The organism is Nocardia sp. NPDC058058 (genome assembly GCF_042885355.1).
GTDB lineage: Bacteria > Actinomycetota > Actinomycetes > Mycobacteriales > Mycobacteriaceae > Nocardia.
In genome coordinates, this window is the sequence record NZ_JBHVSA010000001.1 from 2,615,913 (window position 1) to 2,673,583 (window position 57,671).

The window sequence follows — 57,671 nt, forward strand, 5'->3', positions numbered from 1 at the left end:
AACGACTGCGCCAGGTGGTCGAGGAGGCCGTGGTCACCGAACAGGCCGGACTCGACGTGTACGGCGTGGGCGAACACCACCGCAAGGATTTCGCCGCCTCCTCCCCCGCCGTGGTGCTGGCCGCCATCGCCTCGCGCACCGAGCGCATTCAGCTCACCAGCGCGGTGACGGTGCTCAGCTCGGCCGATCCGGTGCGGGCGTATCAGGACTTCTCGACCCTGGACGGATTGTCCAACGGCCGAGCCGAACTCATGGCGGGCCGCGGCTCGTTCATCGAATCGTTCCCGCTGTTCGGCTACGACCTCTCGGACTACGACGAACTGTTCGAGGAGAAGCTGGCGCTGCTGCTGAAGATCCGCGAGGAGGGCCCGGTCACCTGGGAGGGCAATTTCCGCGCACCCCTGACCGACGCCATCGTGTACCCGCGCACCGAGAACCGGCCGCTGCCGGTCTGGATCGCGGTCGGCGGCAGCCCCGAATCCGTGGTCCGCGCAGGGCTTTTGGGCCTGCCGCTGGCCATCGCGATCATCGGCGGTCAGCCCGCGCGCTTCAAGCCGCTGGTGGAGCTCTATCACAAGGCTCTGGACCAGGGCGGCCATGAGAAGCAGCCGATCGCGGTGCACGCGCACGGCTACGTCGCCGAGACCGATGAGCAGGCGGTCGCGGACTTCTACGCCCCGTACGCCCGCGCCATGTCCGGTATCGGCCGCGAACGCGGCTGGGGTCCGATGACCCGCGAGCAGTTCGCCGCCCTGCGCTCGCAGAGCGGTTCCCTGTTCGTCGGCACCCCGGACTATGTGGCGGGCAAGATCGCCGATGTCCGCGACACCCTCGGCCTGGACCGCTTCATGCTGCACACCAGCGTGGGCACCCTCCCGCACGAGAAGGTGCTGGCCAATATCGAACTGCTCGGCGCGAAGGTGGCCCCGCAGGTCCGCTGAGCGTAATCGCCTGTCCCGCTTCAGATAACCGTGCCGACGTCCTGGGCGACCAGGGCGTCGAGCGCGCGTTCGGCCACGGCCGCGATGGTCAGGGACGGATTGCAGGCGGCGGTGTTGCCGGGCATGAGGGCACCGTCGAGAACGTAAAGGCCGCGCTGGCCCAGGACTCTGCCGTTCAGGTCGCAGACGGTGCCCATGCTCGCGCCCCCGAGAGGATGCCAGGTGGAGGGGAACGCGGCGTTGGTGTCGGTGAGAGTGCTTGCGGGGCCTGCGATTCGGCGGGTGGTGGGGCCGATGTGGTTGTCCTGGATGAAGGCATCGCCGTCGGCGGGCCAGTGCAGGGTGGCGTCATCGGTTGCTGAGTCGTAGGTGAAGTGGCCCCGGCCGTCACTGACGCCGTAGCCGACCATCATGGTGCTCTTCGGGTCCATGGGCAGCGGTGGGATGGAGGCCTGGATGACGGTATGCGCGGTGTGCGGGTCGTCCCAGTTGAGTGAGCCGTAGACGACCGGACCGCCCTGTGCGGTACCGAAATTCGCGTTGGGATCGGTCCAGATGTAGATGCGGTCGGCGTTGGTGCCCCAGCCTCGGCCGAGCGCGTCGGGGAGGTCGGGGATGTGACCCTTCGCGCCCGCGCGCATGAGGAGTCTGGTGGTGTTGAGGCTGCCCGCCGACAGCACCAGGGCGGGGGTGGTGATGAGTTTGTCGGCGATGACGGTTCCGGTGGTGTCGAGCTGTTGGACGTGTAGCGTCCACCGACCGTCGGGTGCGCGCTCGATGCCCGAAACCTGGTGCAGGGTTTGAATATTCACGCGGCCGGTGGCCTCGGCGGCAGCCAGGTAGGTGACGTCGACCGAATGTTTGCCGCCGTTGTTGACGCCCATGGCACCGTCACCATTGGTGTAGGACGGCTTCATCTCACCGCGCAGTTCGGCGAGCGCGTAGTTCCAGTCGATGGGCATGGGGATCTTCGACAGCGGCAGGCCCGCCCCGCGCACCCGGTCGGCGAAATAGCGGGCCGCGGCGTAATTGGGACTGTCCACCAGCTCATCGGGTGCGACCGCGAGCCCGAGCATGCGGGCCGCGCGCGGATAGTGCACGCGATTCATGGCCGCCCAGTCCAACTGCTCCGGGAAATGGGTGTTGAACACCGCTTCCGTGGGCTGGAGCGACATGCCCTGGTAGATCAGCGATCCGCCGCCGAGACCGGCCGCGCACAGGGCCGTCATATTCTCCCCGGGCACCGCTTCGACCAGTCCGGTGTACGGCTCGAAAACCATTGGCTTACCGAACAGTTCGGGACTGGAGCGGTACCACAGCATGCGCTTGTCCGGCGCGGACGCACGCGGGAACGTCTCCGCGTTCGGTCCGGTGGGCCAGCGCATGCCGCGCTCGAGCAGCAGCACCTGAACGCCCGCTTCGGCCAGGCGCAGCGCGGTGACGCCGCCACCGAAGCCGGAGCCGACGACCACGACGCGATGTTCCTCGCGAGTGAGCGGGACGCTGTTGACGCGCGTGGCAATGCCATTGCGCACATTGATATTTCGGGTGCCGACGAGCATGGCTCCGGCGGCGGTTGCGCCGAGCAGCAGTGAGCGGCGCGAGAGTACGGGCATGCGAAACCTTCGAGAGGTGTGCGGAAAGTGTGGTGCCGCGGAACGATCAGGAGCCGATGGTGGAGTGCTGATCGGCGGGCGGGGTGTAGACGGCCGGATCCAGCTCCAATGCCAGGAATCCGTTGTCCGCGCACGTGGTCCAGAGTTGATTGCCGCGCCATTCCGGGGCCGAGAAGCACCAGTCGGTGGACAGATCGCCGAGCGCGATCCGGCCGGTGCGCGAACTCTGCGCCTGCGACAGATCGAACTGTCCCGCGATGACCGCCTGTGCGATGGTCGGCGCGGCGAGCAGCGGCGGGCCGATGATCGAGGCCAGTGCGTGCGGGGAGTTCCACAGTTCGGTGTTGTTCCCGGTGCGCGCGGGTGGGTTGTAGTAGGCGATCTCACGGATATCGTGCGGGTCGCGAATGTCGAAAACCCTTATGCCGGAAGAAGTCCAGCCACAGGCCAACGCGGTGGGATCGACCGGGCGATCGGCGGCGCAGTAGTGCGCGTCATAGCCGAACAGCGAACCACCCGAGGCGGAGGCCAGCATGCTGTCCTGATTGACGAGCTGATTGATCTCGAGCTTGATCGAGTTCACGATGCGCGGATCGCGTTCATCGGAGATATCGATGAACTTCACCCCGCCCGAGCCCGCCTCGTCGACGGTGAGCACATAGGGCGTGCCGCCGATGGTCACCGGGATATCGTGCTGGGTCGCCCAGCCGTCGGTCCAGGTCATCGAAGCCAGCTGCGGCACTTGCGGATTGGGATCACGCCGCTGTACCGCGCTGATGTCGAGCACATTGAGGCCGCCGAAGTTATTGGCCAGATACATGCGATTGCCATCGGCCGCGAATCCGAAGCCGTGCATGGACAGGCCCTGCAACCCCTGCCACACCACGTGCGGCGCGGCGGGATCGGAGATATCCACGGCCGACACCAAACCCGGTGCGACACCGGAACTCCAATAGGTGTTCCCGTCCGGTGAGAACCCGCCCTCGTGCGAGGTGACCGGCAGCGGCAAGCGCAGATCGGTACCCGGACCGGGATTGAGCAGCCGCGGATGCGCGCAATCGGAGACGTCGTAGATCGACAGCAGGCCCGCACCGGTCAGTGCGGGCACGCCCGCGCCGACCAGCAGTTTGCGAGTTTCGTTGACCTTCAGGCTTTCCCAGGTCCCCGCGCGCATGGCGGGTTCGTCGAGATTCGCCGTCAGCACCGGATTCGCCGGATCGGAGACGTCGAGCACCTGCACGCCCTGCACCGGGCCGAGCAGATCACCCGGGAAGAAGGTGCCGATATAGGTGCAGTGCTCGAAGCTCACCGAGGTGATGCCGCCGCCCCGGCCCGCGTAGTTGCCGAGCCGCCGGATATTGCAGGTGTAGCCGTCCCGGCTGCGCCCGCTGTCCCGGTCGGCGGCGGGCACATCGCCCTGCATACCGGTCTCCGGATTCGAGCCGGGTCCGCAATTCGCCCGTGCCACCGTGGAATTCCCGCCCGAGGACCCCGAGGGCCACTGGCCGGAGGCGGCGCTGATCGGCAGCAGCGCGAGCGCGGCCCCGAGGATGAATGATCGCCGCAGCAGCGGCCTGAGGAATGAAGTCATGGGCACGGTCCCGCGACGCCGCGGGCAGCCTTTCGTAATGCGTTGAGCCACAGTACGGTTCGCCCGCCGAGAGGTCCTCGGGGCGCGCGCCCGTCGATCGGGTTCCGGGTGTGAACCCTTGCCGGTAACCGAGTTACCAGTAACGAAGTTACCATGACGGGGTGGGTAAAGATCAAGAGTCGGACGCATATACGCGGATAATCGCCGTGGTCCTGGAACTGCTGGCCGAAAACGGCTACGACGGCGTGCAATTGCGCACCGTGGCGAGCCGCGCCCACGTCTCACTCACCAAGGTCTACAAGCTCTTCCCCACCCGCGACGAACTCATCGTGTCCGCCCTCGAACAGTGGATGACCGAGCACACCTACGCCGAGGTCGCACCCGTCACCCCCGGCGAATCGGTGCGCGATGCCATGACTCGCGTACTGCGCTGCGTCTTCGAGCCCTGGGAGAAGCACCCCACCATGCTCGAGGCGTACCACCACGCCCGCACCGCCCCCGGCGGCCATCGCCTCGACGCGCAGGGCGTCTCGGCCATCCTCCCCATCGCCGAGGCGGCGCTACGCGGCCTGGACCAGTCCTACATCGAGGACATCGCCGTGATCCTGCCCAATATGGTGATGGCCCTGATCGCCCGATTCGCCAGCGGCACAATGGAAATCACCGCCATCCTGCCCATCCTCGAACGCACCGTCTACCGCCTCACCGCCGATAACGAATCCGCCGCCACCATCCGATCGGCCACCCCGACGCCCCAGCACCCCGCCCTGGCCAATATCTCCACCACGCTCGGCCAAATGGTCACGCGCCAGGAAGGCTCGGCGCGATAGCCGACAATTAGGACATATGCCCGATACCGGGAAGGGCCTGATCTGCCTACCGTCGATGACGCTCGTCCTATCCCTGTTCAGTAGTAGAGGTCAATATGTCGAAAATTCTTGCCGGTGTGCTGCTCGGCGCCGGTGTGCTCGGTTCGGTGATCATCCCGGGACCGGCAGCTCACGCGGGTTCGCCGGTGTGCTCGAAGGCGATCGAGCTGATCAACACCGCGATCGACAGCCCGGCGGGACTCGATGCGGAGACGGCGGAAGCCCTCGCCGACCGGCTTTCCGGATTGTTGGTCGTCGCCGGTGGCGCCGAGCGCGATGGCATCTCCGCCTATGTGGATGCGCTGCGCGACCCCGAGATCACCGACCTGACCGCGGTCACCGATGAACTCAACCGCGCCTGCGCCTGACAGCTTCCGGTAACCCGAACCCCCTTGTGCGCGCCTGGATTTCATGAGCGCGCACAAGGGGGTTCGGCACGTTGCGGATCAGTCGGCGAGGGTGGCCTGGAAGGCGATGCGGTCGCCGCGATAGAGCGAGCGGACCCGCTCTATCGGGGTGCCGTCGGTGTCCACGCTGCGGCGGTGCAGCAGCAGCATGGGCAGGGCGGTGGTGCATTCCAGCAGTGCGGCCTCGCGCGGTGAGGCCAGCACCGTTTCGATGCGTTCGGTGGCCGAGGCGTAGGCGACGCCCATGGCGCGGGTGGCGGCATACAGCGAGGTCTGCGGTTCGTAGAAGTCGCGTAGTACGGCGAAGCGGTCCAGCGGCATGAAAGTGCTTTCCAGGCCGATGCGTTCACCGTCGGCGAGCAGTATCCGCTCCAGGTGCATGACCGGCGTGCCCGGAGTCAGTTCGAGATCGTGGGCGGTGTCCGGATCGGCGGGAACATCGGTCCACGCCACGAGTAGACGCCCCGGCGTGCGGCCGAATTTGAGCGCGCCCTCGGTATAGGAGCGCAAGGTCAAGGGCTGCACCATTTTCGGGCGGGAGACCACGGTGCCGCGACCCTGGCGGCGAATTCTGCCCTCCACCAACAGCTCTCGCACCGCCTGGCGGACGGTCTCGCGGGCCACGCCGCAGCGCAGCGCGAGATCGCGTTCCGACGGCAGCGGATCGCCCTCGTTGAGTTCGCCGAGCAGCGCTTCGAGTTCGGTGCGCACGCGGTACGACTTCGGTATACGGGCGCCCACCCCGGCAACGTCCGTTGTGTCCATGCCCATCAATGTACACAAGATTGGTCTATACCAATTGTTAACCTAGCGTTTGCACACGAAACACTCCTAGGTCTAGACCATTGGCCACCATGAGTCCCATGCGATTGGTCATCATCGGCGGAGGAATTCTCGGTACCGCCCACGCCCTCGCCGCGATCGGGCGCGGCCACGAAGTCATTCAGCTCGAACGCGAGGTGGAGGCGCGCGGCGCCACCGTCCGCAACTTCGGCCTGGTGTGGGTGTCCGGTCGCAGCGCCAACGAACTCGACATCACGCTGCGTTCGCGCCAGCTGTGGGAGGAGATCGGCGGCAAGGTGCCCGGCGTCGGATTCCGGCCGGCCGGATCCATGACGCTGGTGCGCACCGAGAACGAACTCGCCGTGGCCGAGGCCGCCATGCGCAATCCATCGGCCGCCGAACGCGGTTTCGAACTGCTCGATCCGGAGGCGGTGCGCAAGGTCAACCCGGCCCTGCGCGGCAAATTCGTTGCCGGACTGCACTGTTCGAAGGACGGCGCGGTGGAGTCCCGCCAGGCGCTGCCCGCGCTGCGCCGCTATATGGAGGCCACCGGCCGCTACAGCTTCTTCGGCGGCACCGAGGCGCGCAGCATCACCGGCACCACCGTGCTCGATGATCGCGGCCGCCGCCACGAGGGCGATCTGGTGATTTCCTGCCCGGGCGCGGCGCATTCGGGTCTGACCCGCGAACTCGTCGGCGATATCCCGGTGCGCCGGGTGCGGTTGCAGATGATGCAGACCGCGCCGCTGGGCGAACCGCTCACCACCGCCTTCGCCGACGGCGACAGCTTCCGCTACTACCCCGCCTTCCAGGGGCCGGAGCTGGATCGTCTCAATAACGAAGAGGCGCAACCGTTCACGGCCGCACAGCACAAGATGCAGCTGCTGTGCGTACAGCGCCTGCACGGTGGGCTCACCATCGGTGACACCCACGAATACGACGAACCGTTCAACTTCGATGTGGACGAGGCGCCGTACGAGCATCTCGTCGCCGTCGCGGAAGAGCTGCTCGGCCGCAAACTCCCGCAGGTGGTGCGGCGCTGGGCGGGCGTGTACAGCCAGTCCATCGATCCGGGCGCGATCGTGACCCGCGCGCAGGCCGCCGACAACGTCTGGGTGATCACCGGTCCGGGTGGCCGGGGTATGACGCTCGGCCCCGCGCTGGGTGAAGAGACCGCCGACCTGCTCAACCTCTGACTTTAAGGAAAACAGTTGTCCTACAAGCAGATCGATCTCGCGGTACTGGATATGGCCGGTACCACCGTCGCCGATGACGGGCTGGTCATTCGCGCCTTCGACGTGGCCGCCACCAGCGCGGGCATTCCGGAGCAGGGCCCCGAACGCGAGGCCGCCCGGCAGTACGTGATCGACACCATGGGCCAGTCCAAGATCGTGGTCTTCCGCGCGCTGCTCGGTGACGAGGACAGGGCGCAGGCCGCCAACGCCGCGTTCGAGGCCGCCTACGCCGAATTCGCCGATGCCGGTGTCACCCCGATTCCCGGTGCGGAGGAAGCCATTTCGGCGCTGCGCAAGGCCGGTATCAAGGTGGCGCTGACCACCGGCTTCAGCCGCGAGACGCAGGACAAACTGCTGAACGCGCTGGGCTGGAACGATATCGCCGATCTCACCCTGGCCCCGTCCGATGCCGGACGCGGCCGCCCCTACCCGGACATGGTGCTGACCGCGCTGCTGCGCCTGGGCATCGACGCCGTGGATCGCGTTGCGGTGCTGGGTGATACCTCCAGCGATATCGGCACCGGGCTGGCCGCGGGCGCGCGCATCGTCGCGGGCACGCTGACCGGCGCGCACAACGAGGAACAGCTGCGCGCCGCGGGCGCGACGCATGTGGTGCCGTCGGTGGTCGACTTCGCCGCACTGCTGCTCACCAAGGGCTGATCCCCAGGATTCCGCCGCATCCATGAGGGGGCGGCGGGTACACCCCCCGTCCCTTCGACTCGACACTTCCCCACGAACTGAAAGTTGCAGTCACCGTGCGTAATAAGAACAACCGCCTCGCACGCACCATCGCCCGCACCGCTCTCATCCTCACCTCGGCCACCGCGGTCGCGTTCAGCCTCACCGCCTGCGGCGGCACCGGCAGCGATTCGAGCGACGGCAAGACCGTCACCGTCTACTCCGCCGACGGCGTCGGCGACTGGTACAAGACCCAGTTCGCGAAGTTCAAGGACCAGACCGGTATTTCGGTGAACCTGGTCGAGGCCGGCTCCGGCGAGGTCGTGAACCGCGTGGAGAAGGAACAGTCCAACCCGCAGGCCGATCTCATCGTGACGCTGCCGCCGTTCATGCAGAAGGCCGCCAAGTCGAACCTGCTGCAGGCCAGCGGCGTCGACCTGAGCGCGTTCCCGGCCAGCGAGAAGGACGCGGCGGGCAATTGGGTCAGCCTGGCGGGCAACTACCTCTGCTTCATCGCCAACCCGACCGTCGAGGCCGCCAAGGTGACCTGGGACGATCTGCTCAAGCCCGACTACAAGGGCAAGATCCAGTACTCCACCCCGGGCCAGGCCGGTGACGGCACCGCCGTGCTGATTCTGCTGCAGCAGCTCTACGGCAAGCAGGGCGCGCTGGACTACCTCGCCAAGTTGCAGGCCAACAATGTCGGCCCGTCCTCTTCGACCGGCAAGCTCCAGGCCAAGGTCGACAAGGGCGAGATCCTCATCGCCAACGGCGATATCCAGATGAACCTGGCGACCATCAAGGACAAGGGCTCCAAGTTCAACGTCTTCTTCCCGGCCACCGCCGACGGTAAGCAGTCCACCGTGGCGCTGCCGTACCTGATGGGCCTGGCCAAGGGCGCGCCGCATTCGGACGCCGGTAAGAAGCTGATGACCTACCTGCTCTCGGCCGATGTGCAGAAGACCCTGACCGACGCCAACGCCGTGTCCGCGCGCACCGACGTCACCGCCGTCCCGCCCACCGGCAACACCGCCTCCCCGGCCGCGCTGGTGCGCAATGTCGATGTGGTGCACCCGGATTGGAACGCGGTGCTCGATTCGCTCGACACCGATGTCGCCGCGTACACGAAGGCCACCGGCAGCTAATCGCCCGACCACAGGAGCAGCAACCATGTCCTCCGCGTTGACGACATCCACGGCCACCGGCACCGAGGCCGTCGAACCGGCCATCGTGTTCGACCGGGTCGGTGTCACCTACGGCAATCGCCGTAAAAGCACTGTCGCACTGGCCGATTTCAACCTGCGCGTCGCCGCGGGGGAAACGGTTGCGCTGCTCGGGCCCAGCGGTTCCGGCAAGTCCACCGCGCTCAAGGCATTGGCCGGATTCGTCCGGCCCACCTCGGGCACGGTGCGGCTGGCCGGGCGCGACGTCACCAACCTGTCCCCCGCCAAGCGCGGGATCGGGGTGGTGGTGCAGTCCTATGCTCTGTTCCCGCATATGCGGGTGCACGACAATGTGGCCTTCGGGCTCAAGGCACATCATGTGCCGCGCAACGAGATCGGCACCCGGGTGACCGAGGCGCTGGAGATGGTCGGCATGGGTTCCTATGCCAAGCGGCTCCCGCGCGAACTCTCCGGCGGTCAGCAGCAGCGCGTGGCCATCGCCCGCGCGCTGGCCATCCGGCCCGGGGTGCTGCTGCTCGATGAACCCCTCGCGGCGCTGGACGCGCAGCTGCGCCAATCCATGCTCGGCGAACTCCAGCAGCTGCGAAAGGCGTTGCCGGACACGGCGATGCTGTACGTGACCCACGATCAGGCCGAGGCGCTCGCGCTCGCCGATCGCATCGCGGTGATGCGCGATGCGCGGCTGGTCGATATCGATACCGCGCACAATCTGTGGCAGCAGCCCGCCACCGATTTCACCGCGTCCTTCCTGGGTGGCGCGAACCTGTTGCCCAGCACCGTCAAACACGTCTCGGGCACCGCGGCGCTGGTCACCGTGGGCGAGCACACCCTGCGCGCGGAGGCCCCGCGCCCCGGTGTCGGCCGCCCCGACTGGGCCCCCGACGCCGACGCGATGCTGTGCGTGCGCCCGCACACGGTGCGCATCGTGCCCCTCACCGAACGAGATGCCCTGCGCGGCACCGTCGTCACCGCGGTATGGAAGGGTGCGGCCACCCGCCTGCACCTGAGCGTCCCGGGCATCCCGGTCGAATTCACCGCCGACGTCCCGGGCCACACCGAGCTGTCCGCCGGTGACAACGTGGGCGTCAAATTCCCCGACCCGGCCGGTGTCCTCATCCCACCCGTCATCGGAAATGCCTCCGCCGCAGCCGATTCCGAGGTGCGCGCATGAACCCCCTGCCGAAACGGCGACCCCGCCGCCCCGACCAGATCACCGGGCTGCCGACCGCACGACCGCGGTCCGGCGGTGTGGACCAGGCCGAGAGCAGCCCGATCACGCTGCGCCGCAACGGGAATGCGGATCGGGCCAACGATCATCCGGCCCGCCGGATCGTGATCACGCGCCCCGAAGGGGTGGGCGTGTGGTCGGAGTTGTCCGGTGGGATCGCCGCGGCGCGGGAACGGGGGCGGCGATGACCGCGGTGCTCGAATCACCGTCGGCGGCAGCGGCTCCCGAGGAGCCCGCGCCGAGGCGGTCGTGGAAGCCGGTGCTGTGGACGTTGCCGCCGGTGCTGGTGGTGCTCGGGATCGCGGTGTATCCGATCGTGCGCGTGCTGCTGGAATCCACCAAGACCAAGGCGGGTGGGCGCGGGACCGCCACCTGGAGCAGTGTGCTGGCCGAGGAGTCGGTACGGAAGGCGCTGTGGCGCACGGTGACCATCGCGGTCGGGTCGACGGCGGGGTGCCTGGTGCTGGGGACGTTCCTGGCGATTGTGCTGGCGTTCATCCCGTTTCCGGGGTCGCAGCTGGTGGGGCGGCTCATCGATACCGTGCTGACGCTGCCCTCGTTCCTGGTGACCCTGGCCTTCACCTTCCTGTACGGCACGGCGGGGGCGGTGAACGCGCTGATCGGAAACCTCACCGGCAGTACCGAACCCGCGATCAACTTCCTGTCCACGCCGTGGGGGATCATCTTCGCCGAGATCACCTTCTTCACCCCGTTCGTGGTGCGGCCGCTGCTGGCCGCGTTCGCGCAGTTGCCGCGTGAGCAGTTGGATGTGGCCTCCAGCCTCGGCGCGACGCCGTGGCGGGTGCTGCGCCAGGTGGTGCTACCCGAGGCCTGGCCCGCGCTCGCGGCGGGCGGCAGTCTCGTACTGCTGTTGACGCTCAACGAATTCGGCATCGTGCTGTTCACCGGGGCCAAGGGCGTCATCACCCTGCCCGCGCTGATCTACACGCGCGGCATCGTCACCTTCGATCTGCCGGGCGCGGCCGTGCTGGCCTCGGTGCAGGTACTGCTCTCGCTGAGCCTGTACCTCGGCTATCGCACCCTGTTCGCCCGTCTCACCAGCGCCCGGAAGGAGAGCTGAGCCATGCTGGTATGGACTCGCCGCGGCCGCCTGATGGTCCTGGCCTTCTTCGCGGTGGTCGTCACCGTGGTCTTCGTGGCCCCGATCGCCACCGTGGTGGCCGCCGCCCTGGCCGGACACTGGAGCGGCCCGCTCCCCTCCGACCTGGGCTTCGCGAACTTCGATCATGTGCTCTCCGGGGAGGAATCGGCCAGCCTGTCGGTCAGTCTGCAAACCGCGCTGCTGGCCGGACTCATCGCGCTGGTGCTCGGCACCTGGGCGGCGCTGGCCTCGCGGGAGGCCCCGCAGTGGTTGCGCCGGGTCACCGACGCGGTCTTCCACGTCCCGGTGGCGGTCCCCTCGGTGGCCATCGGACTGGGTGTGCTCATCGCCTTCAACGAGAAGCCGCTGCTGCTCGGCGGCACCAAATGGATTGTGATCCTGGCCCATACGGTGCTGGTGCTGGCCTACGCCTTCAGCGGCGTCTCGGCCGCGCTGGACCGGCTGGACCCGGGATATCAGCAGGCCGCCGAATCCCTGGGCGCGGGGCCGGTGCGCGTGCTGACCCGAATCACTTTGCCGCTGCTGCTCCCCGCGCTCGGCGCGGCGGCGGGCCTGGCCATCGCCCTGTCCATGGGTGAGCTCGGTGCGACCATCATGGTCTACCCGGCGACGTGGAAGACGTTGCCCGTCAGCATCTTCGCGGCCACGGACCGCGGTGAGGTGTTCGACGCGGCCGCCAGCACGACCCTGCTGGTGCTGGTCACCCTGATCGCGCTGATCATCCTGGGCCGACTGAAGGGTCGCGCCGCACTGCGCTGAGCAATCGGGAACAGGCTGAAACATCGGGAACAGCCAGTAGGGCCGGCACCTTGGCAGTGGTGCCGGCCCAACTGTTCTCCGGTGAGGGATCGGTCCCGGAGTCAGAGGCCCGCGCGGGCGGATAGCAGTGCGCGGGAATGGGTTTCGTCGGTGTCCCGGATGAGCCCGGCGGCCAGCAGGTAGGCGGCCGCCATGCGCAGGGCGCAGTCCTGGAGGGTGGTGAGGGTCGCGGTGAGCTCGACGGCCTTCGATTCGAAGCCACGACGTAGCTGCCGGGCCGAATCGAAGCCGCCGAACCCGTCGAGAGTCCGGATGCGGGCGGTCTGCTCGATCTGTGGATCGAGCAGACCCGCGAAGCGCAGGAAGTGCGTTGCGCACTCGCGGGCGACCGCGGGGTCGAGGTGGAAAACGCCGCCCCGCGCCTGTTCGTAGAGCGCGGCGGCGCTGTACTCGCCGGTATTCATGACAGCACTCCGTCCAGCGAATGTGAAATGCCGTATTTCATTCGCGATTTCGCGAATGACACATCAAGAAAAAAGCAATTACGAATAGTCGAACGCACCGCGATGTCATTGTGCAACAGCGCATGGCGGGCGTGCCGCGCCAGTCGACCACGCGGCACGCCGGGCGGGGCGCCCCGTTGCGCCCGCCGTCTTCGTGGCGGGCGACGTCTTGCGGCTCGAGCGAGCTACTGGTCGGATAGCGCTGCTCGGTTGACGTCACCGCTGGTGACAATGCTTCCGCGGCAATACATCAATTGTGTCAATGCATTTGGAATCATTGTTCCGGTAAACGGCGGCGGCCGCCGGCCACATCGATTACGAGATCAGTGTAGCCGTCCACAAGTTCGGCCAGGTGGTACCAGTGTTTATGGGTGTTATCGCTGGCCGCGCCCTCGTGGTCGATGACCTGGTTGGCTTCCACCCAGCTCATGGCCATGCGGTCGACCACCGCACCCAGACTTTCGGTGTGCAGCAGGCTGCCGTTACGGTGCTGTGGCAGTTCCTGTTCCACCCAGTCGTTGATATCGTCAACGAGTTCGCTCCGCCGACAATCGATCTCGGCGATCAACATGAGATCGCCTATCTCGGCCCGGCGTTCGTGCAGCTCCGCCAGAGCGTGCGCCGATCGAAGCAGGACTCGATCTTGAAAACGTCTGCCTTGGAAGGCACAGAGCAATTGTGGAGCCGTCGGCAGTACGCCGGCTATCGACATGGTCATCGTGACTCCCCACAAGCACCCGACAACATCACTAATCGCACCAACATGATTGGTCTCCGGATTCAGCTATACCGCTCATCGGATCGGTTGTTCACGAATAGGCTAGCTCGGATCATGCTCTTACAAATGCAAGAACGCAATACTGCGTTCGGGCAAGTGCGACAAGGGAAAGGGCCGTCATGGCAGGCAAGCGAACCGTGCTTACCGTCCGTTTGCGCAGGCTCGCGGCGATGCTGCACGAGATGCGCGAAACCGCCGGCCTCAGCAAAGAGGTGGTCAGCGCCAAGACCGGTATCAACGTCACCACGCTCTACCGCATCGAGACCGCGCAGGCGCGCCCGCAACGCCGCACGCTGACCGCCATGCTGGAGCTCTACGACATCGCGGAACCGCAGCGTACAGACGCCTTGCAGCTGCTGGTGGACGCCCTGAAACCCGGTATGGCCCGCTCGTACGAGGACGCGGTGTCCGAGGTGTACGGCGCCTACATCAACTTCGAGGCCGAGGCGCTCTCGGCCCGGTTCTTCCAGTCCACCTTCGTTCCCGGCCTGTTGCAGACCGAGGCGTACGCGAACGCGGTCTACGAGACCACCATGCCGAAAATCTCCGAACAGGTTCGCGACCAACGGGTTCGGGCTCGCATGGAGCGTTCGCAGGTGCTGAACAAGCATGATCCGCTGGAGCTGTGGGTGGTGCTGGACGAGGCCGTGATCAAACGTCTGGTGGGTGGCAAGGAGGTGATGCGCGAGCAGTTCGATCAGTTGCTGGACCACACCAACAAGCGCAATGTCATCCTGCAGATCCTGCCCTTCGACGCGGGTGCGCACCCGGGCATGCTCGGCTCCTTCACCCTGCTGGACTTCCCGGATCCCGCCGATCCGGAGCTGGTCTACGTGGAGGGCATCGCCAGCGACGAGTTGATCGAGGGCCATCCGGAAGTCCGCCGGTACGGCGTCATGTTCGACCAATTGCGCGCCATGGCGCTGAGCCCGCGCGACTCCACCAACATGATCGAACAGGCCATCGAGGATATGGCGAAGTGATCATCCACCCACCCTAGGTGGGTGAAAGGGCACCCCCGGAGCGGAGATCGGCAGCACTGAGGTTGCTGTCCGATCGAACCGAATGCGACGACAGTTGGATACATCCCCAACAGCACCACGTAGCCGCATCTCCGAGAGGATGATTACCGATGTGCAAGCCGGTCGAATCGCCCGTAGCCACCCTCGTCACCCTGCGTACGAGCGCACAGCCGCTTGCCCCCCAGGCCGATCCCGCCGCCGTCGCGGCGACCGTCGGAGATTGCGCCCTCACCTACGCCGAGCTGGACCGCTGGTCCAACCGGATGGCCCGCATGCTGCTGAACCTGGGCGCCCGCCCCGGCACCCGGGTCGCCATCGCCGGGCTCCCCCAGCTCGAAGCCATCGTGGCCCGCGCGGCCATCACCAAGACCGGCGCCACCGCAGTGCCCTTCACCACCGAAATCACCGCCAGCCGTGTGGATTTCGGCATCACCATCAAGGACGAGCGGGACGCCTTCGGCGATACCGCGCGCTGGCTGGTACTGGACGAGCGTTCCACCCTGGTGCAGTACCTGACCGGTTCGGACGCGCCGCTCTCGGCCGCGGAGCTGCATATGGCGCGTATGGCTTCCTGATCCCCCGGCCCGCGAGCGGCCCACCCGCGATCCGTCGAATCACCCGAGCACGCAGGATGTTTCATGGTTTCCAGCTCTGCCACCTCAGCCTTCGCTCTGTCCGCTGCACAACGTGGCATCTGGTTCGCCCAGCAGCTCGCGCGTGACACCCCGATCTCCATCGCCCAGTACGTCGAACTCGCCGGCGCGGTGGATGTGGAACTGCTCGCCGACGCGGCGCGGCAGGCCGGGCGCGAATTCGGCACCGGATATCTGCGGCTGCTCGAAATCGACGAGCTGCCATGGCAACTCGTGGACACCACGCTCGACGATCGCATCCTCACCATCGATCTGAGTGCCGCGCCCGATCCGGATGCCGCGGCGCAGACGTGGATGCGCGCGGAGTACACCGCACCACTGGACCTGACCCGGGACCGGCTGTGCACGGTGGCCATGCTCAAGCTGGCCGAGAACAGGTGGTTCTGGTACTCGCGCTTCCATCACATCCTGCTGGACGGGGTCGGCGCGCTCACCATGCTGCAGCGCACCTCCGAGCTCTACAACACCCGGGTGACCGGGAACGAAGTGCCCGCGGGCAAGGCCGAACCGCTGCGCACCATCGTGGACGCGGATATCGCCTACCGGAACTCCGATCGCATCGACGCCGACCGGGAGTACTGGAAACAGCACCTGATCGGCATGGCCGAACCGGTCTACCTGGGCAAACACGCGGGAGCCGTGGACGCGCACCCGCGCCTGCTCAGCGGGGCGCTGCCGGAGGAGACCGCCGCCCTGCTCGACGCGATCACCACCGAACTGTCCACCAGTCCGGCCCCCGTCGTGGTGGCCGCCTTCGCCGCGTTCGTCGGCGCCATGACCGGCAGCGGTGAGATCGTGCTCAGCCTGCCGGTATCCGGGCGCACCACCGCGGCGCTGCGGCGCTCGGGCGGCATGGTGGCCAATGTGGTGCCGCTGCGGCTGCATCCCCTGCCCACCGCCACCGTCGGTGAGCTGGTGCGCGCCACCCAGGGTGAGCTGACCGCCGCCCTGCGCCGGCAGCGGTACCGGCAAGAGGACATCATTCGCGATCTCGGCTGGGCCATGGATGAGATCGCCGGGTTCGGCCCGACCGTGAACCTCATGCTCGCCGATACCCGCATCCGGCTCGGCGGGGTCACCGGACAGCTGCATGTGCTGACCTCCGGACTCATCGACGATCTGTTCGTCAACGTGTACCCCGGCACCGGCGGCGAGCGCACCCATATCGACTTCCAGGCCAACCCGAACCGCTACGACGAACCCGTGCTGACCGCATTGCACGCGCGATTCCTGACCTTCCTGCACCGATTCCTGGCGGGCGGGCAGAGCGCACCGCTCGCGGGGGTGGGCACACTGTCCGACCAGGAGCGGGCCGAACTCGTTCCGGCGCAGGGGCGCAAGGGTATCGGCGCGCGCACCCTGCCCGAGATTCTGAGCACCGGGGCGCAGCTGGATCCATCCGCCATCGCCATGCGCGCGGACGGCACCGCCTTCACCTATCGCGAGGTCAGCGAATACACCAATCGACTGGCGCGGGTGCTGATCGAGGCGGGCGCGGGACCCGAACGGGCCGTTGCCATCTCGATTCCGCGCTCGACCGAGTCGGTGCTGGCCATGATCGCGGTGGCGCAGACCGGGGCGGCGTTCGTGCCGATCGATCCGGGCTACCCGGTGGATCGCATCGAGCACATGCTCACCGACAGCGGCGTGGTCGCCGGGGTCACGGTGGCGGCGGTGCGCGGTGCGCTGCCGGACCGCGTGCGCTGGCTGGTACTCGATGACGAGGCGACCGGAAAGCGTATGGCCGCAGCCGATTCCGCGGATATCTCCGATGCCGATCGGCGGACGCCGGTTCGGGCGGATCAGCTGGCCTACATCATCTACACCTCCGGATCGACCGGACTGCCCAAGGGCGTGGGGGTGACCCATCGCGGCCTGGCCAATCTGGCCACCGGTTCCGGGGCCGCCTTCGGGGTGGGCTCGGATGCCGTTATGGCGCACGCGGTATCGCCGAGTTTCGACATCTCGGTGGAGGAACTGCTGGTCGCGCTGGCGGTCGGGGCCACGGTGGCGGTGGTGCCGCCCGCCGCGTACGCGGGCGAGGAATTGGCGCGGGTACTGCGCACCCTCGAGGTGACACATCTGAATGTGACTCCGGCCGTGGCGGGTTCGCTGGAACCGGAGACGCTGCCGCGCCTGCGCACCCTGGTGGTGGGCGGTGACGCGTGCCCGCCGGAACTGCCGGTGCGCTGGGCCGGGCGCTCGGTGCTCAATGGGTACGGGCCCACCGAGACCACCGTGACCGCGACCATCAGCTCATCGCTGGTTCCCGGTGCGCCGATCACCATCGGCGTACCCGCACGCGGTGTGCGGGCCGTGGTGCTCGATCCCTGGCTGCGGCCGGTGCCGCCGGGGGTGACCGGCGAGCTGTATCTGAGCGGGCCGGGGGTGGCGCGCGGGTATCACCAGCGCATCGCCTTCACCGCCGAGCGCTTCGTCGCCGATCCGCACGCACCCGGTGAGCGCATGTATCGCACCGGGGATCTGGTGCGCTGGCGGCGGCGCAACGGGCGGCATGAACTCGAATACGCCGGGCGCGGCGATACCCAGGTGAAGGTGCGCGGATTCCGCATCGAACTGGGTGAGGTCGATGCGGCGGTGGCGCGGCACGCCGGGGTGGAATCGGTGGTGACCGTGGGGGCGAGCACGCCGGGCGGGGCCACCGCGCTGGTGTCGTACGTGCTGGCGGCGCAGGAGGTTCCGGTTGATCCGGAGGCAGTGAAAGCCACCGTGGCACATCATCTTCCGGCGCATATGGTGCCGTCAGTGGTGATGGTGCTCGATACCTTCCCGCTCACCCCGGCGGGCAAGGTGGATCGAAAGGCGCTGCCGCAACCGGAGTTCGGGGCGCGCACCCGCACCGGGCGGGCACCCGAGGGTGAGCGGGAGCTGAAGCTGGCCGCGATCTTCGCCGAGGTGCTCGGTACGGCCGATATCGGCGCGGATGACAATTTCTTCGCGCTCGGCGGCGACAGCATTATCGCGATTCAGCTGGTGGCGCGGGCCAAGACGGCCGGGCTGGCGCTGCGGGCACGGGATGTGTTCGAGCACAAGACCATTGCCGGACTGGCGCTGGCCGCCACCGAGGTGACCGCACCGGTGGTGCTGGAGCTGCCGGGCGGTGGTGTCGGCGCGGTGCCGCTGACGCCGATCGTGTACGACATGCTCGCGCACGGTGAGCACTGGCAACGCTATGCGCAGGCGGTGCTGATCGGACTGCCGGGCGGAATGGAACGGGCACAGCTCATTCCGGCGGTACAGGCGCTGCTCGACCGGCATGATCTCTTGCGCAGCACACTGCGGCGGACCACAGCGGCGGGCACCACGGGTGGCACCACTGGATCCGCGGGGATAGCGGACGCGAACACGGCACGAGCGGTACAGCCCGGGGACGACTGGGAGTGGATCGTCGGCGAGCGGGGTTCGGTGCGGGCCGAGACGCTCATCGATGTGGCGGCCGCGCCGACCGGACGCGAGGGTGCGGTCGAACTGGAGCATGCGGCCGATCTGCTCGATCCGGGGGCGGGGGTGATGGCGCGGTTCGTGCTCATCGAACGGCCCGATGCCGATCCGCTGCTGTGGATCGTGCTGCATCACCTCGTCAGCGATGGCGTCACGTGGCGAATCCTGCTGCCGGACTTGGCAATGGCCTGTGCCGGGGTGGAATTGCAGCCGGTGGGCACCTCGTTCCGGCGGTGGGCGCACGGACAGCGCGAACAAGCGGCCGAACGAACCGCGGAATTGCCACTCTGGCAAGCGATTCTGCAGACACCCGATCCGGCGTTCGGCGCGCGGGCATTCGATCCCGCGCGCGACACCGTGGCGACCATGGAGCAGTTGCGGACCGGTGTCGACGCCGAAACCTCCTCGGCAGCGCTCGAACTCATTCCCGAGCGCTTCCACTGCGGCGTCGACGACGCGCTGCTGACCGCGCTCGCGCTGGCGGCGAGCAAGTGGCGCAGGACCGATCGCACGCTGCTCACCCTCGAAGGCCACGGCCGCGAGGAGGCGATCCTGCCGGGTGCGGATATCTCCCGCACCATCGGCTGGTTCACCAGCGTGTACCCGGTGGCCCTCGACCTGCGCGGGATCGATATCGACGATGCCTTCGGCGGCGGACCGGCGGCCGGGATCGCGCTCAAGGCCGTGAAGGAGCAGTTGCGCGGTATTCCGGACAAGGGCGTCGGATACGGCATGCTGCGATATCTCAATAGTGATACGGCACAGTCGCTTTCGAACGCACCGACCCCGCAGCTCAGCTTCAACTACCTGGGCCGCACCGGCGCGGGTGGCGCGACCGACGGCGACGCCCCCTGGCTGCCCAAGTATTTCGACGCCACCAATGACGACGACGCCCCCATGGCGGCGGTCATCGATATCAATGCCATGCACACCGATGCCGGGCTCGAGATCACCTGGGCGTACGCGGCGGAGCTGGTCACCGCGGCACAGGTGCGCGAATTCGCCGAGCTGTGGGCGGCGGCGCTGACCGCGCTCACCGGTCACGCGCGACGCGCCCTCGCGGGCGGGCACACCCCGTCGGACTTCGCGCTGGTGCCGGTCACACAGCCGAATATCGATGCGTGGGAACGGGAATACCCGCGGCTCACCGATGTCTGGCCGCTGTCGCCTTTGCAGTACGGGCTGCTGTTCCATGCCCGCTACGACACCGATACCGCCGACGGATACACCGTGCAGACCCAGCTGAGTCTGGCCGGGCGGGTGGACGGCGCGCGGTTGCGCACCGCCGCGCAGAGCCTGCTGGATCGGCACGATGTGCTGCGGGTGGTGTTCACCGAGACCGCGCAGGGGCCCCGGCAGCTACTGCTCGAGGGCATCGAACTGCCCTGGCAGGAAATCGATCTCACCGATATCGAGGATGCCGGGGAGCGCACCCGCGAGCTGGAGCGCCTGATCGCGGTCGACGCGGGGACGCGCTTCGATCTGGCGCGCCCGCCGCTGCTGCGGTTCAGCCTCATTCGCACCGGGGCCGAGGCGTACACGCTGCTCATGACCAATCACCATCTGGTGCTCGATGGTTGGTCGACGCCGCTGGTGGTGCGCGAACTATTGGCCGGATATCTGGCCGCGATCACGGGGCAGTCCTTCACCACCGGGCCCGCGCACTCCTATCGGGAATTCCTGGCCTGGCTGGGCGAACAGGATGACGCCGCCTCCATGGCCGCCTGGACCGAGGCGCTGGCGGGCGTGGATTCGCCGACCCGGGCGGTGCCGAGCCTGGCCGGCATCGCCTCTGCCGAATCCGGCATGGTGACAATAGATTTCGGTCCCGAACAACTGTCGCGGCTGGAGGGCACCGTGCGCGCGGCCGGGGCCACGGTGAACACCGCCGTGCAGACCGCATGGGCGCTGCTGCTGGTCATGCTCACCGGGCGCACCGATGTGGTGTTCGGCGGCACCGTCTCCGGACGGCCGCCGCAACTGTCCGGGGTCGAGGAGATGGTCGGGCTCTTCATCAACACTCTGCCGGTGCGGGTGCGGCTGGATCCCGGTGAGCGCGTGGCGGATCTGCTCACCCGGGTGCAGGACGAACAGACACGGTTGCTGGATCATCAGCATGTCGGGCTGGCGGCCATTCACCAGGCGGTCGGGCTACCCGAGTTGTTCGACACCCTCACCGTCTTCGAGTCGTACCCCATTGATCGCGAAACCCTCTCGCAGGCAATGGATATCGCCGGAATGCGAATTCTGGACGTGTCCGGCACCGATGCCACGCCGTATCCACTGAACCTCATGGTGATTCCGCAGCGCGCGGCCGACGGGGCCGAGAGTCTGCAGATCACCGTGAAATTCATGGCCGATCAGCTGTCCGAGGCCGAGGCGCGGCGACTGCTGGATCGCTTCGGCTACCTGCTCGAGCAGATCGCCTTCGCACCGCAGCGGCGGGTCGCCCAGCTCCAGCACTGCGAGCCCGCCGAACGCAGGCAGCTGCTCCCGGTGCGCGGCGGTGATCCGGTGCCCATGCGCACGCTGCCCGAAATCCTCGGTGCGGGAGCGCGTGTCAATCCGGACGGCATCGCCATCAGCTCCGGCACGCTCACCATGACCTATCGCGATCTCGACGCCTGGTCCAATCGCTTCGCCCGGGTACTGCTGCGGCGCGGGGTCGGGCGCGAGGTATTCGTGGTGCTGGCGCTGACCCGCTCGGTGGAATCCATTGTGGCGGTGTGGGCGCTGGCCAAGACCGGCGCGGCATTCCTGCCGCTGGATCCGAATTATCCGGTGGAGCGGATCGAGCACATCATCACCGATTCGCGCGCGCCCATCGGGGTGACGGTGTGCGCGGTCGGCGAGACGCTGCCGGGCAGTATCGACTGGCTGCTGCTCGATGATCTCAACACCATCCGCCGGGTCATGACGGTATCGGACGCGCCGATCACCGATGCCGAGCGCGGCGGGCCGATCGACCTGAATCAGGTTGCGTACCTTATCTATACATCCGGCTCCACCGGTAAGCCGAAGGCCGTGCTGCTCAGTCATCGCGGGCTGGCGAATCTGGCGTCCTCGCAGGAGACCTTCCTCGAACTGAATGAGGAGTGCAGTCCACTGCAGGTGGCCTCGCCCAGCTTCGACGCCTCGGTGCACGAGATGTTCATGGCGCACGCCATGGGCGGGCGGCTGGTGGTCTCACCGCCGGATGTGTACGGCGGCAATGAACTCGAAGAATTGATGCGCACCCAGGGGGTGACGCACGCCGTCATCACCCCGTCGGTGCTGGCCACCATGAACCCGGCCGGGCTCACCGAATTGCGCAGCCTCACCGTGGCCGGTGAGGCGTCCGGACCGGAACTGGTCGCCGATTGGTCACCCGGCCGGCGCATGGTGAACCTGTACGGCCCAACGGAATTCAGTATCTGGGCGACCGGCCCGGGTGAGCTGCGACCCGGCGAGCCGATCACCATCGGCGCACCCATTCGCGGTGCGGCGGCCATGGTGCTGGACACCTGGTTGCGGCCGGTACCCATCGGCGTCACCGGTGAGCTGTACCTGGCCGGACCGGCGCTGGCGCGCGGCTACTTCAACCGATTCGGGCTCACCGCGGCACGTTTCGTCACCAACCCGTACGGTGCGCCCGGAACCCGCATGTACCGCACCGGCGATATGGTGCGCTGGGTCGAGATGAAACATGACGGGGAGACCCGTCTGGAGCTGGAATACCAGGGGCGCAGCGACTTCCAGGTCAAGATCCGCGGATTGCGCATCGAACTCGGGGAGATCGACGCGGTGCTCAGCGCCGACGATCAGGTGGAATACGCCGCGACACTGGGCTGCCCGGGGCCGGCGGGGCAGACCGTGCTGGTCTCGTACGTGGTCGGGCTGGCGGGGCACACCCTCGATACCGAGGAACTGCGCACCCGAGTCGCCGCCGCGCTGCCCGGATACATGGTGCCGAGCTACATCATCGAACTCGATGACGTCCCGCTCACCCCGGTCGGCAAGCTGGACCGCACCGCCTTGCCCGCACCGGATTTCAGCAGCCTGCAAGAGCGCTACCTGGCTCCGCGCACCGCGGTGGAAACCGCCGTCGCCGAGGTGTTCGCCGAAGTGCTCGGCATGGACAAGGTCAGCATCGACCGGTCCTTCTTCGAGCTCGGCGGCAACTCGCTCAGCGCGACCCGGGTGATCGCGCGGATCAACTCCGCGCTCGGCGCGACCGTGGCCCTGCGCGATCTGTTCGACGCCCCCACCGCGGCCCAGCTCGCGGCCCGCGTGGTCCCCGCCGGTGAGGGCTTCGGGCGGCCCATGCTCGCGGCTCGCATTCGCCCCGACCGGATTCCGCTCTCCCCCGCACAGCAGCGCATGTGGGTGATGAACCGGCTCGACCCGGCCTCGGCGGCGTACAACATCTCCGTCGCGCTGCGCCTCACCGGCGAACTCGAGGTGGACGCGCTGCGGCAGGCGGTCATCGATGTGGTGACCCGGCACGAAACCCTGCGCACCATCTACCCGGCCGATGCCGACGGGCCACGTCAGGTGGTGGTCGGAATCGATTCCGCCACACCCGATCTGACCGTGGTCGAGACCGCGGACGGCGCGCCGCTCGCCGAGCGGATCGCCGAGGTCACCGGCACCGGGTTCGACCTGACGCGGGAAGCTCCGCTCCGCGTCGGGCTGTTCCACGTCACCGGTGCGGCCGCGCCCGGGTCCGGCACGTCGCCGGACGGCGCGGCTCCTGCTCCGAAGACTCCGAATGCTCCGAAGTCGGACGCGCACAACGGATCCGGCGACACCTACGTCGTGGCGCTGGTCGTGCACCATGTCAGCGCGGACGGCACCTCCATGGCACCGCTGGCCACCGATCTGATGGCGGCGTATCTCGCGCGGGTCAGCGGGGCGAGTCAGGCGCTGCCGCCGCTGCGGGTGCAGTACGCGGACTACTCGCTGTGGCAGCGGGAGTTGCTCGGTGCCGAGCAGGACGCGGAATCGACCGCCGCACAGCAACTTCGGTTCTGGAGCGAGCGGCTCGCGGCCACGCCGGATGTGCTGGAGCTGCCTGCCGATCGGCCGCGACCGGCGGCGCAGACCATGCGCAGCGCGGATCTGCCTTTCACGGTGCGGCCCGAAACGCACACCGCCCTGACCACTTTGGCGACAGAGAACGAGTCCAGTCTGTTCATGGTGGTGCACGCCGCCCTGGCGGTACTGCTGTCCCGGCTGTCGGGAACACCGGATGTGCTGATCGGCACCGCCGTGGCGGGGCGCGGCGATGCCGCGCTCGATGAGCTGGTCGGCATGTTCGTCAACACCTTGGCGCTGCGCACCCCGGTCGATCCGGGCCTGGGTTTCCGCGAATTCCTCGCCGCGGTGCGGACTTCGGATCTCGATGCCTTCGCCAATGCCGATGTGCCGTTCGAGCGCCTGGTGCAGGTGCTCGATCCGCCGCGCTCGACCGCGCACCATCCGCTGTTCCAGGTATCGCTGTCGCTACAGAACTTCAGCCTGCCCGCGCTGGAATTCCCGGGTCTGCGGGTGACGGTCGAACCGTTCGACCGGGACACCTCGCAGTTCGATCTGACCTTCGATCTGCGCGATCCCCACGCGGGCTCGACTCCGGCGGGGCTCGAGGGCACGCTCACCTACGCCACCGATCTGTTCGATCGGACCACCGCCGCACAGCTGATCTCACGCTGGGAGCAGCTGCTCGAGGCGATCACCGCCGATCCGGATATCCGCATCTCCGATATCGATCTGCTCGGGGCGGGTGAGCGCGCCGCACTGGTGCCGCTGCGCGGACCGCGCGGCGGGGAGACCGGCACACTGGCCGAATTGCTCACCACCGCATCGGCTTTCCACCCCGAACGGCCCGCCATCATCGCGGACGGGCGCACCATCACCTACGGGGAGTTCGAGGACGCCGCCGAAGAGCTGGCCGCGCGGCTGGCGCAGGCCGGTGCGGGGGTGGAAACCGTGGTGGCGCTGGCGGTCTCACGCAGCGCCGAGCTGCTGGTCGCACTGCTGGCCACCGCCAAGACCGGTGCGGCCTTCCTGCCGATCGATCCGCGCCATCCGCTGGACCGCATCGATCACATGCTGACCGACTCCGGGGCGGTGCTGGGCATCACCACCGCCGCACACCGGGCGGTGCTGCCCGACACCGTCTTCTGGCTGGCCCTGGATCCGATCGGCGACCGGAGCGGTGCCGACGGCTGGGGTGCATCCGAATCACGCTGGGCCGCCATCGAATCCGGCTGGTATTCGACCGACCGCGAGATCCATCCCGATCATCCGGCCTGGCTCATCTACACCTCCGGCTCGACCGGTACACCCAAGGGCGTCTCGGTCTCGCATCGCGGTATCGCCGATCTCGTGCGCGCACAGCAGCATATGCTCGGGCTCAACGCGAATTCGCGGGTATTGCAGGTCGCCTCACCGAGTTTCGACGCCTCCGCGTTCGAGGCGCTGATGGCCTTCGGTTCCGGCGGCACCGCGGTGGTCGCGCCGCCCGATGTGTTCGGCGGTGACGCGCTGGCCGAACTCATTGCCGCACAGCGGGTCACGCACCTGGTGATCACGCCGTCGGCACTGGCCACCATGGATCCGGCGGCGGTGCCGAGCGTGCGGGTGCTCGCGGTGGCGGGCGAGGCCATCGGACCGGATCTGGTCAGCCGGTGGGCGTCGGGCCGGATGCTGGTGAACCTGTACGGACCGACCGAATTCACCATCTGGGCAACGACTTCCGATCCGCTGCGGGCGGATCAGCCGGTCACCATCGGACATCCGATTCGCGGTGCGGCGACCCTGGTGCTCGATGACCGACTGCGGCCGGTGCCGCTGGGCGTGGCCGGTGAACTGTATCTGGCCGGACCGGCGCTGGCGCGCGGCTATCACGCGCGGCCCGGACTCACCTCGGCGCGCTTCGTCGCCAATCCGTACGGTGTGCGGGGCGAACGCATGTACCGCACCGGCGATCTGGTGCGCTGGACCGGCGCGCTCACCGCACCCCGGCTGGAGTACCTGGGCCGCACCGACTTCCAGGTCAAGGTGCGCGGTCAGCGCATCGAGCTCGGTGAGATCGACGCGGTGCTGAATCGCGCCGACACCGTGGAATTCGCGGTGACACTGGGTGTTCCGGGTCCGGGCGGGGCGACGGCGCTGGCCGCCTACCTGCTGCCCGAGCCCGGCGCGACACTCGATATCGCGGCGGTGCGCGCCCATGCCGCCGATGCGCTGCCCGGCTATATGGTGCCGTCGGCCTTCGTGGTGCTGGACGCCATCCCGCTCAACGCGGTCGGCAAACTCGATCGAAAGGCCTTGCCGGAACCGGTTTTCGAGGCCGAGACCGAATACCGCGCGCCCACCACCGCGACCGAGACCGCGCTCGCCGCCATCGTGGCGGAGCTGCTCGGCCGCGATCGGGTCGGCGTGCACGATTCCTTCTTCGCCCTGGGCGGCGACAGCATTCTCGCGATCCAGCTGGTGTCCCGGGCGCGGCTGCACGGACTCGAGCTCACCCCGCTGCAAATCTTCGAGCACCGCACGGTGGCGGCCCTGGCCGCATTGGCCGATGAAGCGGGCGAGACCGTGGTTCTGGAGGAATTGCCCGGCGGCGGTGTCGGCGAATTCCCGCTCACGCCGATCATGCGCTGGATGCTCGAACGCGGCGGCGACTTCAATCGCTTCGCGCAGACGGCCGTGCTGGAGATGCCCGCCGGCATCACCCGCGCACAGGTGGTCGCCACCGTCGGTGCGGTGGTCGATCAGCACGATATGTTGCGCGCCCGCCTGCGCGAGGAGGACGGCGCGTGGTGGCTCCAGACCCGGGAACCCGGCGCGGTCGATGTGGACGCGCTGCTCTACCGGGTGGAATTCGAGGCCGCGGGCAGCTCCGAACTGCGCGAGTACGCCCGGACCGAGCTCGATTCGGCGATGAGCCGGCTCGATCCGGCCGCCGGAACGCTGTTGCAACTGGTGTGGCTGGACCCTGCCGGACCGACCGGTCGCTCCGGAAGATTGATCCTGGTGGCCCACCATCTCGTAATAGATGGTGTGTCCTGGCGAATCCTGATTCCCGATCTGATCGCCGCCTGGGCTCAGATCTCCGGCGGCGCGGAACCCATGCTCCCCGCCACCGGCACCTCCGTGCGGCGATGGGCGCACGCCCTGCACGAGGAGGCGTACAGCGATACCCGCGTCGCCGAACTCGAGCACTGGCGCGAACTGGCCGCGACACCCGATCCGCTCATCGGCCGTCGCGAACTCGATCCGGGCATCGATCAGGTGCACACCGTGCGCGCGGTCGACGTGGAAGCCGACGCCGAGGTGACCAACGCCCTGCTCACCACGCTGCCCGCGCTCTTCGGCGGCAGTGTCGAGGACGCGCTGCTGGCCACCCTGGCACTGGCCGTGCGGCGCTGGCGCACCCGATCCGATGAGGAATCGGTGCTGCTGCGCATGGAAGGCCACGGCAGACAGCAGGAGATCATTCCCGGCGCGGATCTGTCCCGCACCATGGGCTGGTTCACCACGCTGTATCCGGTGCGGCTGGAGCTGCCCGATATCGATATCGACGATGCCATCGACGGCGGTCCGGCCATGGGCGATGCCATTCGCGCGGTCAAGCATCAACTGCTGGCGATACCGGATAAGGGCATCGGCTTCGGACAGCTGCGGTATCTGAACCAGGACACCGCCGCCCAACTGCCGCAACGGGTTCCGGGCCGGATCGGCTTCAACTATCTGGGCCGCTACGCCACCGCCGATATTCCGGCCGGACTGGAAGGGCTCGGCTGGCTGCCCACCGAGGAATTCGGCGATCTGCACGCGGGCGAGCATCCCGAGGTGCCGGTGACCACCGAGATCGAGATCAACGCGGTGGTGTCCGGTGATCGGCTGCAAGCCACCTTCACCTATCCCGGCACGCTGCTCACCCGGGCGCGAGTCGCCACCCTGGCCTGGCTGTGGATCGAAGCCCTCACCGCCGCGGCACGTTTCGCCGAGACGCCGGAGGCGAAGCTCGCGGCCGAGGCCGAACGGCGCTACCTCGAGGAACAGGCGCGCGCGGCACTCGCTGCCGCACAACCGGATTCGACACCGGGGCTCGGACTCGACGTGGTGCTGCCCATTCGCCCCGGCGGCGATCAGCCCGCACTGTTCTGCATCCACCCGTCCTCCGGCATCGCCTGGACCTATCTGGGCCTGGCCGAACTGCTGCGACCCGGGCGACCCATCTACGGTTTGCAGGCACCCGACCTGTCCGGGGAACCGCACGCCCGCAGCATCGACGATTTCGCCGAGCGCTACGCCCGGGAAATCCGCCGCCTGCAACCCGAAGGCCCGTATCACCTGCTCGGCTGGTCCTTCGGCGGGCTCATCGCGCACGCCGTCGCGGCGAAACTGACGGCGGCGGGCGCGCGGATGGGCGTGCTCACCCTGCTCGACGCCGACCACACCGATATCGACGGCGACAGCATCGAAAGGCTCACCGCCGGTTCATTCGTCGCCGCCTTCGGTTCGGTCTTCGGCATCACCGATATGCCCGCCGAGGCCACAGCACAGGAGGCGGCCGATCTCATTCGCGAACGCATGGGCGGGGTTTCGCTGGTCGACGCGCTCACCCTGGAACGCATGGCGGCCTCCTACAACGCCTCCGCCCGCACCCGCACCGGCTATCAACGACCCGTATTCCCCGGCGACGCACTGTATTTCAGCGCCACCGCGGAGAAGTCGGACATCTTCGGGCCGACCGGCTGGCGGCCCTGGATCACCGGCCGCATCACCAACCACGACATCGAAGTCGGCCATGAGGAGTTGACCGCGCCGCACGCGCTCGCGGAAATCGCCCGGGTCCTTGACGAACACCTTCTCGACGAACACCTGGGAGAGCAACCGTGACAACCACCGACAGCGCGGCCGACGGCGTCATCGTCGAAGGCGTCGAGAAATCCTTCGGAGCCGTGAAAGCCCTGCGCGGCATCACCTTCAAGGCCGCACCCGGCGAGGTGCTCGGCATCCTCGGACCCAATGGCGCGGGCAAGACCACCACGGTCAATATCCTGTCCACCCTCATCGCACCCGATGCCGGTCGCGCGTCCGTGGCCGGGCACGATGTCACCACCGAGGCCGCCGAGGTGCGCCGCAGCATCATGCTCACCGGTCAATTCGCCGCGCTCGACGACGCGTTGAGCGGCTACGAGAACCTGGTCATGTTCGGTCGGCTGATGGGCCTGCGCAAACGCGCCGCGCGCGGGCGGGCCGATGAGCTGATCGAGGAATTCGATCTCACCGCCGCCGCCACCCGCCGGGTCGGCACCTACTCCGGCGGTATGCGACGGCGCATCGATATCGCCTGCGGACTCGTGGTGCGGCCCGAGGTGGTGTTCCTGGACGAGCCCACCACCGGCCTGGATCCCCGTAGCCGCCAAGGGGTCTGGGATCTGGTGGGCGGATTCCGCAAGCACGGCATCACCACCCTGCTCACCACCCAGTACCTCGAAGAGGCCGACGCACTCTGCGATCGGATCATCGTCATCGACCACGGCGTGGTCATCGCCAGCGGCACCGCCGATGAACTCAAGGCCCGCACCGGCGGCAGCTACTGCGAGATCGTGCCGCTGCGCATTCAGGAACTGCCCGCCATCGCCAAGGCGCTCGGCGATCTGTTCCCCGCCGCCAATCGCGCCGCACTGCTCACCGGGGACGCGGACCGGCTGGCCGTGCCCGCCCCCGAGGGCGCGAAAACCCTCGCCGAGGCCTTGCGCCGACTCGACAGCGCCGGAATGGAATTGGTGGATATCGCGCTGCGCCGACCATCGCTGGACGAGGTGTTCCTGTCCCTCACCGGACATCTCACCGAGAAGCCGGAACCGAACGGAAAGGGCCGGTCATGACCAGCGTCGCCGCCAGCCGGGACGCCTGGCTCACCAGCGTCCGCGCCACCCCGGATACGCTGCGGCAGTGGTGGGTGCTCACCGTGCGGCTCATCGTGCCCGCCATCACCACCGGCGAGATGATCACCGCGGTGCTCGCGCCGATCACCTTCACGGCCAGCTTCTACATCCCGCTCAATCGCGTAATGACTTTCGCCGGAACGGGATTCAGCAGCTACGCGCAGTTCATGGCGCCGATCGTGATACTTCAGGCCGCCGCGTTCACCGCCATCTCGGCCGCCTTCCGGGCCGCCACCGATATGGTCTCCGGACTGGACCGGCGCTTCGACGCCATGCCCATGCATCCGCTCATCCCGACCGCGGCGCGCATGTCCGCCAATGCCTTCCGCATGGTGGTGGGCCTGGCCTCGGCACTGGTGAGCATTCATTTCATCGGCTTCCACTTCCACGCGGGCACCGCCAACACCATCGGCTTCCTGGCGTTCGCCATGCTCATCGGCATCGCCTTCAGCCTCGGCGCGGATGTCATCGGCACCGTCACCAAGAGTCCCGAGGCCACCACGCAGATGCTGGTGCTGCCGCCGCTGATCCTCGGCATGCTCTCCACCGGACTCGCGCCCGCCACCCAATTCCCGCACTGGGTACAGGCTTTCGTGCGCAATCAGCCGGTATCGCAATTCGCCTACGGGCTGCGCGCCCTGGGCGGTGACACCCGCGGCAATGCCGGTGCGGTGACCTGGTCGCTGATGACGCCGCCGCTGCTGTGGGCCGCCGCCATCATCGTGGTCTCGCTGTACTTCACCGTCCGGCTGAATATGAAGAGGTCGTGACAATGTCCGTCGAAACCACGCTCGCACAACGCGATACCGCCGATTTCATCCGCGTCCGGGAGGCCTCGGCCCCGGCGCTGCTGCGGCACACCTGGATTCAGACCCAGCGGCTGCTGCTGCGCTGGGCGCGCGATCCGATCACGCTGCTGGAGACGCTGATCGTCCCGTGCCTGCTGCTGCTCATGCTCAATATCGTTGTCGGCAGCCAGATTCAGAAGTTCTCCGGGCACAGCGCGCTGTACGGGTCCACCCCGATGGTGACACTGGTCGGCGCGCTGTCGGGCACGGTGGCCAGCGGCGTCATGCTGGGACGCGAACGCGATGCCGGACTGCTCGCGCGCTTCTGGGTGCTGCCGGTGCATCGCGGGTCCGGACTCGCGGCGCGGATTCTGGCCGAGGGCTGCCGCATCTTCTGCGGAACCATCATCATCATCGCGTTCGGCATGCTGCTGGGCTTCCGCTTCCACGAGGGCCCGCTGGCCGCGTTCGCATTCCTGTGGCTGCCGGTGCTGTTCGGGCTGGCCTTCGCCACCATGGTCACCGCCATCGCGGTGTTCACCGCCAAGTCCACCCTGGTCGAGGGCGTGGCACTGCTGTCCTCGCTGCTGATGTTCTTCAGCACCGGTTTCGTCCCGCTCGGCGCGTACCCCAATTGGATTCAACCCGTGGTGCGCAATCAGCCGATGTCGGTCGCGGTGGACTCCATGCGCGCGCTCGCCGAAGGCGGCGAACTGGCCCGGCCGCTGCTGCTGACCATCGTCTGGTCGGTCGGCATGATCATCGTGTTCGCCGTCCCCGCCGCCTATGGTTACCGCCGGGCAAGCCGCCGCTGAGCGGCGAAATGTCCTGATCCAGACCCCTTTCCGGAAATACCCGCGACCCGGCGCGCCGACCGCCCGCCGGAGCGGGCGCGGCGCACTATGCTGACCGCCGTGCTCGAACCCCAATCACCCATCGCGCCCCACCCGGATATCGCACACCTCGCGCCACTGCTCGGCACCTGGCGCGGCCGCGGACAGGGCGAATACCCGACGATCGAAACCTTCGATTATCTGGAGGAAGTGCACTTCGGCCATGTCGGCCGCCCTTTCCTCACCTATCGCCAGCGCACCCGCGCCGCCGACGGCAGCCGCCCGATGCACAGTGAGACCGGCTACCTGCGCGCGCTGCCGGACGATCGGGTCGAGCTGATCCTGGCGCATCCGACCGGTATCACCGAGATCTGCGAGGGCAGCCTGGTCTCCGATGACCAGGGCCTGCGCATCGAACTCGATTCGACCACCATCGGACGCAGCTCCAGCGCCAAATCCGTGACGGCACTGGGCCGTAGCATCACCCTCGCCGGCGACACCCTCAGCTACACGCTGCGCATGGCGGCGGTCGAGCAACCGCTGCAGCATCATCTCGCGGCGACCATGCACCGGGAGAATTAACGGATTTCTCGCACGTCCAACACCGCGGTGACCTGGCGCACTTTGTTTCGACAAGTGTGCGGGATCACTCTTACGGGTTGCGTCCTATATGTCCGCCGGATTACCGTTTCTTTCGGTGGCAAACAGTCAGCCAACCCTCATGAGCACCGGTTATCCGAAACTGACCGTTCGGACGGCCACACTCATCCCCTAAACAAGGGAGTTGGACATGAAACGTTCGGCACTCCTGCTACTCACCACCGCGGGCATGATCCTCGCCGGAGCCGCGGTCACCGAACTCCTCGGCGACGCCTCCACCTCCGGCCCGCCCTCCGGGCAAACCCTCGCCGCACAGCGCTACGTCACAGATACCGCCCTGGGGGAGATTCAGCCATCCGCCTGCGTGCACATCACGCGCACGCCGGCCGATCGCTGAGTCCGCTATTACGGCCGTTCAGTACCCCGGCGGCAGGGCCGTGAGCATATCCCTGGTCACCGCCACCGCATTATCGGAACTGCCACCGCGCACCACCAGCGTCGCGAACGCCATATCGCCGCGGTAACCGATGAACCAGGCGTGTGAACCGCCCTCCACCTCGGCCTCACCGGTCTTGCCGTACACCTCGCCCTGATCGGCGATGCGTTCGGCGGTACCGCCGAGCACCACCTTGCGCATCATCATTCGCAGACCGTTGATCACCTCGGGGTTCAGCGCCGGGCGATCACCCTTGATCTCGGTCGGATGATTCGAGATCAGATACGGCACCGGCGCCGACCCGTTCGCGACCGTCGCGGCCACCATGGCCAGACCGAACGGGCTCACCAGCACCTTGCCCTGACCGATGCCGTCCTCGGCCCGCTGCACCAGATCATCGTCCTGCGGCACCGAACCCGACACCGTCGGCAGACCCACCACCGTGTAGTCCGGACCGATGCCCAGCGCGGAGGCGGCCGTGCGCAGATCATCCCCGCCCAACTCCGAGGCGATCCGCGCGAACGCGGTATTGCAGGAGCGCTCGTACGCGGTGGCCATCGGCACATCGCCGACGCTGAAGAGGTTGTAGTTGGGAATCGTGCGGTCCCCCACCACGATCTGACTCGGGCACGGCACCACGGTGTCGGGGGTGGCATGACCCTCGGTCATGGCGGCCGCCGCGGTCACCGTCTTGAAGGTCGAACCCGGCGGGTACAGACCCGAGGCGGCGACCGGACCGTCGGCATCGGCGGCCTCGTTCTGGGCGATGGCCAGAATCGCACCGGTGGACGGTTGCAGCACCACCATCATGGCCTGGTCTTCGCGCAGGTCCACCGCGCGCTGCGCGGCATTCTGGATATTGCGATCCACGCTCAGCGAGAACGACGGCGAGGTCTGCGGTTCCACCTCTTTGAGCACATCGGTATCCCCGCCATTGGCGTTGACGGTCACCACATTCCAGCCCGCCTGACCGTCCACCTCGTCGATGACGGTCTTGCGGATCTGGGTGAGCAGATCGGGCGCGAAGGTGCGGTCGGTGGGCACCAGATCCCATTGGCGGCCGAAGCTGACACCGGACAGTCCGAGCAGATCATTGCTCACCTGCTGGTACTCCCATTCCGAGAGCACTTCGACGGTGTAGCCGCCGTCGGCCTTGCGGGCGGCGGCGAGAATGCCCTCGGGGGTGAGGCGTTCGTCGAACTGCCGCAATACATTCGCGAGGGTGGTGCTGACCCCGACCGGATTCGAGGAGGCGCCGCGATTGAACACCACGCGGTAGACCGCGCCGGGCACCAGCACATCGCTGCCGGAGCGCTCGTTCACCCGGGCCCGAGGCGCGGGGATGGACCGCAATTGCAAAGTTTGCGTATTGCCCAGCTGCGGATGGATATTCGCCGAGGTCCAGCGCACCGACCATTTGCCCTCGCTGCGGCCCATCTGCAATTGGCCGCGATAGGACCAGACGCGATCCTTGGGCAGCCGCCACTCATAGCTGTAGTCGACGGTGGCGGTGTCACCCGTGACGCGGGTATCGCCGGTGTGCGCGATCAACCGTTCGGCCTGTAGCTGATCCCAGGCCGAAGTCAGTGCGGGAGCGGCCTTTTCGGGCTGACTGGTGAGGTCGGCGGCCGTGGCGACCTCATGCTCGGCGAAGGCTTGCAGGAAGGCGTCGGCGGTCTGCGCCGGTCCCTGCGGACCCGACGAGCAACCCACCGCGGCAACCGAGATCGCGGCGGCGATCAGCATGGTGAAGACCCGTGTGGACATCGGCACAGATAGTAGAGCCAACTATTGGCAAACACGCTCGACACACTGGGGGCGAACGGTTTTCACTCCATAATCACAGTTGGCGGATCAGTCGAGCAGCACTGTCGCGAATGTCGCGATCTGCCGGAAGCCGACCTTCGCGTAGGCGCGGCGGGCAACCTCGTTGTAGCAGTTCACGTACAGACTCGCGGTACGACCGGACGCCACAACGACATTCGCCACCGCGGCGGTACCCGAGGTGCCGACGCCGATTCCACGATGGTCGGGATGCACCCAGACGCCCTGGATCTGACCGGTACGCCGGGACAGCGCGCCCACCTCGGCCTTGAACACGACCTCGCCGTCCTCGAAACGCGCCCAGGCCCGGCCGGATTCGATCAGACCCGCCACCCGGCGGCGATAGCTGCGGCCACCGTCCCCGGCGCGCGGATCGACCCCGATCTCCTCGGTGAACATGGCCACCGCCGCGACCAGATAGCGGTCCAGCTCCTCCGGACGCACCCGCCGCACCCGGAGATCGGGCGCGACGGTCGCGGTCTTGTCCAGGGCCAGCAGCGGTTGATCGGCGCGCAATTCCCGTGCCGGACCCCAGTGCTCGCTGAGCTGCTCCCACAGCGGCAGCGCCAGTTCGCGACGGCCAACCACCGAGGAGCACGCGCGCGGACCGCGCACCGCGCGTTCGGCGAAGGCCCGTAGATCGGCCCGGCCGCCGCGCAGCGGGACCAGATTCGCGCCCGAGAAGCACAGCGAGGTACCCGGCCCGCCACGACTCCACAGTTCGCCGTACGCGCCGCGGGAGTCGAGCCCGTACTCCTGGAGCCGGGCCGCCACCATGCAACTCGCCACCGGATCGGCGTCGAGGACGCGTAAAACCTGTGTCAGATCGCGGTTCGCGAGCTGTTGGGCTCCGGAGTTCTTGCTCCGGCGAGTCGGCTCCAGCACACTCCGCACGTTCACAGCCTGCCAGAACTTCTCAAAACGTGCCGCACTATCGCCGTTGGCCGCGCGGCGACCTGGGGTTTACCCCGCGCTGACGACGGGAGAACCGGTTCCGGCGGCCTCACCCATCTCCTCGGCGATGCGCATGGCCTCCTCGATCAGGGTCTCGACGATGAGGTGTTCGGGCACGGTCTTGATGACCTCGCCCTTGACGAAGATCTGACCGCGGCCATTGCCAGAGGCCACACCCAGATCGGCCTCGCGGGCCTCGCCCGGACCGTTCACGACGCAGCCCATAACGGCAACGCGCAGCGGCACTTCCATGCCCTCGAGGCCCGCGCTGACCGCGTTGGCCAGGGTGTAGACATCGACCTGGGCACGACCGCAGGACGGGCAGGAGACGATCTCCAGCTTGCGCGGGCGCAGGTTCAGCGATTGCAGAATCTGATCGCCGACCTTGATCTCCTCGGCGGGCGGGGCGGACAGCGAGACGCGGATGGTGTCGCCGATGCCTTCCGATAGCAGCGCGCCGAACGCCACCGCGGACTTGATGGTGCCCTGGAAGGCCGGACCGGCCTCGGTGACACCCAGGTGCAGCGGGTAATCGGACTGCGCGGCCAGCTGGCGGTACGCCTCCACCATCACGACGGGGTCATTGTGCTTGACCGAGATCTTGATATTGCCGAAGCCGTGATCCTCGAACAGGCTGGCCTCCCACAGCGCCGACTCCACGAGAGCCTCGGGGGTGGCCTTGCCGTACTTCTCCAGCATGCGCTTATCGAGCGAACCGGCGTTGACGCCGATGCGGATCGGGATGCCGGCGGCGGCAGCGGCCTTGGCGACCTCGCCGACGCGGCCGTCGAACTCCTTGATATTGCCCGGATTCACCCGCACCGCAGCACATCCCGCGTCGATGGCGGCGAAAATGTACTTGGGCTGGAAGTGGATATCGGCGATGACGGGAAGTTTGGACTTCTTGGCAATGATCGCGAGCGCGTCCGCGTCCTCCTGGCGCGGGCACGCGACGCGCACGATATCGCAGCCGGACGCGGTGAGTTCCGCGATCTGCTGCAGGGTGGCGTTCACGTCGTGGGTTTTGGTGGTGGTCATGGACTGCACGGAAATCGGGAATTCGCTACCGACGCCGACCTTGCCCACCATCAACTGACGGGTCTTGCGCCGGGGCGCGAGGACTGCCGCGGGTGCGGCGGGCATCCCCAATGCGATGGCACTGCTCACGATCAGTTGCCTACTTTCGTCTTGTGCTCACCCGTTCCGGTCCCGAGCTTACCGAGGCACGGATACCGGTCGCCCTGTGACGGCGGCGACAAGGGTACCTGCGCCCGGGCAACGGCTCGGATTCGGGCCGGGGCCTACGCTTTGTATTCGTTGCAGACGGCGGGAAGGTATACGTTCCGAAATGTGAAGGTAGCGAATCCCGATCCGTGGCCCCGCACCGCCGATGCGGCGATAGCGCTGCAAGATCGATTGCGCGGCCGGGTGATCGCGAGCAATCCCTCGGCACCGCGGTTTCGATTGATCGCCGGGCTCGATTCGGCCTATGACGATGACGGGAATGTGGTCGCGGCCATCGTCGTGGTGGACGCCGAGACGCTGGAGACCGTCGAGACCGCGACCGCGCGCGGGACCACCGACTTTCCGTATGTGCCGGGGCTGCTGGCGTTCCGGGAGCTGCCGACCACCCTCGACGCGTTCGAAAACCTCGGTGTCACACCGGATCTCATTATCTGCGACAGTCAGGGGCTGGCGCATCCGCGGCGGTTCGGATTCGCCTGCCATATCGGGCTGCTCGCCGGGATACCCACGCTCGGGGTGGCCAAGAACGCCTGGGGTGAGTTCGAGACGCCCGGGGCCGAGCGCGGATCGTGGAGCGATATCCGCATCGACGGCGAGGTGGTGGGGCGCGCCCTGCGCACTCGCAGCAACGTCAAACCGGTGTTCGTCTCGGTGGGTCATCTCATCGATATCGACACCGCCTGCGCGCGAGTGCTTTCACTCACACCCGAATTCCGGCAGCCCGAGACCACCCGGCGCGCGGACCGGCTGTGCCGTCAGCTGCTCACCGAACTGACGGCCTGAACCGAACTAGATGCGCGCGCCCTTCTGCTGATTGCACTTGCGGCACAGGATTTGCAGGTTCTCCACGCTTGTCGCGCCGCCCTGACTCCACGGGATGATGTGGTCGAATTCCAGGTACTGATTATCGCCGCACTGCTGGCATTTGCCGCCGTCGCGCTGCCAGACGCGGGCCTTGACGTCCTGCGGGACCGCGCGTGAATCACGCTGGCCGGGTGCCAGCACCAGCCGCTTGGCCACCCGCAGCGCGCCCTCCAGGACCGCGGCAACGTATTCGGCATCGGGCACCCGGTAGGTGCCGCCGCCGCGCGCGGTGGTCGCCTGGATGACCACGGTGTCGTACTCGTGCCGAATCGCGACCATCTTGGCCCAGGACAGTTCGACGCCCGCGCCGTCACCGACGAAGCGGAACTTCTTGCTGCTGCCGATCAAACGACCGGACGCCTGTTTGGGGCCGCTGGCCAGATAGCGGATCTGGGTGGCGTTCACATCGAGGTAGAGCAGCTCATCGGCCTCCAGGTGCAGATCCGGACGATCGACCCGCGGCAGATCACCGACCTTCACCTGGGTCAGCGCGCGACCGCGCAGCATGCGCTGGCGCAGGCCCTCGATATGTTGCGCGGCCATGCCGAGATCGGTGTATTTCTGCAAGGTGGCGATGGTGCGCTCGAAATCCTCGAGCTCGCTCTGATCGATCTCACCGTCGGCGAAGGCGAAGGCCACCACGCGTTCGAGATGAGCGATGGCCAAGGGCCGCAGCGCTTCCCGCCCGGTGTTCTCGCTGATCAGGTGGAAGCGCAGCATCCCCCACGCCTCATCCCAGGCCGGGCCGCTCGGACCGCCGGTCGCGAGCACCTGCCACACCTGGCCCCGCCACGATTCCAGCAGACCGTTCACCTCGGCCTCGCACCAGCGGCACGCGGCCGGGCCGCCCGCACCGAAGCGCGGCACATGCCGGGGCCGCCCGCACCGGGGACAGGTCGCCGGATCGTCGACCGGGAAGGCCGGGCGATAGTCCTCGGTCCACACCGAACCGCTCCACCAGCGCAGCCGCGTGAGATCGCCTGGAACGGAATACCATCCGGCGGCCATATCGGACGCGGGCGCGGGGGTGGCGGGCGCGGGCGCCGGGAACGGGGCGGGGATGTGCGCGGTGACCGGAGGCGGCGGGGCCGCCGGCGCGGGGGCCACCGGAGGCGGGGCGACAGCCTGCGCGGGCGCGGGTTCGTCGTCCACCTCGACGCCGAATTCCTCTGCGAGGCCGCGCAGTCCGCTGCTCCAGCCCTGGCCGACGGCGCGGAATTTCCATTCGCCGTTGCGGCGGTAGAACTCGCCGAGCACCATGGCGGTGACCGCGCCGGAGCCGTGCAGGGGGTAGCGGAGCAGGTCGCCGGTGGTGTCGCGGACGGTGAGGGTCAGGGCGTCGATGTCCTGAAACGAGCCCTGGTCAACGGATCCCGCGATGACGACCTTGTGCACCGATGGCTCGATGGCCGTCAGGGTCAGGCGCATGGTGGCGCTGCCGGAACCGGCTTCTTCCAGCACCACCGCGCCCGAGGGATGCCGGGGCGCGTTGAAGAAGACGAAATCGTCGTTCCCCCGGATCCTTCCGCTCTCATCCAGCAGCAGGGCCTGCGGATCCACCTCGCGGCCCGAACCCCATTTCAGCACCAGCGATACCGCGGCCGAATTCACCGGCGCGTTCGCTCCACGCGTCAACTCCACGACGCAAACACCGTTCTCTCACGCAGACAATGTCGAGACATCCACTGCGCCAGGTACTTCGGTGAACGCTATGCCCGCCCCGAGCTCAACGGCTGCCCCACGGCAACCTTACCGACAGCGGCCGACAAGCCGTTCGGCCGCAGCGGGATTGGCACGGACCGTCAGGGGAAGAGCTTGACCGGGTTGACGATATCGGCGACCAGGGTCAGCACCATGTACGCGCCGCCGATCACCACCACCACGTAGGTGGCGGGTAGCAATTTGAGGTAATCCACCGGCGGCCCGTCGGGCAGACCCTTGCGGCCGCGCAGCACATTGCGGATCTTCTCGTAGATGACCACCGCCATATGACCGCCGTCCAGGGGCAGCAGCGGCAGCAGGTTGAACGCGCCGAGGAAGAAGTTCAGGCTCGCCAGGGTGAGCACGAACAGCGACCACAGCCCGTGTTCGGCGGTCTCACCACCGATCTTGCTGGCGCCGTAGACCGAGACCGGGGTCTCCGGATCGCGTTCACCGCCGGTGACCGCATGCCACAGATCGACCACCTTGGCGGGCATCTGCGCCAGCGATTGCACTGTGCGCAGGCCGATTTCACCGGTGAACGCGGCCGAGGCCGGAATGGCGGCGAGGAAGTTGTACTTCACCGGGAGGTAGACGTCATGGCCCACGCCGACCTTGCCGACGGTCTTGGGCGCACCGTCCTTGGTCGGGTAGATCACCGCCTGTTCGGGCGTGACCGGAATGGTGAGGGTCTTGCCGTCGCGCTCGATGGTGTAGTTGAACGGACCGGTCTGCTTCTGGGTCTGGGCGCTGAAGTCCTCCCAGGTCTTGATCTTGGTGCCGTTCACGGCGGTCACGACGTCACCGCGCTGCAAACCCGCGCGCTGGGCCGGACCCTCGCCGCTGCACGGCAACAGCTTCTGATCCGCGGTCTGGCTCTGCACGCAGTTCATCGCGCCGAGCTGGGTGGCGGGCGGCTGATCGAAACGCGGCAGTCCCCACACCACCGCGAGCAGCATGATGAGCAGGAAGCCGAGCAGGAAGTTCATCGCGATGCCGCCGGACATGACGACCAGGCGCTTCCAGGTCTTCTGCCGGTACATGGCCCGATCCAGATCCTCCGGATCGAGCTCATCGAGGGCGGTCATACCGGCGATATCGCAGAAACCGCCCAGCGGCAACGCCTTCAGGCCGTATTCGGTCTCACCCCGGGTGGTGGACCAGATCTTCGGGCCGAAGCCGACGAAGTAGCGGCGCACCTTCATACCGGTCGCCTGCGCGGTCCACATGTGGCCGCATTCGTGCAGCGCGACCGACACGGTGATACCGAGTGCGAACAGTGCGAAGCCGATCGCGTAGACCATGCGGTACCGAACCCTCCTGCAGTCAGCCGCGCACGATCGTGCGCGCGGTTTCTCGCGCCCACGCATCGGCCGCGAGCACCTCGTCCAAGGTACTGGGTTCGGCGGTCCAGCGGTCGGCGGACTCCACGACCCGTGCGACCGTGCGCACGATCTCGGGGAATCGGATGTGCCCGTCGAGGAAGGCCTGCACGGCGATTTCATTGGCGGCGTTGTAGACCGCGGTCACACAGCCACCCGCGGTTCCGGCCTGCCGAGCCAGGTCGATGGCGGGGAAGACCTCGTTGTCGACCGGTTCGAAAGTCCAGGTCGAAGCGGTGGTCCAATCGCAGGCCGCAGCCGCGCCGGGCACCCGGTCCGGCCAGCCCAGGGCCAGTGCGATGGGCAGTTTCATATCCGGCGGGCTGGCCTGGGCCAGGGTGGAACCGTCGCAGAAGGTGACCATGGAGTGCACGATCGACTGCGGGTGCACGGTGACCTCGATGCGGTCGTAGGGCACGCCGAACAGCAGATGCGTTTCGATCAGCTCCAGGCCCTTGTTGACCAGCGAGGCCGAGTTCAAGGTGTTCATCGGACCCATGGACCAGGTCGGATGGGTTTTGGCCTCGGCCGGATTCACCGATTCCAGCATTTCGGCGGTCCAGCCGCGGAACGGTCCGCCCGAGGCGGTCAGCACCAGCGTGTCGACCTCCTCGGCACGCCCGCCGCGCAGGCACTGCGCCAGCGCCGAATGCTCGGAATCGACGGGGACGATCTGGCCGGGCTTGGCGGCGCGGGTCACCAGCGAACCGCCCGCGACCAGTGATTCCTTATTGGCCAGGGCGAGCCGCCGACCCGAGTGCAGCGTCTCCAGGGTGGGCTCCAAACCGAGCGAACCGACCAGTGCGTTCAGCACCACATCGGCGTCGGTGCGCCGCACCAATTCGGTCGCGGCATCCGGACCCGCCAGTGCCACACCGAGTTTCGCCGCCGCCGCCGCGTCCGCCACCGCCACATTCGTGGTTCCGGTGGCGGCGATCTGCTGCGCCAGCAATTCGGTATTGCCGCCGCGCGCGGCCAATCCGACCACCTCGAACCGGTCGGGATTGGCGGCGATCACCTCCAGCGCCTGGGTACCGATCGAACCCGTGCTGCCCAGCAGCAGAACCTTCACAACGTCGGACACCCGCTTATTCTCTCCTGCCGCGTAATCGCCTGTCGCCTGCCCCATCCGGTGACATGCCGTATCCACCGCCACCCTGCTGGCTACGACACTGGGTCGTATGTCACGATATGAGCCAGCATTCGATTCGAGCCTATAAGGAGCGAAAGTGGCCGCAACGGAACTGGAATCCGTCCACAGCGCCGATGTCGTCACCAAGGTCGACACCGCCGAGGTTCCGTCCGCCGCATGGGGTTGGAGCGGCGAATCGCGTCGTACCTTCCGCACCGCGGGCTGGGTCGTCGTCGTGATCCTGCTCGGCATGCTCTTCGAGGGCCCGCAGGGCGCGTCCTCGGGCAGCGGCCACACCGGATACATCTTCCTGATCGCCTTCGCGGTGTTGCTGGCTGTCATCCTGATTCGCGACTCACTGCTGCAACGCAAGCCTCGCTAGCGTCTCACCTGCGCAAATACACAGCCTCGCAAAGATTTTCGCGGGGCTGTGATCGTTTCCTCCTGAACATCAGGCAAACTCGAGGTTGGCAAACCCGCCATCGAAGTTTCCGGGAGTGAACGTATGCGCAAGATCCTGCCCTCCACCCTGCTGGCCGCATCGGCCGTCGGCGCCCTGCTGGTGCTGCCCACCGGTACCGCCTCGGCCCAGTCCCCCGCCTGCGCGCAGGTGGCCGACGTCCTCGGTGGCGTCACGGCCCTCGGACCGGACCACGACCTGGAGGTGCGTGTCGCCGATCAGCTGCTGGCCATCCAGGCCGAGGGCCAGGAGCGCGAGGTCATCTCCGAATACGCCGACGCGCTGAAGAACGGTGACGCCGCCTCCATCGGCACCGCCACCATTCTGCTCAACGGCGTGTGCGCCAAGTCCTGATCACCGGACATCCGCAGCGGCTTCGGGCCGGATCGCTTTATGCGATCCGGCCCGAAGTCTGTTGTGTGTGAAGTTGTTTCGCTACCGCGCTATTACGGAGCGGAGATGCGGCTGAAGAAGCCGATGCCGACGCCGATCGCGGCCGGAACACCGGTCAGGATCAGGCCCGCGGCCGCGCCCAGCGGGATACCGACCAGCGCGCCGGCGAAGCAGCCGCCGATCCAGCCGGGCAGCAGCACCGGGGTGCCGAGGAACGCGCCGATGGCGCAGCCGCCGACGCCGCCGATCAGGGTACCGACCATGGTGCCGATGGCGGTGATGACCGCGAACTGCGAGGAGGCGGCCGACCAGGCCGAGTCCTGATCCGCCTGGCTGGCCACATTCTGCAGCGGCAGATCCGCCGGGTGGGCCGCGGCCGGATCCATATTCGGGGTCAGGGTCGCGGTGTTGCCGTCGATCTGGGCCGCGATCGGGAAGGCCAGGCCGTCCTTGATGAAGTTCAGCGGGAAGGCGGTGACCAGGCCGCCCTGGGTGTCGCGCACCTGGAACTGATCACCCTGGGTGGTCAGCGAACCGATATCGGTCTTCAGGACCACCGACGCGCCTTCGATCTTGGCGTCGTAGTGGATAGCCGAGGCTTCCGGGGCAGCGTCGGCGGGGGCGGCGTAGCTGGTGCCGGTGGTGATGCCGAGGGCCGCGATGGCCAGAGCGGAGGTGGCGGCGAACTTCTTGAAACGCATGACTTCTCGTCGCTTTCGTCGGGCGGGACCCCTGTCTTGGGGAGCAGGTCCTCGTCGAGCACCTGGGGAATAGAATGGTTTTTCTATGTTGCCGAGGTGTTGCCGAATCATGGCGATAGTGGGTCGTCAAGCACGTTTCGGTTACGGTTCATGTTCAAACGGTCTTTTCAGGCCGTAATAAGCAAACTCTCAGTGCATAACAAAGGCCGGTACACATCCGAGGATGCGCACCGGCCTTCGAGTTCGAAGCAGGCTGTACTACTGGTTCGCGGGATCGTTGATGCGCTGGAAGAAGCCGATCGCGATGACGATCGCGGCCGGAACGCCGGTCAGGATCAGACCCGCCGCCGCACCCAGCGGGATGCCGACCAGCGCGCCCGCGACGCAGCCGCCCAGCCAGCCCGGCAGCAGAATCGGGGTGCCGAGGAACGCGCCGATCGCGCAGCCGCCGATACCGCCGACCAGGGTGCCGATCAACGTGCCGACCGCGGTGATGATGCCGAACTGCGCACCCGCCGCACCCACGGCGTCGTCGAACGCCTTCTGCTGGGTCGCCTGATGAATCGGCAGATCGACCGGCCGCGCGGCGGCGGCATCCATATCCGGGGTCAGCGTCGCGCGCAGGCCGTTGATGGCGGCCTTCAGCGGATACTGCATACCGTCCTTGATGAAACCGAGCGGGAACGCGGCGAGCAGGCCGCCGTGATTGTCGAGCAGCTGGAACTGGTCGTCCCGGGTGGTCATCGCGCCCGCGTCGGTGGTCAGCACGACCGAATCGCCCTCGATCGCGGCGTTCCAGTGAATCGACGGCACCAGGCCGTCGACGGCGTGGTTGAGACCATCGACAATGTCCGAGACGCCCGGTACGACCGGGGCGGGAGCGGGATCGGCGTGAACGGTTCCGGCGGTGATGCCGAGCGCCGCGATAACCATGGCCGATGTCGCGGCAAATTTGCTGAACTTCATCACTTCGTATGCTTTCCTTGCTCGAACACTGACGTGGACTAGGTTTCAGACCAGATAAGAAGGCCTCTAGTCAAGTGTCCAGGAATGAGTTACTGATAGGTAGCTAAGAAAGCGTATTGATAGCCGACCTCACTGAAACCGAGGTTGTGTGATCCGCTGCACAGCGGTGCGGCACCGATAGCATGTGGAGAGCCCGGACCGATTCGCTCGTGACCGAAAGGCGCCGAATGGCCGAGACCATGCGCGCGGTGGTGCTCGACGCACCCGGACCACCCGACGCGCTGCACATCCGGGATCTGCCCGTACCCGTGCCCGCGCCCGGGCAGGTGCTGATCCGGGTCAAGGCGTTCGGGCTCAATCGCTCCGAACTGCACACCAGGCTCGGGCTCGCCGAGGGCGTGGTCTTCCCGCGAGTACTCGGTATCGAGGCCACCGGCATCGTGCGGGAGTGTCCCGGCGGCGAATTCGAACCGGGACAGCAGGTCGTCACGCTGATGGGCGGTATGGGCCGCACCTTCGACGGCGGTTACGCCGAATACACCTGTGTGCCCGCCGGGCAGGTGATCCCGTTCCACAGCGACCTGCCCTGGGACGTGCTGGGCGCGGTGCCGGAGATGTTGCAGACCTCGTACGGTTCGCTCACCGTCGGACTGGATGCCAAGCGCGGCCAGTCCATTCTGATTCGCGGCGGCACCTCATCGATCGGCATGTGCACCGCGGTGCTGGCCAAACAGCGCGGGATGACGGTGCTGGCCACCACCCGCAATCCGGACAAGGCCGAGGCGTTGCGGCGCATCGGGGTCGACCACGTGATCCTGGACGACGGCGATATCGCCGCGCGGGTGCGCGAGATCATCGACGGCGGGGTGCACACCGCACTGGAATTGATCGGGACGCCGACGCTGCCGGATACCCTGCGCGCCACCGCTTTCCACGGTGTCGTCTGTTTCACCGGCATGCTGTCGAACCGGTGGACGGTCGAGAACTTCTATCCCATCGGCTATCTGCCGCGCGGGGTCCGGCTCGCGGCCTACGGCGGCGAGGCCGGGGATCTGCCGCCCGAAGTGCTGCAATCGTTCCTCGATGCCGTCGCGCACGGCATCACCACCGTGCCCATCAGCGGGACCTTCACCCTCGATGAGATCCGGAAGGCACACGCGGTGATGGAATCCGGCACCGCCGCAGGCAAACTCGTCGTCACCACCTGAATCGGAGGAGCGCGTATGTGGATCGTCGCCGCTATCTTGGTCGCCCTGGTGGCCGTACTGCACGGCTACATCCTGGTGCTGGAGATGTTCCTGTGGGACAAGGGTCCCGGACGGCAGCTGTCGGGATTCGATTCGGAGATGGCCGCCGCCACCAAACCGCTCGCGGCGAATCAGGGCCTGTACAACGGGTTCCTGGCGGCCGGGCTGGTGTGGGGACTCATTCTGGGCAGGCAGGACGGGCACGGCGTGCTGGTGTTCTTCACCAGTTGCGTGGTGATCGCTGGGCTTTACGGTGCCGCCACGGCGAATCGGCGGATTCTCGTCGCGCAGGCGCTGCCGGGTGCGCTGGCGCTGGCGGCGGTGCTCATCGCCGGAAAGTGACGGTGTTCGTCGCCGGGAAAGTGACGATGCCCGGCACCGGATGAACGATTACGGTGGCCTGATGAATGAACCCGCGGTCGCACCGCTGCGAATCGGTGTCCTCGGCGCAGCGGGCATCGCGCCCTCGGCCCTGATCGATCCGGCGAAACGGAATCCCGAGGTGGTGGTCGCGGCGGTGGCGGCCCGCGACGGCGCACGTGCGGCGGCCTTCGCGAAGAAGCACGATATCGGCACGGTCTATGACGATTACGAAAAGCTGGTCGCCGCACCGGATCTCGACGCCGTCTACGTTCCGCTGCCCAATGGCCTGCACGGGCGGTGGACGCGGGCCGCGCTGGCGGCGGGCAAACATGTGCTGTGCGAGAAGCCGTTCACGGCCAATGCCGCCGAGGCCCGCGAGATCGCGGACCAGGCGCAGGCCTCCGATCGAGTGGTGATGGAGGCGTTCCACTACCGCTATCACCCCTTCACGCTGGCGGTCGAGCAGATCGCCGCCTCAGGTGAATTGGGCAAGCTGGTGCGGATCGACACGGCGTTCTGCTTTCCGCTGCCCAAGTTCTCCGATATCCGGTACAACTACGATCTCGCCGGTGGCGCGCTGATGGACGCGGGCTGCTATGCCGTGCATATGGCACGCGTACTGGGTGGTGAGGAGCCCGAGGTCACCTCGGCGCAGGCGAAGGTGCGCGATCCGCGGATCGATCGCGCCATGACGGCCGAACTGCGGTATCCGAGCGGGCATACCGGGCGGATTCGCTGTTCGATGTGGTCCTCGGATGTGTTGCGGGTCAGCGCGCGGGTCATCGGCGAGCGGGGTGAGCTTCGCATGCTCAATCCGATCGGGCCGCAGCTCGGGCATCGGCTGACCGTTCGCACCGACCGGGGCAAGCGCGTCGAACGGTTCACCCGCCGCCCCACCTACGACTTCCAACTCGAGGCGTTCGCCGATGCCGTGCTGCGCGGTGCGCCGGTGCTGACGCCGCCGCGGGATTCGGTCGACACCATGACCGTCATCGACGCGATCTATCGGGCCGCCGGGCTGCCGCTGCGTCAGCCCGGCTGATCCGCCGGATCCCCCGGACGAGGGACGGCGAATCCCTCACCGGGGTGATGGTTTCTCCGGTTCGCGAACCTAGGCTGCTCTGCATCGGGCCGCGACACCGGCGATTCCATGCCCTCGGCCCGGCACGGCAGCTTTGGGAGGCACAGTGTTCGGTTCCGTCAGCAGAAGAGGATTCCTAGCCGGGGCGGCCACCACCGCGGCGGCAGCCACCGTCGCCGCGCCGGCGGGGCGGGCGCGCGCCGATGTGAACCCGGACCGGCCCAATATCCTCGTCGTGCTGGTGGATGAGATGCGCGCGCCGATGTGGTTCCCGGATCAGGGCGTGCTGGACGGGCTATTGCCGAATCTGGCGCGAATCCGTTCCGGCGGAGTGTCTTTCGATAATCACTACACCGCCGCGAACGATTGCACCGCCTCGCGCGGGGTGCTCGCGACCGGGCTGTACAGCCATCAGACCGGCTGCATGGTGGTCTCGGAATCCACGCTCTCGCCGAAGTTTCCGACCTGGGGATCGATGCTGCGCGATCACGGCTACGAGAGCACCTGGTGGGGCAAGTGGCATCTCGGGCACTATCCGGATCGCACGCCCGGGGCGCTGGATGCCTACGGATTCGGCGGGGGCACCTATCCCTCGCCGAACGGGGCTCCCGGACAGGGGCTTTCGATGGATCCCAAGATCGTCGATCAGTTCGCGGACTGGTTCGAACACGATGCCGGGACCGCGCCGTGGTGCACCACGGTATCGCTGGTGAATCCGCATGACATCCAGTACTGGCCGCGCTGGACGCGCCGCGATCAGGCCAATCTGGATATCCCGCAGTGGGTTTCGGAACTGCCGCAGAACTTCGAGTCACCCGAGCAGCTGAGCCGCAAACCGCGGTTGCAGACCGCGCTCATGCAGGTGTCGGCCATCGCGTTCGGGCTCGCCGAATACGGCACGCCGCAGGCGCGGCAGGCGTGGATCGATATGCGCAATCTGTATCTGTGGTTGCAGCAGCAGGTCGATATCCAGATCGGGCGGGTGCTCGACACGCTCGCCGCGCGACCGGATGTCGCGGCCAATACGGTCATCGTGTTCACCTCCGATCACGGGGATTACGCTGGGTCGCACGGGCTGCACGGTAAGGGCGGCGGCGCGTACGACGAGGCGATCCGGGTGCCGCTCTACGTGCATGATCCGCGTGGATACCTCAGTCCGAAGGACGGGACGAGCAGCCGGTCACAACTCACCTCCAGCGTGGATATCGCACCGCTGCTGCTGACCATCGGCACCGGCGGCAACGACTGGCGCGGGGACGGTCGATATGAACATCTGCGGGACCGGGCCGATCTGGCGGCGCTGTGCCGGAACCCGAACGCGGCGGGGCGGCCGTGGGTCGCGCACACCACCGATGAATCGACCATCGAGGAGGCGGCGATCATGTTCGATCGCAATGCCCCCGGTCACGTCGCCATGGTGCGCACCGCCGACACCAAATTCGCGGCGTACTCGCACTGGGTGGACGGGCGCATTCAGATCGACGCGGGCCAGGAACAGGAATTCGAGTTCTACGACTACGGCACCGAGGGCGGGCGACTCGAACTCGACAATCAGGCCGGAGCCGGAAACCCCTTGCGCGACAAGGCCGCCCAGCTGCTCGATCAGGTGGTGCGGGACGAAATCCAGCAGCCGCTGCCCGAATATCTGAAGGCAGCACAGGAGCAGGGCATCGGCGATTACCTCGATTCCCAGCGCAATCTGGCCGCCAAGGCCGAACGACTCGGCGCGTTCCTGGATGATTTCGTGGTGACGCACTGACGCGGGAGATCCGCCTACCGGCAAGTAGCCACGCGCGCCGGGCGGCATTCCCACTCGAGATCCCAAACCCCTTGCGGCACTGGACCGGATGGAATATTTCCTGAAGCAGAGGTGCCTCACCGATCGATAGCTACAGTGAAATCGCCCGGGGCGGTGCGGGTGGCCGGTGTCACCGTCCGCGCGGCCGGGCGGTTCTACCGAGGATCGAAGGGTGAGGGACTGACGTGGCCGATGAGCGATTGTCGTTGGGTGAGCGGTGCGTACTGCTCGTGCTGATGGCCGAGGCGCGCGAGCTGACCAATGGGGAGCTGGTCGCCATCGCGGGAATCAAGCTCGATGGGAAGAACCGTCGGCGGCTCAACGAGCTCGGGCTGGTGGCCAGCACGATGGTGCGGCGGGCGTACGTGCACGAGCTGACCGACGGTGGGGCGGTGTGGTGCCGGGCGGAATTGAGTGCGGCGCGGCCGAGCCGGGCGGGGTCCGCCGGGGGTGCGCTCTATGCCGTATTAGGCGGGCTGCGACGGCATCTCGACGACAGCGGGCAGGCACTCGCCGATATCTTCCAGCCCGATATCGCGGGTCAGGTGGAGGCGGCGTACGCGGAGCTGGCGCGCGGCGGTGGTGCGGCCGTGCGGCTCGCGGTGCTGCGCGAGCAACTCGGTGAGCTGTCCCGGGGTGCGGTGGACCGTGCGCTGGAATCGCTGGCCCGGCGCGATGACGTGCATGTGCGGGCCGAAGCCGATCAGCAGACGCTGACCGCACAGGATCGGGACGCGGCGATCGTGCTCGGCGGAACGGCACGACATCTGCTCACCATCGAGGCCGCGCGGTGAACGAGGAACAGCAATATGCGCTGGCCTCGGTGCAGTTCGGCAGTGTGCTCGGACCCGATGAGGTGTGGAGTCCACTGAACTATCACGTCGACGGACTGCATCCGCGCGCGGTGGCGCAGATCGAGCGGGCGGTGCTCGCGGCGAAGAACCGGCCGCACAGTACGCCGACCGGACTGGTGATCAGCGGGGAACGCGGGGTCGGCAAGACGCATATGCTCGGCTGGCTGCGACAGCATGTGCAGCAGCGGGGCGGGGCCTTCTTCATGCCCAAACTGATTGACGGGCAGTCATTCTGGTCGGGCGCGGTGCACGGCGTGGTGTCACAGCTGCTGGGGTCCGACGGCGGGCAGCTCGGCCGCATGCTCGGCGCACTCGCCGAACTCACCGGGTGCGGTGGCGAACTGCGCATGCGGTTGCGCGGCACCATGGCGATCGGCCGCGCCGATCTCGACGAATTCCTGGAGCGCGTCACGGAATTGGACGCGCAGGTGGCGGTGCAGTGCGAGGACACCTTGCGCGCGCTGGTGCTCTTCCAAGGCAAACGCGAACTGCGCGATATCGGGCACACCTTTCTCACCTTCGACGATGGCGTCGATCCGGCGGATCAGCTGGCGTGGGGTTTCCGGCGGCGCAATCGGCTACCGCAGCTGGTCTTCGGCGATATCTCGCGACTGTTCGCGCTGACCGGGCCCGTCGTGCTCGCCATCGACCAAATCGACAGTGTCATAGCGCAATCCGGGCAGGCCGACGGGGACGAGCTGGTGAACCGGCTCGCCGACGGGCTCATGCGCATGCGCGAGGAGACCACCCGCACCCTCATCGTCGCCGCCTGCCTGCCCAAATCGTGGGAGCTGATCACCACGCGCGCGGTGAACTCGGCCGCGGATCGATTCACCGTGGTCGAACTCTCCACCGCCATGCCGTCGGCCGCGGTGGCGACCGCCATCATCGAACGGCATCTCGGAAACCTCTACGGGGAGAACGGATTCGAGCCGCCGTATCCGACCTGGCCGGTCGTGCCCGCCGCCTTCGACGATCCGGTGGTCGCCGATTTCACGCCCCGCCGACTGCTCCAGCAGGTCGAGGAACACGTCCGACTATGTCTGGCCGAGAACTCGGTCATCGAACTCCAGCATTTCGGGAAACCGGCGACCGAACGCGTGAGCACCCGGATCATCCCCGCGGCCACCGAACTCGACGCCCTGGACCGTCGCTTCGCGGAGCTGCGCGCGGCCGCCGATGTGAGCGCGCCGCTGAATCCGAAATACGAAGACGATCAAATGTTCTCGCTGCTCAACGCGGCATTGGCCTGCTATGTCCTGGAGCAGGGCGAGGCCGGGCGCGTGCTGAGCGTCGACCCGCCCACCATCGTGCAGCAATCCCTGCACGCCCGGCTACGCCGCACCCTCGACGAGGCCACCGAGGATGAGGAGCACTGGAGTTTCCGCGCCATCGCGCACGGCCACCCCCGGGCGATGCTCACCCGGTTGCGCTCGGCCTGCCTGGAAGCCGGGATCCATCCCGGTGCGACCAAAAGACACCTGGTGATCCTGCGCAATACGACCTTCTCCCCCGGGCCGGTCACCAAGACCGCGATAGCCGAATTCGAAGCCGCGCACGGGATTACGCTGCCCATCGGGGAAGATGATCTACGGACGTTCGCGGCGCTGCGGGGGATGCACGCCGACGGCGGCCAGGGATTCCTGGGCTGGCTGGAGGCGCGCCGCCCCGCGAGCGGATCGGAACTGCTGCGGCAGGCGCTGCCCGCCGCCCGCAGCGGTGACCGCACGGTGGCGACCACGTTCGCCGGTCCGATCGTTACGGAAACCGATGCGGCGGGATGGGAACGCCGTGCAGCCGCCGCCGATGCGCCCACCCTTCGTCTTGCCCACGACGACGGTACGGACGCACCTTCGATCCAGCTCGGCCGCAGTATCGAGAACGGTGCGCCCTTCCGCATCCCACTGATCCAATTGCGCAAGCACACCGCTGTTTTCGCGGGCAGTGGGTCGGGTAAGACCGTGCTGCTGCGCCGCCTGGTGGAAGAGGCCGCGCTGCAAGGGGTGTCGTCGATCCTGATCGACACCAACAATGATCTGGCCCGGCTCGGCGATCCGTGGCCGTCGCCGCCGGACGGCTGGGGTCCGCGCGATCCCGAACGCGCGCAACGCTATCTGGCCGACACCGAGGTGATCGTGTGGACACCGCGCCGCGAGGCGGGCCGCCCGATCGCGCTGAACCCGCTCCCCGATTTCAGCGGCGTGCTCGACGATCCGGACGAATTCCGGCTCTCGATCGACGCCTCGGTGGCGAGCCTGGTCCCCCGCACCGGCCTGACCACCCAGAAACTCCGCACCGGCACAGCGGTTCTCACCGAATCCCTGGCGCATTTCGCCCGCGCGGGCGGCGGCGAACTGAGCGACTTCATCACCCTGCTCGGCACTCTTCCGTCCGATATCAGCACGATCCGCAATGCGAGTCGCCTGGCCGCCGATATGGCCGATGAACTCAATGCCGCCATGATCAACGATCCGCTGTTCGGCGGCGCGGGCGAACGCCTGGATCCGGGAGCGCTACTGTCCCCGGCCCCCGGCAAGCGGGCCCGCATCTCGGTGATCAGCTGCATCGGCCTGCCGACCGAACAGCAGCGCCAAACCTTCGTCAACCAACTCGAATTGGCGCTGTTCGCCTGGATCAAACGAAATCCCGCCGGGGACAAGCCATTGGGCGGTCTGCTGGTCCTGGACGAGGCGCAAACCTTCGTCCCCGCGATCGGCCGCACCGTGTCCTCGCAGAGCACCATCCAATTGGCCGCCCAGGCCCGCAAATATGGCCTGGGCATGGTCTACGCCACCCAGGCCCCCAAGGGGCTGAGCAATATGGTCACCGGCAACGCCGCCACCCAGTTCTACGGCCTCCTCAACGCCTCCATCCAAATCCAGGCGGCGAAAGACCTGGCTCGGGCGAAAGGCGGTCAGGTGGAAGACATCTCCCGCCTCACCGCGGGCCGCTTCTACGGCGCGACCGAAGGCCTCGCCTTCAGCAAGATAAACATCCCCATGTCGCTGAGCCACCACCCCGCCAGCGCCCTCACCGAAGAGGAGGTGCTGCGCCGGGCTCGCGGCCACTGATCATTTTTGGTCGAGCGAAATGACGTCAACCGGTCGCGAAGCCCACCAGCAGTACCACCGGCACCGCGAGCAGCGCGATCACGACGAGGGTGACCACGACCATCACCACGAGGGTCACCGTGATCAGGCGGGATGCCTCCGCGTCGGTCGCGGGGCCGGGGAGTGCGGTGCTTTCCTTTGCGTTCAACCAGCGGCCGACGATCCAGGCGGTCAGGTGGCGCACCAGCGGCTGAGCGACGGTCACCAGCAGGACTGCCAGGATCAGGGCGACAAGCCATAGTCGCCAGCCTTTGCCGGTGCGCAGGGCGGTGATCAGGTCCGGGATAACGACGACCGCGTTGATCACGGCGGCTATCAGCACAATGAGCCAGAGCAGGTGGAAACGACGAAGGCGGCGAACCGATTTCGGGTATTCGCCGCCTTGCTGGTCCGCTGACTCCTCAGCCACCGGATTTCGTCATGTCAGCCCTCGGCGGCCAGCTGGCCGCAGGCGGCGGCGATTTCCTGGCCGCGGGTGTCGCGGACGGTGCAGGGGACGCCCTGTTCGTTGACGCGGCGGACGAATTCACGTTCGACGGGCTTCGGGGAGGCGTCCCATTTGCTGCCGGGGGTCGGGTTCAGGGGGATGAGGTTGACGTGGACTCGGGAGCCCAGGGCCTTGTGGAGTTTCTTGCCGAGCATGTCGGCGCGCCAGGGCTGGTCGTTGATATCGCGGATCAACGCGTATTCGATGGAGACTCGGCGGCCGGACTTGTCGGCGTAATACCTTGCGGCGTCGAGGACTTCGGCGACGGGCCAGCGATTGTTGACCGGTACCAAGGTGTCTCGGAGTTCGTCATCGGGGGTGTGCAGGGAGACGGCCAGCGTCACCGAGAGGTCTTCGTCGGCCAGTTTGCGGATGGCGGGGGCCAGGCCGACGGTGGAGACGACGACATTGCGCTGGGAGATGCCGAGGCCGTCGGGGGCGGGCGAAGTGATGCGGCGGACGGCGTTCACCACGCGCTTGTAGTTGGCGAGGGGTTCACCCATACCCATGAAGACGATATTGGAGAGGCGGCCCGGGCCACCGGCTACCTCGCCGTCGCGCAGGGCAGCCGCGGCGGCGCGGACCTGGTCGACGATTTCGGCGGTGGACAGGTTGCGGGTCAGGCCCGCCTGGCCGGTCGCGCAGAACGGGCACGCCATACCGCAGCCCGCCTGGCTGGAGATGCACAGGGTGTTGCGGTCGGTGTAGCGCATGAGGACGCTCTCCAGGAGCGTGCCGTCATTGGCCTTCCACAGCGACTTGCGGGTGGTGCCGTCATCGCACTCGATATGGCGGACCTCGGTGAGCAGGGTGGGGAAAAGCGCTTCGCCGACCTTGGCGCGCATGGCTTCCGGCAGGTCGGTCATCTTTTCCGGATCGGCGACAAGGCGGCCGTAGTACTGGCGCGCGATCTGATCGGCGCGGAATTTGGGGAGGCCGAGTTCCTCGACCACAGCCTTGCGTTCCTGTGCGTCGAGATCGGCGAGATGCCGGGGCGGCAGGCCACGGCGGGGGGCGTCGAACACGAGGGGCACGGGGATCGAAGTCATAACCCTTCCAGTGTTCCATCCGAACCGTCGTTCCGGGCGTGCGGGGTGGGATGCGCTCATCACATTCGGCGTGAGCTCCGCGACAGTGTTCCAGCTAACAACGTGCGAAAACGACATACAGCAGATTAGGGGCGATATACGTGCACCGGTCATAGCAATCGGCAATGATCTAGCAATGACCACCGATGCCGTACCGACCGCTGGGTCGGAACCGACCCCGAGCAGCGGCAAGAGCAAGAACAAGGGCCAGGGCGTCCTCAAGACCCGCGCGGGCTACGCCTGGGTCGGCCTGGTCATCGCCGCACTGCTCGGCATCGTCGTATTGATCTTCATCCTGCAAAACCTGGAACAGGCGCACGTCACCCTGTTCACCTGGGACTGGAACCTGCCCATCGGCGTACTGGTACTGCTGTCGGTCTTCGCCGGCGCACTGGGCACCGCCCTCGTCGGCGGCTACCGCATCCTGCAACTACGCCGCGCCACCAAGAAGAACAGCTAGTACGACGGGCGAATCCGCAGACCGTCAGACGCCCGCGCGCAGCAGGTCGTCGGCGGTCTTTCGGTATTGCCCGGGGGCAGTGCCGAATTCGCGTTTGAACGCCTTACCGAACGCGTACTCCGAGCCGTACCCGGTGCGCCGCGCGACACCCGCGAGCGGAGCATCGGTCTCGCGCAGCAGCCGGGCCGCGGTGATCATGCGCCAGCGCGTGAGATAGGCCAGCGGCGGCTCCCCCAGCATGGTGGTGAATCGTTTGGCGAAGGCCGCGCGACTGAGCCCGGCCCGCTCCCCCAGCGACTCCACCGTCCAGCCGTGCGCCGGATTCTCGTGCATATCGCGCAGCGCCGCCGAAATGCCCGGATCGGCGAAAGCCGCTGCCCACCCGGACATTTCATGCGGCGCATCGGCGAACCAGGCGCGCAGCAGATAGAGCAGCAGCAGCTCCAGCAGCGGCGGGATCGCGGCATCGCCGCCCGGCCGCGGGGAACCCAGCTCATCGGCGAGCAACTCCACCGCGGCGCGCAATGCGGCATGACTGCCCAGGCGCGCCGGAATGTGCACCACCTCCGGGAGTTCGGCGAGCAGCGGATGCGTGCGATCCGCGGCCAATTGGTAAGAGCCGCACAGCAGCGTCGCGACCGGACCGGGACCATCGATGAAACGGATATCGGCCGGTCCGGCGGTTTCGGTGATCGCCGCGCCGAGCTGATCGACCAGCTCATGCGCGATACCGCGCGGCATGAACACCACATCGCCCGCCCCGAGCGCGATGGGATCGACATCGGACCTGGTCAGCCAGCACGAGCCCTGCAAAACGATATGGAATCCGGCACTCTCGATACGCGGATACGCCCGACCCCACGGCGCATGCCGCACGAACAGGCCGGAAGCGGGACTGCCGGTGCGTGCGGTCGCCAGCGCCGCACTCAGAACATCCATATCGAGAAGACTATGCGGCAAGACGATTGGATATCACCGCGAGATTCACGATGATTTATCGTCTGCGCGGGCGCTCATACAGTGGGTTCTATCGAATCCGCACTCAGACAGGACATTTCATGAGCAACAAGGGTCCCGCCCCGCGCACGCTGACCGATGACGAACTGGCCGAAATACTGGCCGCCCAGCAGTTCGGTGTCCTGGCGACGGTGAAACGCTCCGGGCACCCGGCCATGTCGACGGTGCTGTACAGCTGGGATCCGTCCGAACGCGTCATTCGGATCTCCACCACCGCGGACCGGCTCAAAGCCAAACAGGTGCGGAACAATCCGCATATCGCGCTGCATGTGAACGGGCCGACCGTATGGTCCTTCGCGGTCGCCGAGGGCGATGCGGAGGTATCGGACTCCCCGGCCGAACTCCTTGCCGCCGCGGGTCACCAGGACGATCCGGAGACATTCCTGCGTGAACAGGCCGCCGAGGGCCGCGTGGTGATCAAGCTCCGGGTCACCCGGCTATACGGCACCGCATTGGATGTCGGGTGACCACCGTCCTCCGGTGAAAACCGATGCGGGACTTCGAATCAGAGCAGCGCGGTCAGCACCAGCCAGGCCACGAAAGCGGACGGCAGCATGGAGTCCAGGCGATCCATGATGCCGCCGTGGCCGGGCAGCAGGGTGCCCATATCCTTGATGCCGAGTTCGCGCTTGACCTGGGATTCGATCAGATCGCCGCTGGTGGCGACCAGCACCAGGGCCACACCGAGCAGCACGCCGATCATCGAATTGGCTTGCAGCAGCAGGGTTACCGTCAGCAGGCCGCCGATGACGCAGAAGACCAGTGAACCGCCGAAGCCCTCCCAGGACTTCTTCGGGCTGATGTGCGGAACCATCGGATGCTTACCGAACAGCACACCCGCGATATAGCCGCCCACATCGGAGCAGACCACCAGGATCATGAAGGTCAGCACGCGCAGATTGCCGTCGTCCTCCAGCAGCATGAGCACCGCGAACGCGGCCAGCAGCGGAATCCAGGACAGCGTGAAAATGCCGATCGCGGTGTCGCGCAGATAGTTTCGCGGTGTGGCACGCAAACCATGATCGAACAGTCGCCACACCATCACCGTCAGCGCGGTCGCGCCGAACGCGCCCAGCACACCCTGCGGGCCGAACGGCCAGGCCAGCCAGATGATCGCCTGACCACCCGCCAGCAGCGGAATGCGCGGCACCAGCACATCGGCCTCACGCAGCCGCTTGGCCACCTCCCAGGTCGCCACCGCGACGGCCGCGGCGATCACGCCGATCAGCACCTTGGGCGCGAACAGCAGAATCGCGATGAGCGACAGGCCCAAACCGAAACCGACACCCAGCGCGGCGGGCAGATTGCGACCCGCCTTGGACGCGGGCGGCGCGGGCGCACTCGCAGCCGCGTCGGGCTGCGAACCCTCGGTGGCGGCCTGCTCCCCCGCCGACGCGGAACCGGCCGCGCCCGAACCCGCGGCCGCGATCCCCGTCGATGTCGACTCGGACCCCGGCGCCCCCGATGCGGGCACCGATCCCGCGGTTCCCTCGCCGGGCGGCGTCACCTCACCGGTGGCGGCAGTCTCTTCGGCCACGATTGTCCTGTCGCTCACTTGTCGTCCGTTCGTCCCTACCCCCGGCCGACACCGCCGGTCGTCCGTTCCCAGATATCGAGCAGCCGTGCCCGGACCACCAAGCCCGCGCGCAGAACCGCTAGACCTCCAGCAGTTCGGCTTCCTTATGCTTCACCAGTTCGTCGACACTGCCGACGTACTTGGCGGTGGTCTTGTCCAGATCCTTCTCGGCGCGACCGACCTCGTCCTCACCGGCCTCGCCGTCCTTCTGGATGCGACCCAGCTCGTCCATGGTCTTACGGCGCACATTGCGGATCGCGACCTTGGCGTCCTCACCCTTGGACTTGGCCTGCTTCACCATTTCACGGCGCCGCTCCTCGGTGAGCTGCGGAACCTGCACGCGAATGATGTCGCCATTGTTGGTGGGGTTCACACCCAGATCCGAATTGCGGATCGCGGTCTCGATCTCCTTGAGCAGCGCCTGCTCATAGGGCTTGATGACGAGCATGCGCGGCTCGGGCGAGCTGATGCTCGCGACCTGGGTGATGGGCGTGGGCGACCCGTAATAGTCGATAACGATCCGGGAGAACATG

General features: G+C 67.3%; 47 protein-coding genes (2 of these 47 cut by a window edge). 29 read left to right on the top strand and 18 right to left on the bottom strand.

The window, feature by feature from the left end; all coding sequences use genetic code 11:
- Positions 1 to 941, top strand: partial view of an LLM class flavin-dependent oxidoreductase gene (locus tag ACFVUS_RS12030; RefSeq protein WP_387764214.1) — the 3' portion only. It extends 73 nt beyond the left edge of the window; 941 of the gene's 1,014 nt are visible here — the last part of the coding sequence; the start codon falls outside the window, past its left edge; it ends in the stop codon at positions 939 to 941.
- A 20-nt stretch (positions 942 to 961) separates the two neighbouring features.
- Here ACFVUS_RS12030 and ACFVUS_RS12035 read toward each other — a convergent pair whose 3' ends face one another.
- The gene (locus ACFVUS_RS12035; RefSeq protein WP_387764216.1) at positions 962 to 2,557 is read right to left on the bottom strand and encodes a GMC oxidoreductase; all 1,596 of its coding nucleotides are present in this window, start codon (positions 2,555 to 2,557) and stop codon (positions 962 to 964) included.
- Positions 2,558 to 2,603: 46 nt separating this feature from the next.
- Positions 2,604 to 4,148 (bottom strand): LVIVD repeat-containing protein, encoded by a 1,545-nt coding sequence (locus tag ACFVUS_RS12040; RefSeq protein ID WP_387764218.1) that lies wholly within the window; start codon positions 4,146 to 4,148, stop codon positions 2,604 to 2,606.
- A 161-nt stretch (positions 4,149 to 4,309) separates the two neighbouring features.
- On the opposite strand from ACFVUS_RS12040, the gene ACFVUS_RS12045 reads away from it, so the two are divergent.
- Complete coding sequence (locus ACFVUS_RS12045; RefSeq protein WP_387764220.1) at positions 4,310 to 4,978, top strand: TetR family transcriptional regulator; 669 nt, start codon at positions 4,310 to 4,312, stop codon at positions 4,976 to 4,978.
- Positions 4,979 to 5,073: 95 nt separating this feature from the next.
- Complete coding sequence (locus tag ACFVUS_RS12050) at positions 5,074 to 5,385, top strand: hypothetical protein (RefSeq protein WP_387764222.1); 312 nt, start codon at positions 5,074 to 5,076, stop codon at positions 5,383 to 5,385.
- Positions 5,386 to 5,463: 78 nt separating this feature from the next.
- On the opposite strand, the gene ACFVUS_RS12055 is transcribed toward ACFVUS_RS12050, so the two are convergent.
- The gene (locus ACFVUS_RS12055; RefSeq protein ID WP_387764224.1) at positions 5,464 to 6,189 is read right to left on the bottom strand and encodes a GntR family transcriptional regulator; all 726 of its coding nucleotides are present in this window, start codon (positions 6,187 to 6,189) and stop codon (positions 5,464 to 5,466) included.
- A 98-nt stretch (positions 6,190 to 6,287) separates the two neighbouring features.
- Here ACFVUS_RS12055 and ACFVUS_RS12060 point away from each other — a divergent pair, with 98 nt between their 5' ends.
- The 7 genes from ACFVUS_RS12060 to ACFVUS_RS12090 all read left to right on the top strand — a co-directional run bounded on the left by ACFVUS_RS12060 (position 6,288) and on the right by ACFVUS_RS12090 (position 12,414).
- The gene (locus ACFVUS_RS12060; RefSeq protein WP_387764226.1) at positions 6,288 to 7,403 is read left to right on the top strand and encodes a TIGR03364 family FAD-dependent oxidoreductase; all 1,116 of its coding nucleotides are present in this window, start codon (positions 6,288 to 6,290) and stop codon (positions 7,401 to 7,403) included.
- Positions 7,404 to 7,418: 15 nt separating this feature from the next.
- A complete protein-coding gene (locus tag ACFVUS_RS12065) occupies positions 7,419 to 8,102 on the top strand; it encodes a phosphonatase-like hydrolase (protein ID WP_387764228.1) in 684 nt (227 codons plus the stop codon).
- A 95-nt stretch (positions 8,103 to 8,197) separates the two neighbouring features.
- A complete protein-coding gene (locus ACFVUS_RS12070; RefSeq protein ID WP_387764230.1) occupies positions 8,198 to 9,265 on the top strand; it encodes a 2-aminoethylphosphonate ABC transporter substrate-binding protein in 1,068 nt (355 codons plus the stop codon).
- A gap of 25 nt (positions 9,266 to 9,290) precedes the next feature.
- Complete coding sequence (locus tag ACFVUS_RS12075) at positions 9,291 to 10,475, top strand: ABC transporter ATP-binding protein (protein WP_387764232.1); 1,185 nt, start codon at positions 9,291 to 9,293, stop codon at positions 10,473 to 10,475.
- Positions 10,472 to 10,720, top strand: a complete 249-nt coding sequence (locus ACFVUS_RS12080; protein WP_387764234.1) for a hypothetical protein — start codon at positions 10,472 to 10,474, stop codon at positions 10,718 to 10,720. The genes ACFVUS_RS12075 and ACFVUS_RS12080 overlap by 4 nt, the downstream gene beginning before the upstream one ends.
- Positions 10,717 to 11,613 (top strand): 2-aminoethylphosphonate ABC transporter permease subunit, encoded by an 897-nt coding sequence (locus ACFVUS_RS12085; RefSeq protein WP_387764236.1) that lies wholly within the window; start codon positions 10,717 to 10,719, stop codon positions 11,611 to 11,613. Before ACFVUS_RS12080 ends, ACFVUS_RS12085 begins: the two co-directional genes overlap by 4 nt.
- Positions 11,614 to 11,616: 3 nt before the next feature.
- Positions 11,617 to 12,414 (top strand): ABC transporter permease, encoded by a 798-nt coding sequence (locus ACFVUS_RS12090; RefSeq protein ID WP_387764238.1) that lies wholly within the window; start codon positions 11,617 to 11,619, stop codon positions 12,412 to 12,414.
- A gap of 101 nt (positions 12,415 to 12,515) precedes the next feature.
- On the opposite strand, the gene ACFVUS_RS12095 is transcribed toward ACFVUS_RS12090, so the two are convergent.
- Together ACFVUS_RS12095 and ACFVUS_RS12100 are read right to left on the bottom strand one after the other, a co-directional pair.
- A complete protein-coding gene (locus ACFVUS_RS12095; protein ID WP_387764240.1) occupies positions 12,516 to 12,878 on the bottom strand; it encodes a hypothetical protein in 363 nt (120 codons plus the stop codon).
- Between the two features lie 313 nt (positions 12,879 to 13,191).
- Entirely contained in the window at positions 13,192 to 13,551 is a 360-nt protein-coding gene (locus tag ACFVUS_RS12100) for a DUF4254 domain-containing protein (RefSeq protein WP_387765531.1), read from the bottom strand.
- A 263-nt stretch (positions 13,552 to 13,814) separates the two neighbouring features.
- Between ACFVUS_RS12100 and ACFVUS_RS12105 the strand changes: the two genes are divergently transcribed.
- The 8 genes from ACFVUS_RS12105 (at position 13,815) to ACFVUS_RS12140 (ending at position 32,396) form a co-directional block, all read left to right on the top strand.
- The gene (locus tag ACFVUS_RS12105; RefSeq protein ID WP_387764242.1) at positions 13,815 to 14,678 is read left to right on the top strand and encodes a helix-turn-helix domain-containing protein; all 864 of its coding nucleotides are present in this window, start codon (positions 13,815 to 13,817) and stop codon (positions 14,676 to 14,678) included.
- Positions 14,679 to 14,827: 149 nt separating this feature from the next.
- Positions 14,828 to 15,292 carry an AMP-binding protein gene (locus ACFVUS_RS12110; RefSeq protein ID WP_376068269.1) on the top strand — a complete coding sequence of 155 codons (465 nt, stop codon included), beginning with the start codon at positions 14,828 to 14,830 and terminating at the stop codon, positions 15,290 to 15,292.
- A 63-nt stretch (positions 15,293 to 15,355) separates the two neighbouring features.
- The gene (locus ACFVUS_RS12115) at positions 15,356 to 28,723 is read left to right on the top strand and encodes an amino acid adenylation domain-containing protein (protein WP_387764244.1); all 13,368 of its coding nucleotides are present in this window, start codon (positions 15,356 to 15,358) and stop codon (positions 28,721 to 28,723) included.
- Positions 28,720 to 29,718 (top strand): ATP-binding cassette domain-containing protein, encoded by a 999-nt coding sequence (locus tag ACFVUS_RS12120; protein WP_387764246.1) that lies wholly within the window; start codon positions 28,720 to 28,722, stop codon positions 29,716 to 29,718. Before ACFVUS_RS12115 ends, ACFVUS_RS12120 begins: the two co-directional genes overlap by 4 nt.
- Positions 29,715 to 30,548 (top strand): antibiotic transporter, encoded by an 834-nt coding sequence (locus ACFVUS_RS12125; protein WP_387764248.1) that lies wholly within the window; start codon positions 29,715 to 29,717, stop codon positions 30,546 to 30,548. Before ACFVUS_RS12120 ends, ACFVUS_RS12125 begins: the two co-directional genes overlap by 4 nt.
- A gap of 2 nt (positions 30,549 to 30,550) precedes the next feature.
- Positions 30,551 to 31,381, top strand: coding sequence for an ABC transporter permease (locus ACFVUS_RS12130; RefSeq protein WP_387764250.1), 831 nt, complete (start codon positions 30,551 to 30,553; stop codon positions 31,379 to 31,381).
- An 87-nt stretch (positions 31,382 to 31,468) separates the two neighbouring features.
- Positions 31,469 to 31,981, top strand: coding sequence for a peroxynitrite isomerase (locus ACFVUS_RS12135; protein WP_387764252.1), 513 nt, complete (start codon positions 31,469 to 31,471; stop codon positions 31,979 to 31,981).
- 208 nt (positions 31,982 to 32,189) lie between these two features.
- Positions 32,190 to 32,396, top strand: coding sequence for a hypothetical protein (locus ACFVUS_RS12140; protein WP_387764254.1), 207 nt, complete (start codon positions 32,190 to 32,192; stop codon positions 32,394 to 32,396).
- An 18-nt stretch (positions 32,397 to 32,414) separates the two neighbouring features.
- Here ACFVUS_RS12140 and ACFVUS_RS12145 read toward each other — a convergent pair whose 3' ends face one another.
- From ACFVUS_RS12145 to ispG, 3 genes are all read right to left on the bottom strand, one after another.
- Entirely contained in the window at positions 32,415 to 34,202 is a 1,788-nt protein-coding gene (locus ACFVUS_RS12145; RefSeq protein WP_387764256.1) for a penicillin-binding transpeptidase domain-containing protein, read from the bottom strand.
- 87 nt (positions 34,203 to 34,289) lie between these two features.
- Entirely contained in the window at positions 34,290 to 35,153 is an 864-nt protein-coding gene (locus ACFVUS_RS12150; RefSeq protein WP_387764259.1) for a GNAT family N-acetyltransferase, read from the bottom strand.
- 69 nt (positions 35,154 to 35,222) lie between these two features.
- A complete protein-coding gene (gene ispG / locus ACFVUS_RS12155; protein ID WP_375956024.1) occupies positions 35,223 to 36,356 on the bottom strand; it encodes a flavodoxin-dependent (E)-4-hydroxy-3-methylbut-2-enyl-diphosphate synthase in 1,134 nt (377 codons plus the stop codon).
- Positions 36,357 to 36,563: 207 nt separating this feature from the next.
- Between ispG and ACFVUS_RS12160 the strand changes: the two genes are divergently transcribed.
- Positions 36,564 to 37,241 carry an endonuclease V gene (locus ACFVUS_RS12160; protein ID WP_387764261.1) on the top strand — a complete coding sequence of 226 codons (678 nt, stop codon included), beginning with the start codon at positions 36,564 to 36,566 and terminating at the stop codon, positions 37,239 to 37,241.
- A 6-nt stretch (positions 37,242 to 37,247) separates the two neighbouring features.
- Here the strand turns inward: ACFVUS_RS12160 and ACFVUS_RS12165 are convergent, their stop codons facing one another.
- From ACFVUS_RS12165 to dxr, 3 genes are all read right to left on the bottom strand, one after another.
- Positions 37,248 to 38,963: a TerD family protein gene (locus ACFVUS_RS12165; protein WP_387764263.1), complete on the bottom strand. Its 1,716-nt coding sequence runs from the start codon at positions 38,961 to 38,963 to the stop codon at positions 37,248 to 37,250.
- 161 nt (positions 38,964 to 39,124) lie between these two features.
- On the bottom strand, positions 39,125 to 40,327 hold the full coding sequence (locus tag ACFVUS_RS12170) for a M50 family metallopeptidase (RefSeq protein WP_387764265.1): 1,203 nt from the start codon (positions 40,325 to 40,327) through the stop codon (positions 39,125 to 39,127).
- Between the two features lie 22 nt (positions 40,328 to 40,349).
- Entirely contained in the window at positions 40,350 to 41,534 is a 1,185-nt protein-coding gene (dxr, locus tag ACFVUS_RS12175; RefSeq protein ID WP_387764267.1) for a 1-deoxy-D-xylulose-5-phosphate reductoisomerase, read from the bottom strand.
- A 100-nt stretch (positions 41,535 to 41,634) separates the two neighbouring features.
- On the opposite strand from dxr, the gene ACFVUS_RS12180 reads away from it, so the two are divergent.
- Together ACFVUS_RS12180 and ACFVUS_RS12185 are read left to right on the top strand one after the other, a co-directional pair.
- Complete coding sequence (locus ACFVUS_RS12180; RefSeq protein WP_387764269.1) at positions 41,635 to 41,919, top strand: DUF2631 domain-containing protein; 285 nt, start codon at positions 41,635 to 41,637, stop codon at positions 41,917 to 41,919.
- Between the two features lie 123 nt (positions 41,920 to 42,042).
- Positions 42,043 to 42,351, top strand: a complete 309-nt coding sequence (locus tag ACFVUS_RS12185; RefSeq protein WP_387764271.1) for a hypothetical protein — start codon at positions 42,043 to 42,045, stop codon at positions 42,349 to 42,351.
- Positions 42,352 to 42,443: 92 nt separating this feature from the next.
- Here the strand turns inward: ACFVUS_RS12185 and ACFVUS_RS12190 are convergent, their stop codons facing one another.
- Together ACFVUS_RS12190 and ACFVUS_RS12195 are read right to left on the bottom strand one after the other, a co-directional pair.
- Entirely contained in the window at positions 42,444 to 43,091 is a 648-nt protein-coding gene (locus tag ACFVUS_RS12190; RefSeq protein WP_387764273.1) for a hypothetical protein, read from the bottom strand.
- Between the two features lie 258 nt (positions 43,092 to 43,349).
- The gene (locus tag ACFVUS_RS12195; RefSeq protein ID WP_387764275.1) at positions 43,350 to 44,057 is read right to left on the bottom strand and encodes a hypothetical protein; all 708 of its coding nucleotides are present in this window, start codon (positions 44,055 to 44,057) and stop codon (positions 43,350 to 43,352) included.
- Between the two features lie 227 nt (positions 44,058 to 44,284).
- Between ACFVUS_RS12195 and ACFVUS_RS12200 the strand changes: the two genes are divergently transcribed.
- From ACFVUS_RS12200 to ACFVUS_RS12225, 6 genes are all read left to right on the top strand, one after another.
- The gene (locus tag ACFVUS_RS12200; RefSeq protein WP_387764277.1) at positions 44,285 to 45,265 is read left to right on the top strand and encodes a zinc-binding alcohol dehydrogenase family protein; all 981 of its coding nucleotides are present in this window, start codon (positions 44,285 to 44,287) and stop codon (positions 45,263 to 45,265) included.
- A 15-nt stretch (positions 45,266 to 45,280) separates the two neighbouring features.
- Entirely contained in the window at positions 45,281 to 45,646 is a 366-nt protein-coding gene (locus ACFVUS_RS12205; protein ID WP_387764279.1) for a DUF1304 domain-containing protein, read from the top strand.
- Between the two features lie 61 nt (positions 45,647 to 45,707).
- Positions 45,708 to 46,709: a Gfo/Idh/MocA family protein gene (locus ACFVUS_RS12210; protein WP_387764281.1), complete on the top strand. Its 1,002-nt coding sequence runs from the start codon at positions 45,708 to 45,710 to the stop codon at positions 46,707 to 46,709.
- A gap of 145 nt (positions 46,710 to 46,854) precedes the next feature.
- A complete protein-coding gene (locus ACFVUS_RS12215) occupies positions 46,855 to 48,507 on the top strand; it encodes a sulfatase-like hydrolase/transferase (RefSeq protein ID WP_387764283.1) in 1,653 nt (550 codons plus the stop codon).
- A 224-nt stretch (positions 48,508 to 48,731) separates the two neighbouring features.
- Positions 48,732 to 49,340: a hypothetical protein gene (locus ACFVUS_RS12220; RefSeq protein WP_387764285.1), complete on the top strand. Its 609-nt coding sequence runs from the start codon at positions 48,732 to 48,734 to the stop codon at positions 49,338 to 49,340.
- Complete coding sequence (locus tag ACFVUS_RS12225; RefSeq protein WP_387764287.1) at positions 49,337 to 52,471, top strand: helicase HerA domain-containing protein; 3,135 nt, start codon at positions 49,337 to 49,339, stop codon at positions 52,469 to 52,471. The genes ACFVUS_RS12220 and ACFVUS_RS12225 overlap by 4 nt, the downstream gene beginning before the upstream one ends.
- 25 nt (positions 52,472 to 52,496) lie before the next feature.
- Here the strand turns inward: ACFVUS_RS12225 and ACFVUS_RS12230 are convergent, their stop codons facing one another.
- Together ACFVUS_RS12230 and rlmN are read right to left on the bottom strand one after the other, a co-directional pair.
- Positions 52,497 to 52,919, bottom strand: coding sequence for a hypothetical protein (locus ACFVUS_RS12230; RefSeq protein ID WP_387764289.1), 423 nt, complete (start codon positions 52,917 to 52,919; stop codon positions 52,497 to 52,499).
- A gap of 14 nt (positions 52,920 to 52,933) precedes the next feature.
- On the bottom strand, positions 52,934 to 54,046 hold the full coding sequence (gene rlmN, locus ACFVUS_RS12235) for a 23S rRNA (adenine(2503)-C(2))-methyltransferase RlmN (RefSeq protein ID WP_387764291.1): 1,113 nt from the start codon (positions 54,044 to 54,046) through the stop codon (positions 52,934 to 52,936).
- Between the two features lie 175 nt (positions 54,047 to 54,221).
- Here rlmN and ACFVUS_RS12240 point away from each other — a divergent pair, with 175 nt between their 5' ends.
- Positions 54,222 to 54,545: a lipopolysaccharide assembly LapA domain-containing protein gene (locus ACFVUS_RS12240; protein ID WP_387764293.1), complete on the top strand. Its 324-nt coding sequence runs from the start codon at positions 54,222 to 54,224 to the stop codon at positions 54,543 to 54,545.
- A gap of 24 nt (positions 54,546 to 54,569) precedes the next feature.
- Here ACFVUS_RS12240 and ACFVUS_RS12245 read toward each other — a convergent pair whose 3' ends face one another.
- Entirely contained in the window at positions 54,570 to 55,484 is a 915-nt protein-coding gene (locus tag ACFVUS_RS12245; protein WP_387764295.1) for an AraC family transcriptional regulator, read from the bottom strand.
- 119 nt (positions 55,485 to 55,603) lie between these two features.
- Between ACFVUS_RS12245 and ACFVUS_RS12250 the strand changes: the two genes are divergently transcribed.
- On the top strand, positions 55,604 to 56,029 hold the full coding sequence (locus ACFVUS_RS12250; protein WP_387764297.1) for a TIGR03618 family F420-dependent PPOX class oxidoreductase: 426 nt from the start codon (positions 55,604 to 55,606) through the stop codon (positions 56,027 to 56,029).
- A gap of 38 nt (positions 56,030 to 56,067) precedes the next feature.
- Here the strand turns inward: ACFVUS_RS12250 and ACFVUS_RS12255 are convergent, their stop codons facing one another.
- Together ACFVUS_RS12255 and frr are read right to left on the bottom strand one after the other, a co-directional pair.
- Positions 56,068 to 56,991, bottom strand: coding sequence for a phosphatidate cytidylyltransferase (locus ACFVUS_RS12255; RefSeq protein ID WP_387765535.1), 924 nt, complete (start codon positions 56,989 to 56,991; stop codon positions 56,068 to 56,070).
- Positions 56,992 to 57,217: 226 nt separating this feature from the next.
- A protein-coding gene (frr, locus tag ACFVUS_RS12260) for a ribosome recycling factor (RefSeq protein ID WP_387764299.1) crosses the window boundary here: on the bottom strand, positions 57,218 to 57,671 show its 3' portion. Its footprint extends 104 nt past the window's final position; the window shows 454 of its 558 coding nt (coding positions 105-558); its start codon lies off the right edge, out of view; the stop codon is at positions 57,218 to 57,220.

What these genes read in the sequence shown, in the direction of transcription:
- ACFVUS_RS12035 (WP_387764216.1), bottom strand. Translation starts at nt 2,557, where the DNA reads ATGCCCGTACTCTCGCGCCGCTCACTGCTGCTCGGCGCAACCGCCGCC.
- ACFVUS_RS12040 (WP_387764218.1), bottom strand. Translation starts at nt 4,148, where the DNA reads ATGACTTCATTCCTCAGGCCGCTGCTGCGGCGATCATTCATCCTCGGG.
- ACFVUS_RS12050 (WP_387764222.1), top strand. Translation starts at nt 5,074, where the DNA reads ATGTCGAAAATTCTTGCCGGTGTGCTGCTCGGCGCCGGTGTGCTCGGT.
- ACFVUS_RS12055 (WP_387764224.1), bottom strand. Translation starts at nt 6,189, where the DNA reads ATGGACACAACGGACGTTGCCGGGGTGGGCGCCCGTATACCGAAGTCG.
- ACFVUS_RS12060 (WP_387764226.1), top strand. Translation starts at nt 6,288, where the DNA reads ATGCGATTGGTCATCATCGGCGGAGGAATTCTCGGTACCGCCCACGCC.
- ACFVUS_RS12075 (WP_387764232.1), top strand. Translation starts at nt 9,291, where the DNA reads ATGTCCTCCGCGTTGACGACATCCACGGCCACCGGCACCGAGGCCGTC.
- ACFVUS_RS12080 (WP_387764234.1), top strand. Translation starts at nt 10,472, where the DNA reads ATGAACCCCCTGCCGAAACGGCGACCCCGCCGCCCCGACCAGATCACC.
- ACFVUS_RS12085 (WP_387764236.1), top strand. Translation starts at nt 10,717, where the DNA reads ATGACCGCGGTGCTCGAATCACCGTCGGCGGCAGCGGCTCCCGAGGAG.
- ACFVUS_RS12090 (WP_387764238.1), top strand. Translation starts at nt 11,617, where the DNA reads ATGCTGGTATGGACTCGCCGCGGCCGCCTGATGGTCCTGGCCTTCTTC.
- ACFVUS_RS12095 (WP_387764240.1), bottom strand. Translation starts at nt 12,878, where the DNA reads ATGAATACCGGCGAGTACAGCGCCGCCGCGCTCTACGAACAGGCGCGG.
- ACFVUS_RS12105 (WP_387764242.1), top strand. Translation starts at nt 13,815, where the DNA reads ATGGCAGGCAAGCGAACCGTGCTTACCGTCCGTTTGCGCAGGCTCGCG.
- ACFVUS_RS12110 (WP_376068269.1), top strand. Translation starts at nt 14,828, where the DNA reads ATGTGCAAGCCGGTCGAATCGCCCGTAGCCACCCTCGTCACCCTGCGT.
- ACFVUS_RS12115 (WP_387764244.1), top strand. Translation starts at nt 15,356, where the DNA reads ATGGTTTCCAGCTCTGCCACCTCAGCCTTCGCTCTGTCCGCTGCACAA.
- ACFVUS_RS12125 (WP_387764248.1), top strand. Translation starts at nt 29,715, where the DNA reads ATGACCAGCGTCGCCGCCAGCCGGGACGCCTGGCTCACCAGCGTCCGC.
- ACFVUS_RS12130 (WP_387764250.1), top strand. Translation starts at nt 30,551, where the DNA reads ATGTCCGTCGAAACCACGCTCGCACAACGCGATACCGCCGATTTCATC.
- ACFVUS_RS12135 (WP_387764252.1), top strand. Translation starts at nt 31,469, where the DNA reads ATGCTGACCGCCGTGCTCGAACCCCAATCACCCATCGCGCCCCACCCG.
- ACFVUS_RS12140 (WP_387764254.1), top strand. Translation starts at nt 32,190, where the DNA reads ATGAAACGTTCGGCACTCCTGCTACTCACCACCGCGGGCATGATCCTC.
- ACFVUS_RS12145 (WP_387764256.1), bottom strand. Translation starts at nt 34,202, where the DNA reads ATGTCCACACGGGTCTTCACCATGCTGATCGCCGCCGCGATCTCGGTT.
- ispG (WP_375956024.1), bottom strand. Translation starts at nt 36,356, where the DNA reads ATGCCCGCCGCACCCGCGGCAGTCCTCGCGCCCCGGCGCAAGACCCGT.
- ACFVUS_RS12170 (WP_387764265.1), bottom strand. Translation starts at nt 40,327, where the DNA reads ATGGTCTACGCGATCGGCTTCGCACTGTTCGCACTCGGTATCACCGTG.
- dxr (WP_387764267.1), bottom strand. Translation starts at nt 41,534, where the DNA reads ATGGGGCAGGCGACAGGCGATTACGCGGCAGGAGAGAATAAGCGGGTG.
- ACFVUS_RS12185 (WP_387764271.1), top strand. Translation starts at nt 42,043, where the DNA reads ATGCGCAAGATCCTGCCCTCCACCCTGCTGGCCGCATCGGCCGTCGGC.
- ACFVUS_RS12190 (WP_387764273.1), bottom strand. Translation starts at nt 43,091, where the DNA reads ATGCGTTTCAAGAAGTTCGCCGCCACCTCCGCTCTGGCCATCGCGGCC.
- ACFVUS_RS12195 (WP_387764275.1), bottom strand. Translation starts at nt 44,057, where the DNA reads ATGAAGTTCAGCAAATTTGCCGCGACATCGGCCATGGTTATCGCGGCG.
- ACFVUS_RS12200 (WP_387764277.1), top strand. Translation starts at nt 44,285, where the DNA reads ATGGCCGAGACCATGCGCGCGGTGGTGCTCGACGCACCCGGACCACCC.
- ACFVUS_RS12205 (WP_387764279.1), top strand. Translation starts at nt 45,281, where the DNA reads ATGTGGATCGTCGCCGCTATCTTGGTCGCCCTGGTGGCCGTACTGCAC.
- ACFVUS_RS12210 (WP_387764281.1), top strand. Translation starts at nt 45,708, where the DNA reads ATGAATGAACCCGCGGTCGCACCGCTGCGAATCGGTGTCCTCGGCGCA.
- rlmN (WP_387764291.1), bottom strand. Translation starts at nt 54,046, where the DNA reads ATGACTTCGATCCCCGTGCCCCTCGTGTTCGACGCCCCCCGCCGTGGC.
- ACFVUS_RS12240 (WP_387764293.1), top strand. Translation starts at nt 54,222, where the DNA reads ATGACCACCGATGCCGTACCGACCGCTGGGTCGGAACCGACCCCGAGC.
- ACFVUS_RS12245 (WP_387764295.1), bottom strand. Translation starts at nt 55,484, where the DNA reads ATGGATGTTCTGAGTGCGGCGCTGGCGACCGCACGCACCGGCAGTCCC.
- ACFVUS_RS12250 (WP_387764297.1), top strand. Translation starts at nt 55,604, where the DNA reads ATGAGCAACAAGGGTCCCGCCCCGCGCACGCTGACCGATGACGAACTG.